Origin of the sequence: Microtetraspora sp. AC03309, from assembly GCF_020826795.1 — a bacterium.
In the GTDB taxonomy this organism is placed as follows: domain Bacteria; phylum Actinomycetota; class Actinomycetes; order Streptosporangiales; family Streptosporangiaceae; genus Microtetraspora; species Microtetraspora glauca.
On the sequence record NZ_JADDIL010000066.1, the window covers coordinates 1 to 53,929 of the forward strand.

Here is a 53,929-nt window from a genome sequence, read left to right on the forward strand (position 1 = left end):
TTGGCGCATCGGGAAAATTGTTCAGGCCGCACTCGTCCTGCTCAACCACGAGCACAACTGGACCATGCCAGCGTCACACAGCGTGATCTTCAGTTACTGACAATGGCTCACTACCCTGCTACGGGGCGCGAATCTGATCACCAAGCAAGACGTTAAGGACATCGAGGCTTGCGGTGGGATACGCAACGCGGCAGCGCACGGTCTCTTCGATCAACTGAGCAGTGAGCGAGCTGGCGTGATGGAACTGCAGACGAACATCCTGCTCCGTCGACTCGCCGATCTTCAGATCGTCGAGAGCCAAACCTGAGGCCCGCCCCTTCAAGGAGCGGGCGCTCTTCACTGCTTAGTTGAAACAATCCTGCTTGTTAAGCGCGATGCCGTACTCGGTGACCTTGCCGTGCGTGACGGCGAAGGTGTAATAGGCCTTCTTGTTGGCGGGGACCGTGATCACATAGTAGTCGTGGACGTCTTTCTTGATGTGCGGGTAGGCCGTCTTCAACTGCTTGGCGGTCGAGCCGATCTTGATGCCTTCCGGGGTCTTCATGCCCTTCGCGGCGAAGATGGCAGCCAGTCCCACGCTCGGCGAGATGTAGATGCCCACCGAGTCCTTGGGGGTCGGGAACTTCTTCAGGTCCCAGCCGGAGCAACCGCCGTTGCCCGGCAGCTTCTTGACGACGTCCCCCGTCGCCTCGGCCTGCTTGACGGTCATGCCGAGCTTGACGGCACCGTAACCGTAGGGACCCAGCGTCGGCTTCGTCTGGGCGTCCGCCGCGGTGGCGCCGGAGACCAGCAGCGAGCCGGCGAGGAGCGAGGCCCCGATCATCGTCTTCATCATGTCTGCTTTGACTACGAAGCGCCGGGAAAGGTTCTGATGAATTACATACCCGTGAAGTGCTCTGCCCGGTCCGGTACCGTGATCGCACAGTCAAGCGCTCCGGCTTTCCGGCGGCTCAAATGAGCAAGGCCCGCACATCTTCACGGGTGTGCGGGCCTTCTTCGCGTTGTGGTCGTGCATCTCACACGAGAAGCGTTGGGATGGAGTCCGGAGGGTCGAGCATGGTGGTCCGCCTTACCAGCCGGTGCGGTATCTGGTCCACGCTATGGCGGCACCAGCCGCCCGCCGCTGATATGCGCGCAGGTTGGGAACTCCAGGCGGTGACGGCTGGCGGCTCATCCTGGTCCAGTAGCCGGCGTACGCTGCGGCGTAGCTCGTGATCACCTCTGGTGGTGCAAGGTCCCAGTATGGGATGCCGACCAGCGTCTTCTCTGCCCCGACAGGACTGTGCCCCGCCATGATCAGGTGAGGCATGAGATCGGCGATATCCTGCCACGCCGCCCCCTGGCTCGGCTGCGCCCAGTCCACAACGTAGGCGCCGCCGCTAGCCACCAGCAGGTTGTCGGGTCGGATATCCCCGTGGACGAGGGTTAGGCCGTCAGCGTGCGCTGGCCAGACGGCTTCGAGGACGGCGAGGTCGCTGAGGTGCTCGCGCCCCCACCAGTCGAGATCCGCAGGCGGAGAGGTGGCGAGGTCACCCCACCCGTGCAGGAGGCCGGCGCGGGTGGCAGAGGACGGCTGGAGGTCAGGCAAGGGCGACGGGGTGAGCAGGTCAGCCATGGCTGTGAGAGCTGATATGACCGTGGGAATGTCGGCTGAGCCGGGTGACAGGTCGGCGTGGCGGCCGTCGATGTCGTCGAAGAGCAGTACAACCCACCCGGCAGACGAACCGTGCCACCGCAGCCGCGGGCTCGGCACCGAGGGCGGTAGACGCTCCCCGGTCTCGGCTTCGATGAGGTACTTGCCGGCCAGGACGTGCGCGGCGGGGATGGCCTTAACGAACGACCGGTCACTGTTTTGAAGGACGAGTCTCGCGGCGACTCCCGGCGAGAAGCCGCCGCCCTGCACATCGGCGGAGACCACGGTCGAGCCGAGATGCGCGGTGACGAGTTCGCGAAGCTCAGTTGGAAGCTCCGCCCAGGATGGGCGGACGGCGGTGAGCCCCAACGGGGGATGGTCGGACGACACGGAAGAGCCCCTCATGGTCATAGGGAAGGCGGGCAGGTGACACCACGCCGAGCAGGTGCCGGCAGATGCCTGGCTATCCCTGCTCGGCGCCGGTAGCTCGCCGCCCTATGGCCTGATGGGGCATGAATCAACCGTAGCGTCGCGAGCGGTCAGTCGAGGGCAAGATGGTGCCGGTAGGCGTCAATCGACAAGCAGAGCTTGTCCACGGCCTGCGGGGCGGCGCGGTGCGCGAGCGCGAGAATGCGCTCCAGCGAGTCGGTCAGGGACCGAACGGTCGGGACGGGCGGGCTGGCGATCAGCATGTCGAGTTCGCGCAGGCATGCCTGGCCGATCGGGGTTTTGCCGAGGTCGGTGTCGAGGTGGTACCAGCCGTAGAACGCCGTCTGCGGGGACAGCGCGGTCCGGATGAGGCTGCGTGCGGCGGTGTGGAGCATGTGAGTCTCGGCGTAGGCCATGAACTGCTGGCCGCGCATGAGCCGCTTGTGGATCATCCAGGTGAGGACCAGGGCCTCGACGATGAGCTGTTCGCAGGTGGGGGCTGCCGACAGGTGGCGGTTGATGAAGTCGTCGTTAGCCGGGTCATAGAGGTGGATTCCGGCGTCGGGGTTGGTGTAGACGATGCTGCCGCTGGTGAACGCGGCGATGCTTGTGAGTCGGTCGGCCGGGGCCAGGTACAGGTCCAGTTGGTAGAGCCTGCCTGCGTGCTCGATCAGATGGACGTACCCGAGGCCGCCCATGCGAGGCACGATCGTGTCGAGCCAGCCGGGAACGATCGCGCCGAGTTCCGTGGCCGCGAGGGCGTCGTGCACGGCGACGAAGTCGGCGTAGGCCGATGGGGTGATCCCGATGACGAGGTCAACGTCAGACAGCCGGTCGGAGGTGCCCCGCGCGATGGATCCGCGGACCAGTAGGTGCGTGACGGCGGGGCTGGTCGCCAGGACGTCGGTGACCTTTTCCATGATGGCGAACTGGCTGGGCCGGTTCAGGTGTTCGAGTGTGTCGAAAGCGATCCTAGGCACGCGCGGGCTCCTTTCCGCTGATGCCGAGGAGAATGGATTTGCGGCTCTGCGACATCTCGGCAGTTGGGGTGTCGCCAATGGCGGCGTACATGTCGCTGATGAGGTCGTAGGTGCGGCCTTCGGGCAGGGCGTGGGTGAAGTAGAGCCGAAGCAGGTTCCGCTCGGCTGCCCTGATGTAGCCGACTGCCGCGAGGGAGATGGCCTGCTGGAGCTGCTTGTACTCCTCCTCGCTGGTGAGCCCAGGGAGAGCACGGGCAGATCCCTCCGGAAGCTGCTGGTCGGCGGTCGGCGCGGCCAACGTGGGATTGGCGTAGCAGTCGAGGATCAGGTGGGCGCCAGGTCCGTGCGCAGCCGTCCCCGCCGCTCCGGCGTCGGTAGCTGGCTCGGGTGGAGGCCGCGGCCAGCATGGAGCGTCGGGGAACGCTCGCAGGTGCAGGCGCGCCGCCACGTTGGCTGTGAACCAGGTGAAGAAGTCGCTGCCTGGGTCTAGGCCCGCGCGCGCCATTTCACTCCAGTCCTCCCGGTCAAGCGTCGCAAGGTACTGCTGCAGGATCTGGTTGCGATCTTCAACGGTGCAGCCGAGCCGTTCCGGTGGCTTTTGGGCCAGGTGATCGGCGATGACTGCCGCGCTGACGTACCTGTTCACGGTCGGTGTTTGGCGACTGAGGTGATCGGCGTGTGCTTGGAGGATGATGCGTGCCGGTGGGTAGTGCTCCAGGGTCATGCCCATGCCGCCGCAGTCAGCCATGACCTCCAGTAGTCGGCCGGTGTGATCGACTAGGTGGTCGTCGACTTCAGCCGCGGTGATCGCTTCGTGAAGGTGGGCTGCCGTGGCGACATTGCCGGCGAAGTAGCCGTTGAGGAAGTCGCCGTCGCAGGCGTGACGCAGCAGCCACGAGCGCGATTCGGCCCCTCCGACCAGGCAGAGTGCCTCGATGACATAGACCCGGCCCCAGCCGGTGACTCGTTTGGCGAGCCACAGCAGCGCCTGGTCGCCTCCATGGCGGCGTTGGAGAGCACGGGCGGCCAGTGGACCGAACCGGTTCGACAGGAGACCAATGGTCCGGATTAGTGGGATGTCCTCTTCTGCCCAGCCGGCGGCGAGCAGTGCCAGCCCGACGGTGGTCGAGCAGCGGTCGGTGCTGTGCTGCACGAGCCACTGCCCGGTGTGTTGAACTCGCTGCTTCTCCGCCCGCAATGCCGCGGCAGTGATGTGCTCGTTGTGATGGATGGGGACGTTGGCGTCATGGAATGCGTCGGCGAGTGCGCTGGGCGGCGCATCTGGCTTGGCAAAGTGGCCGTCCAGGATGCGGGCAACGTCTGCGCCTACGAGTCGCCGGTCTTTCGGCGCGGGTGGTCGGGACCGTCGACGGTGGAGTTCCTCGTCGGGATACGGCTCACCGTCACGAGGCAGGGGCGAGTCCGGATCTTGCTGATGCAGGTGCATCGCGTAGTCGAACAGGCTGATCTGGGGTCCGAGCGGTCCAGGCTCGGTCGTCTCGCTCACCGGCGGGCGGAGGACTCGATTCTCTCGATCATGTTCGGAACGATGCCAGCCCGGTACGGCCTGAGGCAAGGAGTACCAGGCGCCTGGCAGTGGCTTTCGCATCCGGAGCATGCGCGGATTGCCCTCGCCGAACGAGGCAGACAAGCCGTACGAAGTGCCATCGCGAAGGGCGAGAGGCGCCTTCCACTTTTGATCCGCAGGGTTCCGGGCTCGAGGCCCCAAGCGCCCATCATGGGCATACACGTTGCGCGCCTGGTGGCTGCGGGAACTTGGGCAACAGCTGCAAACCGCGGGGAATGCGCGCTGCGTTACACCCAAGGTCCGGCGGACGACAGGGCTATGGTCCTGACCATGTGGATCAACAAGGTGACCGAGATACTGATCGACGCTGCCGAGATCGCGATCCTGCCCCGGTTTCGGGCGCTGGCCGATGGAGAGGTTGCCGAGAAGTCGCCTGGCGAGGTGGTCACCGTGGCCGACCGTGAGGCCGAGGAGTTGATCAGCCGTCGGCTGCGCGGCGTGGTGGACGCCCCGGTCGTCGGTGAGGAGGCGGCCGCTGGCGATCCTCGACTACTCATGGCTCTACGTGAGGCACCGGTGGCCTGGCTTGTCGATCCGCTGGATGGAACCTCGAATTTCGTTGCCGGGCGCTCCGAGTACGCGGTGATGGCGGCGCTGGTGCGCGACGGGGAGACGGTGGCGGCGTGGATCGTGCGCCCAGCCGAAGGCTACGTCTATGTCGCCGAGCGAGGGTCGGGGGCCTGGCGAGATGGGGTTCGGGTGCGCAGGGAGCCTGCTCCCACCGACCCGGCGGCGCTACGCGGGGCAGCGCTCACCAGGTTCCTCGATCCACCGGCGAAGGCACAGGTCGAGGCTGCAGCGCCTCGATTCGCCGCACTGGGGCCGGGCACCGGCTGCGCGGGTGTGGACTATCCCCGGCTGCTGGACGGCGAGCAGGACTTCGTCCTGTTCCAACGGACCCTCCCCTGGGATCACGCCCCCGGCGTCCTGCTGCTGACCGAGGCGGGCGGTGTCGCGTGCCGCCCGGACGGTAGCGCCTATCGGCCGGCTGACCCGCGTCCAGGATTGCTCAACGCTACAGACATGAACTGCTGGAACACCGTGCGCCCGCTCCTGCTGAGCTGACCCAAAGCGATCCCCGACCCAGGGTGAGCGCAGCTTTCTGCCGATAGCACGGCGATCATAGGGCCGGTGACGTACATGGGCCGGTAGGGAGCGTCATAGATCCGGTTTCGGGAGCCACCGGGGGAGAGTCACCAGAATGGACGATCATGAACTGAGCCGGACGGATATGGACGGCCGGAGTCTCGATGAGCAGCACGGCGAACGGTTCCGAACGATCCTGGAGATCGTTCGGGGACCTTGTAAACAGAAGGTCTGGGGTTCGATTCCCCAGAGCGGCTCCAGCCCAGAGGCCCCTTCCCGTGATCAGGAGGGGGGCCTCTGGCGTTCGTACAGCAGCGAGATACAGCAACGCGCTCTAACGAGCATCGGCTGTGCCGGAGATGATGCTCAGCCAGAGGGCTCGGTCTGTTGCCTGGAAGTGATGGCCGCAGCCGAGACCTCGGACGGTACGTATCCACATCGCTCTGGGGAGCAGTCCGTCTGGTGATCGCGCCTCCAGAGGTAGGTGCTCCGCTCTGTGGCTCTGGCGATCTGGGCAAGGCGGCGTTGTCGGATGCGTGAGACGGTTGACGGAAGGGCGATGAACGTCTCAGGCAGCACGGCCAGTGAACGCGTCACCTGCTCGCCATCGACCATTTGCAGAAGCACGCGGCACTGCCACCAGCGCCGCGCCGCGTCTGGATCCGGCCAGTAGTAGGCCGCGGGATCGGGAAACAGGAAGTGGGTGGCGCTCGGGTCGAGGTGGGCTCGCAGCCACGAACTGGCCTTGCCGAGCCCAAGTCGGAGGCGCCCGGCTTCCTCGTAGAGGGCATAGATCCCTGCGCTGTCCACGGCTTTGAGCATGCGCGCCTGGTGGGGAAGGGGCTGACGGCCTGCTGGGGTTTTTACCGGCCACCCCCACAGGAGGCCGAGGCGTTGCCGCGTGCTGAGCAAGGCAGGCCCCTTACCAGGGGTCGGAAGCGGCGGCGGAGGCGTCCAGCGGTATCCGTCCTCGCTGATGCGCTCAAGAATCCACGCCTGCCCTTCTGGTCCGGCGGTGTTCCAGGTCCAACTCATCGGCCGTTCCGTCATCGCCCGCTCCCGGCGGCTCATTGGCGCTCCTCTACGAGAGGGTTGCCAGTTGTCCGGTCTTGTGATCAACGGCATGTTGTGGCACAGGTTCGCCAGAAACCTGATGCGGTCGAGGTCGGTGGAGGGTGAGCTGTCGTCTGGCAGTTGCTGGGCACGTCGGGCGATGTATCGGATTTCGACGAACGCCCTGGCTGCGAGAGACGCGGCCAGCTCTCGATCATCAATCTCCCGGACAGCAGCGTCCCCGCGAGCCGGCGTTGCGGGGATGGGGGGCGATGATTCGGATGCGTGTGGCTCCTGCTCCTGGCTGTTTGGCCCAGTCACGGCACGAGCTTAGGGCGTCCTCTGTAGCGCGTCACCTGCAAACAGCGCACAACAGAACGGCCGACTATGGCAACCGCTCTCACGAGCATTGGGAATGATCAGTCGAGCGAACGCGCCGTCGCGACCCGTGAAAGCGTGGAAGCTTCTGCTCAAGCTTCGCTGCCCCTGTCGCACCACCGCCATCCTGCAGGACACCCTCGTCCTGCAAGTCTTCGAAGACGACCGCTACTCGCGATGGAAATGCTCCCTGATTCAACGAAGCGCTATTTCCTGGGAGTATCGCCTTTCGAGGCTTCTGGAAAGATGGCGTGGCAACGTCTCACCGTTGACTGGACGGGACCCGCACTCCGCTGGATGCGCCGGGTTTACCGACCGCTCTCGGGCAGGTGGTGTCGGTGGTGTCGATGGTGTCGCTCGTGTCGGCCCTGCTGTTTCTGGCACGAGGCCACACATCTGGGCATGTGTCGCTGTATACACGCGTACTGACAGCCTTCCGGCTGGTCTCTACATACCTTGTGACAGGCTACCTCTGCCTTACGGCTACAGAGAGCACCACAGTCGACCGTCGGCTTCGGGTCGGGCCGTCCTGGCAGTGGGGCGGCGGCCAGGCTATTCGCATGCGGTGAGATGGCGACGTCGATGTAGGTGTTCGTGGAGGGAGAGCCGTTTGATGTTGCGGCACCTCTCGCGGTGGCGTCCGCCAGAGCGGAGCCGCTCGACATCGCGACACCTCCCGCGGCGAGCGCGCTAAAGGTAGCGACTAGCAGGGCCCGACGCGCGATATTGTGGAACATTACGCCTCCCTTTGGCCAAGCAGACCTGCCTTCGGCCCACTCCTTCCTGTCGTGCACCGGCGCGCGATACTTCTGGGTACCCCGCCGCCAGTCGGCTCTTTTTTGGGGCGCGTAATTACGGATATAGATTCGTATTTCGACTTTGCGGGCAAAGTCGAGCGCCGTGCAATATGGTTGGTGTAGAAATTCCCCGGCCATAGCGATTTTTAGACCTAAACTTTCCAGGAGTGGGGCCCTTTCCATCCTGATTCTCGAGCCTGAAGGACGTGAACAGCATTGACGATCTGACCGGTTCGTTTGGGGCAACAGCGTAGTTTCTGGAGGACGCGCCAGTTCTTCAGCTGTGCTTTGGCCCGCTCACCGGGACCGCGGAGCTTGGCGTGAGCTGAGTTGGCGATCTTCTGCCCGACCACGCAGGAAGAGCCATCCCGGCCCTGGCCAGCGTTCCAGCAGGTTGGACGACCTCCGGCGCCCTTGCCTGCGGGCTCCTCGCTGCGTCCGGCCTCGGGGACGCGGCCCCGGTATCGTCGCTCCCGTCGCCCGGCCTTGAGAGGGGATATCGGATGACGGCGCTGTCGGCCGCAGACGACGCCGGGAGCGTGCCCAGGCGCGATTCCGGTGACATGGACCTTGAGCGGTTCCGGGTTGAGCTGGGCGGATACTGCTACCGGATGCTCGGCTCGGCGTTCGAGATGGAGGACGCCGTGCAGGAGACCCTGGTGCGCGCCTGGCGGAGCCTCGATCGGTTCGACGAGGCCCGAGGGCCGCTGCGGTCGTGGCTCTACACCATCGCCACCAACATCTGCCTTGACATGCTGCGCAGCGCGCAGCGCCGCGCCCGCGCGATGGACCTCGGCCCGTCCGCGCAGGCCGGCCCCGACCTCGGTGTACCGCTGCCGCAGAGCATGTGGCTCGAGCCGATACCGGACGGCCGCATCCTCCCCGCAGGCGGCGATCCGGCGGAGCTGACGGCGCGGCGCGAGACGATCCGCCTGGCGTTCGTGGCCGCGCTCCAGCATCTGCCGCCTCGCCAGCGGGCGGTGCTGATCCTGCGTGACGTGCTGTCGTGGAAGGCGGACGAGGTCGCGCGGTTGCTGGGCTGCACAGTCGCGTCGGTCACCAGCGCGTTGCAACGTGCCCGCGCGACTCTCAAAACCATCGAAATCGCTCCCGCCGAGCCGGTCCAGCCGGTGGACCAGGCGCAACGGAGACTCCTCGCCCGCTACTGCGAGGCCTTCGAGCGCTACGACGTGGAGACCCTGGTGTCACTGCTGCACGAGGACGCCACCATGTCCATGCCGCCGTTCTCGTGGTGGCTGCGCGGTCGCGCCGAGATCCGCCGGGCGCTGCTCGCCGCCGGGCGGCCCTGTGAGGGCGCTCGCCTGGTGCCGACCGTGGCCAACGGCTCGCCGGCGTTCGGGCAGTACCGGCCCAGCGGGCCGGACGGCCACTTCCAGCCGTTCGCGCTCATGGTCGTGGAGCTCTCCGGCGGACTGATCACCGAAACGACGACCTACCTCGACGCCGAGCGGATGTTCCCGCTCTTCGACCTGCCCGCCACTCCCGTCGCCGCCGTTCCCTGACTCTTCTCCCGGATCGTTCCGGATGAGCGATGAGTTTCCACGTGCCGTTTCGTACTACAGGCGAGGGCGCATTTCACGCTGACATGCGCCAGGAGCGGAAGCGAAGGGACGAAGGCACGATGGCCGACTATGTGGACGTCAACGGCGTGAGCATGTGGTACGACGACCGCGGCGAGGGCGATTTCGTAGTGCTCCTGCACGGCGGCCTCACCGACAGCAGAGATTTCTCCGGGAACCTCGACGCACTGTCTGGGCGATTCCGACTCCTGCTCCCCGAACGCCGGGGCCACGGCCGTACAGCCGATGTGCCGGGACCGATCACGATTGAGGTGATGGCCCAGGACATCGTCGCGTTCCTGGACAAGATCGTCGCAGCTCCGGTGCGATTGGTCGGCTACAGCGCCGGGGCGGCCGTGGCGCTGCGGGTCGCCGTGAGCCGCCCCGACCTGGTCGACAGGCTCGTCCTGGTCAGCGGCGGCTTCCATCCGGACGGCATGATCCTCCGGCCTACCGCCGACGATCAGCCGCCCGCTCCTCTGGTCGCGGCCTATGCCGAGGTGTCACCCGACGGTGCCGACCACTTCCCGGTGGTGCTCGCCAAGATCGCGCATGCGGCGGCCGAGGAACCGGGCATGGCACCGGCCGATCTGCGCGCCGTCACCTGCCCGGCGCTGGTCATGACCGCCGACGACGACATCGTGACCTTGGAACACACGCTGGAGCTGTACCGGGCTCTGCCGAACGCGGAGCTGGCCGTCGTGCCCAGGACGTCGCATCTCCTCCTGCACGAGAAGCCGGAGCTGTGCACTCGACTGGTGACCGACTTCCTGAGCTCCGAACCCGCAGCTACCTGGATGCCGGTCAGCCGCGCCGGCTCGCATACCGCTTTCGGCCCTTTCAGCCATGAACAGGGGAACCTTCCTCCGGACCTCGCCAAGCCCGCCCGACGCGCCCTCGTCGCCGCCGGATTCACGCATCTGGGACAGCTCACCCTGGTCAGCGAGGCGGACCTCGGCCGCCTGCACGGCATGGGCCCCAAAGCGATGGATCAACTTCGCCGGGCTCTCACCGCGAATGGTCTCTCCTTCGCAGAGGAGAGGTGAACCACGCCTGCGGAGATCGCACCGGTGGCTCTGGGGTCCGATTCCCCAGGCGGCGCGCAGTTCAAGGTCCCTTGGGTCTTGACAGGCTCCCCGTTGGCCGCGGGCTCCCCGCATCCGTTCGCGGCCCACTCTCCAGGGCACCGGGATCGCGGCGTTCGGCGGAGCCGCCGCCGGCGTTCGCGTACGGGAGGCGCAGGCGGATTCTCGGTCGGCACCGCCGGTCGCCGGGCAGCCGGCGGGCACACGCTCCGGGTCACTCCTCCGGCATCCGGGCGCGCAGGGCCCGGATGAACCAGTCGAACACCGGCACCAGGCTTTCCGGGGCCGGCCAGCCGTTGATCACCGCGAGCAGTCGGAAGTACAGCTCCCTGCGAGGGTCGTTCGCGGTCTCCAACCGGGTCAACAGGCGACGTCGGAGGTCGACGTCGTCGGGGCAGTCGAAGACGTACGCGTATCGCGCCGTGACCGCCGCGACGACAGGGTCGGCCTGGGGCGAGGCCGGGTCGATACCGGTCGCCAGGGCCGGGCCGGCATGGTCGCGGACCATCGCGGTGGAGTCGCGGCGCAGGGTCGTCGTGTCGCCCTGGGCATGCTCGGCCGCATGGTGCTCGGCCATGCGCCGCACGCTGGCACGGAAATCCGGGTCCTGGGACAGTTCGGCCAACTCCACCCACGCCTCGACCTGCTCGGCCTCGGGGTTGTCGGGCAGTTCGGGGGTCATCGAGCGCCAGATCCCCGCGAACCGGGCCGTGGCGTCCAGGCCGCCGAAGACGGTGTCGAGGAAATCGCCGATCAGACGTCGACGCTCGTCCTCGGAGAGTTTGGCCAGCTTGTGCATGAGTTCCATCTCCTTGGGGCTGGACCCGCGTTCGGCCACCGCCGTCAGCACCGCGCACCGTAGGCGCAGCGTTCGGATCTGCACCGCCAGTGCTTCGGCGTGCGCCGCGGCGACCTCGGGAAGCGAGATCTCCCGGTCCACGACCCTCCGGATCGTGGACAGGTCCAGTCCCAGGTCGCGCAGCGTCCGTACGAGGTCCAGGCGTGCGACGGCGTCGATGCCGTAGCGGCGGTAGCCCGCGGGGCTGCGGTCTGTCGGCGGCACGATCCCGAGGTCGGAGTAGAACCGAATGGCCTTGACCGTCAGCCCGGTCCGCCGGGCCAGATCACCGATCGAGTAGAGCGTGTCGCCGTCCATGCCCTCACCTTCGCGCCTCCCCTTACTGGAGACTCAAGCCCATTCGCCCGCCAGCCGGCAAACCACGCCTTATGTGCATAAGTCCGGATAATTCCTCGCCGGGCAGTCGGATGCGGGTACAGGCAGGCACCCGTTCCAGGCGTGTACGGAACAACTGATCACCGATGGACGAGATCGTTCGCGCCACTCATACTGAGGTCGGCCGAGGGCGACGGAGGCGTGCATGCGTGTTCGCGGGATGGTCGTTGCGTCAGTGCTGGCTATGACAGCCATCGCGGGTTGCGCCGAAGACGCCGGCCCGACCTGTGACGAGGCATTCCGCATCCTGGACGCGGCGGGAGCCGAGGCGAAGAGCACGGCGGCCCAGGCCACGGGGTCGGCGGCGGGCAGGCCCTTCGCGGAGGCGGCTACCAGACTGCGCGCTCTGGAGACCTCGAACGAGGAGATCAAACGCCGCCTCGCGAAGGTGGCGGGAAGTCTGGACGAATTCGTCACGTCGCTCGACGAGGGCCAAGCCGGCGCGAAGCTCCAGGAGGCAGTGGTGAAGCTCGACGTGAACGCGTTGTCGGGCATCTGCGCCAAGCACGGCTGGAAGCCCTCGACCGCTGGTTCCTGACCGGGCCGGTGCCCATGTCCGCGACCGCTCGGGGACGGCCGTTCCACGCTCGGTGAGAACTGTCGTATCCCTCTGCCACACTGGACAGCATTGTGATCATATCCCCGCCTCGTCCAGACACCGTCGCCACTGTCTTGCCCACCGCGGACGGTGACGTTCTCGTCATTCCCTACGTCCTGCCCTTCCGGGTTCCCGCGGAGGCGCTCACCATGACCGTCGCCGAATGGCTCGGACTCGACACGTCCTGATCACTGCCGGGCTCGGCGAGATCTCGGGCGTCCACGCGAGCGAGCCGGGTCTCGCCAGCGGAACCGCCTGCCGTGCGCCTGAAGCGACAGCGCCGAGCGGATGAGGTTCGCCGCCGAAGGTCACGTCCACGGACGTGACCCCGGCGAACCGCTGGGCAGGGCGTCTGTGCCGTGTGCGCGTCGGCGGCTACTTCAGCGAGACCTTCACGCCGCCCGAGAACATGGAGTCGTGCAGTTCGATCGCGACCGGTTCCGTGCCCTTCGGCACGTCGAACAGGACGACGCCGCGTACGGAATTGCCCGGGTTGACCTGCTCGTAGAGGCTCTTGGACTCGGCGAGATAGAGCGCCGCCTCGGAGTCGGCGGAGTACTCCCTACCGGAGGCGTCGAAAAGTTTCTGCGCGTCTCCGGCGAACGACTGGGCTTCGTCGCCGATGTTCTTCACCGTCATGTTGACCAGGACGAACTCACCCTGTGCCGACTTGCCGAGGACGTCGTCGCCGACCTTCGAGGCGGTGTCGAGCTTGGTGACCTTGAACGAGAACCTGCCGTCCTCGACCACGTCACCGATGCCGGCGGCACGCGCCTCCCGGGACGTCTTCGGGCCGGTGGCGGTCGATGGGGTGTCGTCGCTTCCGCGGGTGGCGATCGCGAGGCAACCTCCGACAAGCAGGACCGGCACAGCCACCACAGCGGCGGCCCAGATCAGGCAGCCGCGCTTCTTCCGCGCCCTGCGCGGGACATAGGAGCGTGGAGGATGCGTCCGTCCATGGCCGGGCTCGGGCTGGGGCGGGGGGCCGTATGGCTGTGACATAGGGGGATCGCCTTCGACGCACGGGTGTTGGTGTGGTGTTGACGTGTGCCCTGACGTGCTGGTTTGCGCGCTATGCGCGAATGGTTGGAACTCCATGCGGGGTCATGGGGGCGACACGCCAGGGGCGACAGATGACCGCGCTCGGGACCTGATGGGCTGGGGCAACCCGAACGGGCCTCGGCTCGGCGGGGACTGCCGCAGGCGGCCGTCGGCCCCGCTGTACGGGATCGCCGTGATCTCGGGAAGGCGAAAAACGTGGAAACGGAAGCCGGCCAAATTTCGCCAAATTGAAGCTGATATTTCCCGATATTGTCCGCAGGGTGGAACCTCCGGTGCCGGTGACAGAGGCGCGTAGAGACGTCTGGTGGTGGCTTTGGGTGATTGCGCCACCCGCCCTGGCTGCCGGGGTGACATTGGGCGACGCGATGTTCCCGGGTGGAAGCATCGTCTTCACTCTCGCCACCGCGGCGGCCTGGGTATTCGCGTGCTTCGCCTGGGCGGCGATGCTTTGCGCGCCCGAGTTCAGGAAGCGCGTGGCCGTCCTGCTCGCGCCCGCCGTGGCCGCGAGCACGTTCGGACTCGTCGCCGCGGACATCCCCTTTCGCGCCGCTTTTCTCATGTCCAAGCCCGCTCTGACGAGGTTCGTGGAATCGCTGCCGGTGACGGAGGGACCGGACGGGCAGGAGCAGGAGGAGTCCGGGCCGCGGTTCCGGCTCGTGGGGCTCTACCCCGTCGGAGGATGGAGTCGCGACGCCGGAAGTGCCTACCTCGGCATCGTGGGCGGCGGTGGGCTGCTCGAATGGTGCGGCCTCAGGTACCTGACCGGTGATCGGATCGACGATTACGTCTACTCGTCGGCGCGCCGTCTGGATGACGATTGGTACGTCGTCTGCGAGGACTTCTGACCCGTGGAGCGGGAGGCCGCCGTACGGGATGGGTGTGAAAGGTCAAGAGCTGCTCATTGGCCTGCTACGGATCGGGTGGTCGTCACATAATGTTTCGCGATGGAGACGGTGAGTGAGTGCCCGGTCGACGTCAGCATCCTGGTGCCGACGCACAACTGCCGCGCGTACCTCGACCGGTGCCTCGTCTCCCTGCTGATCCAGCGGGTGAGCAAGGAGATCATCGTCGTCGACGACGGCTCCACCGACGACACCCGATCGCTCCTGGACCTGTACGCCGCCCACCATCCGAACGTGATCAAGGTGGTCTACCAGGACCACTCGGGCACTCCCGGCAGTCCGCGCAACCGCGCCCTCGCGCTCGCCCGGGGGCGGTACGTCTTCTTCTGCGACGCGGACGACTATCTGGGTGCGGACGCGCTGAACCGGATGCTCACGACGGCCGACCACAACGGGGCGGACATCGTCCTCGGCAAGATCATCGGACACGGTCGCAGGGCGCCGGAGTCGATGTTCCGGGAGAACGCCGACCGGGTCACCCTGCTGGAGAGCACGGTCTACAACAGTCTGGTCTGCTTCAAGCTCTTCCGGCGTGACCTGCTCGACCGGCACGGCATCCGGTTCGACGAGACGCTGCGCGTGGGTGAGGACATGGTCTTCACGGCCCACGCCTACTGCCACGCCGGCGTGATCTCGGTCGTCTCCGACTATGACTGCTACCACCTGATCTCGCGGCCGGACGGCAGCAGCGTCATGCAGGAGCTGGGGAGCCGCGACCCGCTCGCCTGGCTGCGGATGGCCCGCGTCCCCATCGGGCTCATGGTCCGGCACGTCCCGCCCGGCCCCCTTCGTGATCACCTGTTGCTGCGGCACTTCAGACTCGACGTGTTCGACCAGCTCGGAGCTCCGTTCCTGGCCGCGGACGAGGCCGATCGCGAGAAGATCGCCATCGAGGCGGCCGACATCTGCGCCGAATGGCTCACCGAAGGCGTGATCGCGCGGCTGGGGGCCGCCGACAGGATGCGCGTCGAGTCCCTGCACGACCTCGACCGGCTCGTACGGCTGGCCCGCGTCGAGACGGCCGCGCTCCGCCATCGCCTGACCACCCTGGAGTGGGACGACGACCGCCTGGTGATCGGCGGACACGTCTCCCTGGACGGGTTCGAGGGGGACGCCTGCCTCCTGCTGAGGGAGCGCACCACCCGCCGCGAGAGGCGCGTCCCGATCACGAGGGTGGCCGACCTGTTCAGCGTGTCGATCCGGGTGACCTCGCTCCCGACCGGGATGTGGGACGTCTACGCCGCCGTCGACTGCGAGGGCGTCCGCAGGCTCGCCCGGCTCGGCGGCGAGCGGATGCCCGGCCTGGACCGCCCGGAGCCGCGGTTCACCTCCGGTGTCGTCGCCCTGCCCTACCTCACCCGGCAGTACGGCAACCTCAGCGTGGACATCGGCGGCCATCTGGCCCGGGTCCCCGCTTCCGTACGGCTGGCGGGAGCGAGGTGGCTGCGCGACCGGTTGCGCGTTGAGGGAGTCGTCGAGGTGGCGGGCGAGCCCGCCGGCGTGGCCGTACGCCACCTGGTCTGGCGGGAGCGGCGGTCCGGTCGGGAATGGCGCACGGCGGCAAGGGCGGTGGCGCCCGGCACGTTCGTGGCCGAGATGCGATGGCCCGCCCCCGGCACCTGGGACGCCTATCTCGAACTGGACGTGGGCGGCCCGCCCGTCCGATTCCCCGTCAAAATCGGCGATCTGCGGCATCTGCCGCCGCCGCTGGCGTGGTGGAGCGGCCTGGCCCGGTGGGGTGCCCGGCCGTACGCCACTGCCGTCAACCGTAGGCTCAGCACGGCCGTACGTGTCGTGACGCCGTTCACCGTCCTCCGGAAGCTCCTCCGCCGCCGCTAATGCGAACTGTTTGCAACTGCTAGGCCATGTCCTAAAGTTGTCGCAGACGCGCATTTCGGAGGCTTGCCGTGCATGTACCCGATGGGTTCTTCAACGCTCCCGTTTCACTCGCGGCAGGGGTCTTCGCCGCCGCGGGAGTGGCCGTATGCCTCAAAGGCGCGCGGAACGAGCTGAACGACCGCACCGCCCCGATGGCGGGGCTCGTCGCGGCGTTCATCTTCGCCGTCCAGATGCTCAACTTCCCCGTCGCCGCGGGGACCAGCGGCCACCTGCTCGGAGGGGCGCTGGCCGCGATACTCGTCGGGCCGTACACGGCGGTGCTCTGTGTGGCGGTGGTCCTGCTGGTGCAGGGCTTCTTCTTCGCCGACGGCGGGCTGACCGCGCTGGGCGTCAACATCACCCTGATGGCCGTCGTGACGTCGGTGGTCGGGTGGGCCGTCTTCCGGTTGATCACGCGGAGCGCCCCGCGCAGCCGTACCGCCGTGGTGGTCGGCTCGTTCGTCGCGGCGGCGGTGTCCGTACCGGTGTCGGCGCTCGCCTTCACCGCGCTGTTCTGGATCGGTGGCACCGCGCCCATCGACCTGGCGGCGGTGGCGGCGGCGATGGGCGGCGTGCACGTCCTGATCGGCCTGGGCGAGGGCCTGATCACCGCGCTGACCGTCAGCAGCGTCCTCGCCGTGCGGCCGGACCTCGTGTACGGCGCCGCCGGCCTGGCCCGCCGCCTGGTCCTGCGGACCGCCGACGGCGAGGTCCCGGTCGATGAGCCGGCTCCCGCGCCGAAGGCCGGCATCCGGCCCATTCTGCTCGGCGGCGGCCTCATCGCCGTGCTGCTCGCCGGTGTCGTGTCCTTCTACGCCTCCGGCTCGCCCGACGGCCTGGAGCGGGTGGCGGCCGACAAGGGCTTCAACGCGGGCGAGAAGGCCAGCAGCGTCGGACACTGGCCGCTCGCCGACTACGGCGTCAAGGGCGTGGAGAACGAGCGGCTGTCCCTGGGCGTCGCGGGCGTCGCAGGGGTCGGGCTGACCGTCCTGGCCGGAGGCGCGGTCTTCTACACAGTGCGGCGACGCAACCGGGTCAAGGCCGCCGCGTGAGCGGGACCGTGTCACCCGCGACTGTGTTCTCCGCGACTGTGTTCTCCGCGATCGTGTCCCCAGCGATCGCGTTCCGCGCGATCGTGTCACCCGCGACCGGCTTCGGCGCGACCGCCGCCGCGTGGTCGTCGCGGCCGGAACGGCCATGAGCGCGGGCCATCACCACCAGCTCTACCGCCCCGGCGACACGGTGGTGCACCGGTTGCCGCCGCAGTGCAAGCTGCTGGCGGCGGCCGGGTTCGCCGTGGCCGTGGTCGCCACGCCGAGGGAGAGCTTCTGGGCCTTCGGCGTGTACGCGCTCCTGCTGGCGGCCGTCGCGGCGGCGGGGCGGGTGCCGCCGGGCTTCGTACTGCGCCGCATGGTGATCGAGGTGCCGTTCGTGCTGTTCGCGGTCGCCATCCCGATCATCGGGCTGGGCGAGCGGGTCGAGGTCCTCGGCATGTCGCTCAGCGAGCAGGGCCTGTGGGCGGCGTGGAACATCCTGGCCAAGGCCACCCTCGGAGTGATCGCGTCGATCCTCCTCGCGGCCACCACCGAGCCGCGGATGATGCTGCTCGGCGCGCAGCGGCTGCGGCTGCCCCAGCTCCTGGTGCAGATCGCCATGTTCATGCTGCGCTACATGGACGTGATCATGGACGAGATGCGCCGTATGCGGGTCGCCCGCGAGTCGCGCGGGTTCGTGGCCAAGGACGTGCGGCAGGTCCCCGTGCTGGCCAAATCGGCCGGCGCGTTGTTCATCCGCTCCTACGAGCGGGGCGAGCGGGTGCACCTCGCGATGCTGAGCCGCGGGTATACCGGAGAGATGCCGATGATCCGTGACCTGTCGGCATCGCTTCGGCAGTGGGGCACCGCGGGACTGCTCCCCGGTCTCGCCGCCGTGACGGCCGTACTCTCCTGGAGCCTTTCTTGACGACTTACCCCGTTTCCTCGCTCGAGGTCAGCGGCCTGGCCTACGCGTACCCGGACGGCACCCAGGCGCTGTTCGGGGTGGACCTCTCGATCGGGAGGGGAGAGCGGGTGGCCCTGCTCGGGCCCAACGGCGCGGGCAAGACGACCCTGGTCATGCATCTCAACGGCATCCTGACCGCCGGGCACGGCTCGGTTCACGTGGCCGGGCTCGCCGTGCGCGCGGACACGATGAAGGAGATCCGCCGCCGGGTGGGGCTGGTCTTCCAGGATCCGGACGACCAGCTCTTCATGCCGACCGTACGCGAGGACGTCGCCTTCGGCCCGGCCAACCTGGGGATGCGCGGCGCGGAGCTCGACCGGCGGGTGCGCGACGCGCTCGAACGGGTCGGCATGCTCGACGCGATCGACCGGCCGCCGCACCACCTCTCGTTCGGCCAGCGCAGGCGGGTGGCGGTCGCCACCGTGCTCGCGATGGAGCCGGAGATCCTGGTGTTGGACGAGCCCTCGTCCAACCTCGATCCGGCCGCGCGCCGCGAACTCGCCGAGATCCTGAAAAATCTTGATGTGACGGTGCTGATGGTCACGCATGACCTTCCGTACGCGCTGGAGCTGTGCGAGCGGTCGCTCATCCTGTCCGGCGGCGTGATCGCCGCCGACGGTCCCACACCGGCGCTGCTGTCCGATCAGGATCTGCTCGCCGCCCACCGGCTCGAATTGCCGTACGGCTTCGCGGTTCCAGCCGTTTAGATCGGGTTCGTGAACTTCACCGTCGGTGATGTCGAAGTAAAGTGGCCTCGCTGAGGAGGTCCATCATGAAGCTGCGGCTCGCGCGTCGATCGCTCTCCGGCGCCGTCGTCGTGGCGGTGACCGGAGAGCTCGACCTGTTCACCGCGCCGATACTGCGCGATGAGGTACGCGACGCGATCATGCAGGACGGCCCGACCCTCGTCCTGGACCTCGCGGCCCTGTCCTTCATGGACTCCAGCGGGCTGAGCGTGCTGATCGAGGCGTGGCGCCTCGCCACGAGCGAGGGCGGGGGCGTCTGCCTCGCCGCGCCGCAGCCGCCGGTGGCCCGCATCCTGCGCACGACCGGCCTCGATCGCCGGATGAAGGTCTATCCGGATGTGGACACCGCGATTTTGACCCACCCTGAGTAGAACTTCATTCGGTTGTCGCGTTAAGGTCCGGCTATGGATCTCAACGGAGCAGCAGCAATCATCTCGGGCGGTGCCAGCGGCCTCGGTGAGGCGACGGCACGCGAGCTGGCAGCCGTCGGCGCGACAGTGGTCATCGCCGACCTCAACACGGAGCGGGGCAAGGCGATCGCCGACGAGCTCGGCGGCGTCTTCGTGCAGACGGACGTGTCCGACGAGGCGTCGGTGCAGGCGGCGGTCGACGCCGCGGTCGCCACCGGAAAGCCGCTGCGCGCCGTGATCAACAGTGCCGGTATCGGCTGGGCGTCCCGCACCGTCGGCCGTGACGGCGCCCCGCACGACCTCGCGTCCTACCGCAAGGTCATCGACATCAACCTGATCGGCACCTTCAACCTCATGCGCATCGGCGCGGCGGCCATGGCCAAGACGGAGCCGGCGGACGCCGACGGCGCGCGCGGCGTGGTCATCAACACCTCCTCGGTCGCGGGCATCGAGGGCCAGACCGGCCAGGTGGCCTACTCCGCGTCCAAGGGCGGCATCATCGGCATGACCCTCCCGGCCGCCCGCGACCTCGCCGCGATCGGCGTCCGCGTGCTCACGATCTGCCCCGGCATCATCGACACACCGATCTACGGCAAGATCGGCGACAAGAACGCCGAGGAGTTCAAGGCCAAGTTGGCCGCGCCCGTGCCGTTCCCCAAGCGCCTGGGCCGAGCCTCGGAGTTCGCCCACCTCGTGCGCAGCCTCGTCGAGAACGACTACATGAACGGCGAGGTCATCCGCTTCGACGGCGGCATCCGATTCCAGCCCAAGTAACCGAGGTGAGGTCACGTGTCTGACGAGGTTCTCGTAGAGGTCGACGGCGCGGTCGCCGTCGTCACGATCAACCGCCCCAAGGCCAGGAACGCGATCAACGGTCCGGTGGCCCGCGGTATCGCCGCCGCGATGGACGAACTGGACGAGCGTACGGACATCTCGGCGATCGTGCTCACCGGGGCGGGCGGCACGTTCTGCGCGGGCATGGACCTGAAGGGCTTCCTCACCGGGGACATGCCGGTCGTCGCGGGCCGCGGCTTCGGCGGGCTCACCGAGAACCCCCCGAAGAAGCCCCTGATCGCGGCCGTCGAAGGCTACGCCCTGGCCGGTGGGTTCGAGCTGGTGCTCTCGTGTGACGTCGTCGTCGCGTCCGAGGAGTCCAAGTTCGGGCTGCCCGAGCCCAAGCGCGGCCTCGTCGCCGCAGCCGGTGGGATCATGCGGCTGCCCCGGCGCATCCCGTACCACGTCGCCATGGAGATCGCCCTGACCGGTGATCACTACCCGGCGGCCAGGCTGTACGAGCTGGGCCTGGTCAACCGGGTCACCCCGGCGGGCGAGGCACTCGCCGGCGCGCTGGAGCTCGCCCGTACGATCGCGGCCAACGCCCCTCTCGCGCTCGCCGCGACGAAGAGGGTCGTCGTCGAGTCGGCCGACTGGTCGAGCGGCGAGATGTTCGCGAAGCAGGGCGAGATCGTCAACCCGGTCCTAGGCTCGGCGGACGCCATGGAGGGCGCCGCCGCGTTCGCGGAGAAGCGCTCGCCCAACTGGACGGGCGCCTGACCTGCTCTCCCCGCCCTCGCGATGATCGCCGGGGGCGGGGAGCATCTCGCGCCGGACGCGCGGACCGTTCCCCCTATCCCGCCCGTTCCGGCCGTCCCGGCCGCGGACCCGATCCGCACACGCGGCCGGGACTGCGTACCGTGAAGAGATGAACGACTCCGGCGCACCGGTTCCCCCTACCGGCCGGTCGACCCGCGATCGCGTGGTCGGCCTCCTGAGTGGCGCTCTCGGCAGCGCGATCGTCATGACCGTCCTCGTCTCCGCCATGTGGGCGGTCGAGGTCGTGGACTACATCGAGGACGGCGCCCTCGACCGGTACGGCATCCTCGCGCACGATCCCGACGGTCTGCCCGGCATCCTGTTCGCCCCGTTCCTGCACGACGGGTTCGGCCACCTGATGGCCAACTCGGTGCCCCTGCTCATTCTGGGCTTCATCGCCGCGATCCGCGGCATCGGCAGGTTCCTGGGGGCGAGCCTCATCATCATCCTGGTCAGCGGCGCCGGGGTCTGGCTGACCAGCCCGCCGGGCACGCTGACGGTCGGAGCGAGCGGCCTCGTCTTCGGCTACTTCGGGTACGTGGTCGCGCGGGGGTTGTTCGACCGGCGCGCCCTGGACATCCTCCTCGGGGTCGTCGTCGCCGGGCTGTACTACTCGATCCTGTGGGGAGCCCTGCCCGGCGAGTCCGGGATCTCCTGGCAGGGCCACCTGTTCGGCCTCATCGGCGGCGTCGTCGCGGCCTGGCTGCTCCGCCGTCGTGCCGTACGGGAAGGCGCCTGACCGCGCCGCCCTTCCCGTACTGAGAGGTATGGCAGGAGCAGGTACGGCACGGATGCCGGGTCGTCGCGCGCGGTTCGCCCCTGAGCGCCTGACAGCCCCCAGGAGCCCCGGGCGCTCGCGTACTCACCCAAAGGTGGGGGGTGAGGTGCGGAGCCCGCTGCGTCGTTCCTGGCTCGCGGGCACGGTGTTCAGCCGGGCGTTCAGCCGGGCGTTCAGGCGGGCGCGGTGTTCAGGCGCGGACCTGGGCGTGGGTCAGTCGTGCGCGCGGTCGCCGGCGGACGAGTTGAGCATGCGGTCGATGAGGGCCAGCCCGATCGCGGACACGATGAACACCAGGTGGATCAGCGTCTGCCACAACATGGTGTCGGTGCTCATGTCGCGGGCCCTGATGAACGTCTGCAGCAGGTGTATGGACGAGATGCCGATGATCGCGGTGGCGAGCTTGACCTTGAGCACGTTCGCGTTGACGTGGGACAGCCACTCGGGCTCGTCGGGGTGCCCGTCGAGGTTGATCCTTGACACGAAGGTCTCGTAGCCGCCCACGATCACCATGATGAGCAGGTTGGAGATCATCACGACGTCGATGAGCCCGAGGACGCTGAGCATCACGGACTGCTCGACGTTCATGCCGCTGGCGGAGAAGTCACCGGTGACCAGGTGCCACAGCTCGACCATGAACTGCCAGACGTAGACCCCCTGGGCCACGATCAGCCCGAGATAGAGGGGCACCTGCAGCCACCTGCTGGCGAACATCACATAGCCCAGGCTGCGCTGCCGTGCCCGCAGATCCCCCGAGGTCGAACTCACCGTTGCTCCTGTCAGAAGTCGTCCGTCGCGGGAGAAACTTTACGGAGGGCGGGCGACTTCTTTGGCACGCGGGTTCGGCGTCCGCGAGCCGGTTTCGGTGTCCGCGGCGCGGGTTCGGCCGTTCGCGGCGCGGGTTCGACCCCCCGAGGGGGTGCGCGGACGCGACCGGGCCGGTACGCATGCGCGTACCGGCCCGGTGTCGGCGTCCGATCAGTGCCGGATCGAGTGCCGGATCAGCACCGATCGGCGTCGGATCGGTCTCGGAATCAGAGGCGCTCGACCACGTAGTCGACGCAGCCGGTCAGCGCCTCGATGTCGGCCGGGTCGATGGCCGGGAACATCGCGATGCGCAGCTGGTTGCGGCCGAGCTTGCGGTAGGGCTCGGTGTCCACGATGCCGTTCGCGCGCAGCGCCTTGGCCACGGCCGCGGCGTCGATCGAGTCGTCGAAGTCGATCGTGCCGACGACGTTGGACCGCTGGGCGGGGTCCGCCACGAACGGCGTGGTGTAGGAGGTCTTCTCCGCCCAGTTGTAGAGCCGGGAGGCCGAGTCGGCCGTACGCGCCGTGGTCCAGGCCAGGCCGCCCTGGGAGTTCATCCACTCGATCTGCTCGGCCAGCAGGAACAGGGTGGCGAGGGCCGGGGTGTTGTACGTCTGGTTCTTCGTGGAGTTGTCGATCGCGACCGGCAGGCTGAAGAACTCGGGGACGTAGCGCCCGGAGGCGGTGATCTCCTCGACCCGGGCCAGGGCCGCGGGCGAGAACAGGCCGATCCACAGGCCGCCGTCGGAGGCGAAGCTCTTCTGCGGCGCGAAGTAGTAGACGTCGAACTCCTCGGCGGACACGGGCAGGCCGCCGGCGCCGCTCGTCGCGTCGACCAGGACCAGCGACTCGTCGTTCGCCACGCGCTTGATCGGCATGGCCACGCCGGTCGAGGTCTCGTTGTGGGTGAGCGCGTAGACGTCCACGCCCTCCTCGGCGACGGCCACGGGGTGGCTGCCCACCTCGGACTTGATCACCGTCGGGTCGCCCAGCCAGGGCGCCTTCGTGACGACCGACGCGAACTTGGACGAGAACTCGCCGAACTGCAGGTGCTGCGACTTCTCGCGCACCAGGCCGAAGGCGGCGATGTCCCAGAACGCGGTGGTGCCGCCGTTGCCGAGGACGACCTCGTACCCCTCAGGAAGGGAGAACAGCTCGGACAGGCCCGCGCGCACCCGGCCGACCATGTCCTTGACCGGCTTCTGGCGGTGGGACGTGCCCATGATGCTCGCGCCGGCTCCGGCGAGAGCCGAGAGCTGCTCGGGGCGTACCTTCGAGGGCCCGCAGCCGAAACGGCCGTCGGCGGGCTTGATGTCAGCGGGAATCACGATGTCAGCCACGCATCCAGCGTAGTGAGCCGCGGCGATGGTCTAGACCCAGGTCCGGATTGTGAGACATCATGGTGTGCCAAAACCATTGATCATGCACTGAGCCGAATCAGCGTTTCCGTCCGGGAGACAACCGCGTGGCCGATCCGCATGGTGCCATCGAGGAACTCGTTCGCAGGCCGTGGTTCTGGCGGGCAGATCAGCCCCTCCCCATCGTCTTCGTCGCCGGGCGGGACGGCGTCGCCTTCGAGGTCGCCGGACGGCTCGCCGCGCCGTTCCAGGACGTCCTCCCGCACGCGTCCGTGGAGTCCGGTGAGTACGGCACGCTTCGCGAGCTCGTCTCGGGCCTGGCCGGGGAACAGGGGCAGCTCGGCAAGCCGGTGGCCGGATCCTTCCTGCCCCCGCCGCGGTTCCCGCTCGTCCAGTTCGTCCTGTGGGCCAGGCGCCAGCGCGACGAGCGCCCCTCGGACGATGACGACAGCGGCGGCGGCGCGCGGGACGCGGGTGGCGGGACCGGCAGGCGGTGGCCGCCCGACCCGCACTCGCGCAGGGGCCAGGACGAGTTCAAGGAGCGGGTCAAGGGCTGGCGCAGGGGCCGGTACGGCGGCGACCGGGGACGCAGGACCTCCGCGGACTTCATCGGCCGGGCGGCCACCACCTGGGTTCCCCTGGGAACGCTCGCGGTGTGGCTGGCCGGAGGCGCGTCCGACCTGGTGGGCCTGATCCCGTGGGCGCTCGGCATCCTCGTGGCCCTATCCGGAACGGCGCTCCAGGCGGTGCTGTCGATCAGGGGATCGTTCTTCAACGGGTGGTTCAGGCGGCAGCCGTACCTGACGAGACGGCGTTTCGAACGGCTCCCGAGGTACGCCCTCCGGCTGGCGAACGCGACCGACGACGAGATCGATCATCTGCTGGTCCACGCCCTCTGCCAGGACCTCCGGCAGGCATACCAGAAGTGGATCATCCCCTGGCCGAGCTGGGGCCGTGGGCTGTACGGCATGGTGGTCCTGGAGGCGCGGAGCTCCGGCGAGGCCACCGAGAGGTTCCTGCGGATCCTGGAGGAGACCACCGAGGAGACCGGACTGCTGGCCCCGATCCTGGTCCTGGCCGCGGTCCCCGACGAGCTGAAGGACGAGCGGCGACGGACCGTCTCCGCCGATCTCGCCCGGCTCCCGGCGCTGGTCGACGGCTGGCGGAGGACGGTGCGGCGGCGGGTGCCCCGCCTGCGACTGGTGGTCGAGGCGGGCGGTCCGCTCCCGGACGCCGATCACCGGCCTCGGCTGCTGGGGAGCAGGTTGCGGGCGATCGGCTACTGGTCGGTGGTCGCGCTGCTGCTCGTCGGCCCCGCCGCCTGGGCCGTGGAGAACCAGCGCGACCAGCAGGCGCACTGCGGCGGCCTGGCCTGGGCCGAGCGGATCGACGGCGAGTGCGTGGGCGTCGTCAACGCCGAGGGGGCCGCGCCCGGGGACCTGTTCGACGGCGAGGTCACGAAGCTGATCGCGAAGATCGACAAGAACAACGCCTCCGCGGGGGACTCCGGTTCCTACGTCAGCGTGGTCCTCTTCGGCGAGTACTCCATCAGGGACACCGGGTCGGAGGACAGCAGGCGGGCGGGCGCGCTCGCGGAACTGACGGCCGTCGAGGAGTACCAGCGCACGGTCTCCAGCACTCCGCGGCTCCAGGTGCTGATCGCGAACTCCGGCGACAACCTCCGCCAGGGCCGGCGCGGCGCCGAGCTGATCAAGGACATGGCCGCCCGTGATCCCCACGTGGTGGGGGTGGTCGGTTTCCCCCGGAGCGTGGCGGGCGTCGAGCAGGCCATCCAGGTGCTGCACGAGGCGAAGATCCCCATGGTCGGGACCACCGGGACCGCGGACCGCCTCGGCTACATCAGGGACGGCTCGATCAACGGGGACACGGGCTATCCGTCCCCGTACTACTTCCACCTGGGCCCGACGAACTTCCGCGAGGCCACCCTCGCCGCGCGGTTCGCCCGCCGTACGCTCCTGAGCGGCGTGACGTCGCCGTCGGCCGTGGTCGTCCAGGACGGTTCGCCCGGTGACCAGTACACCAACAACCTGGCCGAGGACCTCGTCACCGCCCTCGGGACGGAGAAGGTCGGAGTCCGCGCCCGCATCTACTACAGCGTGGACGGAGGAGGCATCTCCAAGGCGGCTCTGGACGCCTGCCGCCGCCGTCCCGACGTCTACCTCTACGCGGGGCGGGCCCCGGAGTTCCTCGACTTCCTGAGGGCTCTGGAGGGCAAGGCGTGCGGGACGGACACAGTGCGGGTCATCGCGAGCGACGACGTCATCAAGGTCGTCGCCGACCACGGCGACCAGATCACGAGCCTTCGGCGGGTCGAGGTCTACCACGCGACGCTGGCCGGCCGGGAACTGTGGCGCCAGAGCGGTGCCACGCCCACCGCGTTCGTGTACGGGCTGCTGAAGGGCGGCCATCCGAAGGCGTCCGACGACAACCTGATCATCACGTACGACGCCGTCAGCGTGGTCTATCAGGCGGCGAACCGGGCCTACCGGGCCGGAGGGCTGCCCAGCAAGGGAGACATCCTCTACGAGCTCGTCCTCACCTCGCGGGTCGCCGCGTGGAACGGGTCGAGCGGCGTGATCGACTTCGTCGACACCGAGAGGCACGACCCGGCGAACAAGGTCGTCGCCATCATGAAGGTGACCGACTCCGGGCAGGGACACTCGGTGCCGATGGTCAGGTGCGGGCTGCTCGACATGGACGAGCGGCTCGTCGCGAACCCGCTCTGCGCGGACCTCCCCGACGCGCCCCCGAGCGAGCAGACCGGCCGTCCCTGAGCACGGCGCCCGCGGGAACGGCGGGAAGGGCCGGGAAAGCGAAACGGCCCGCACCTGACGTGCGGGCCGATTCAGGGGATGGCCGGCGACCGCCGGCGACGTGCGGTCAGACCTTGCCGACGACCTCGGCCGCGCCGGGGACGTCGTTGATCGAACGCTGGGCCGGGCCCACATAGTTGGCGCTGGGGCGGACCAGCCTGCCCGTGCGCTTCTGCTCGAGGATGTGCGCGGCCCATCCGGCGGTGCGCGCGCAGGTGAACATCGAGGTGAACATGTGGGCGGGGACCTGGGCGAAGTCGAGGATGACCGCGGCCCAGTACTCCACGTTGGTGGCGAGCACCCGGTCGGGCTTGCGGGCGTGCAGCTCCTCCAGGGCGGCCGTCTCCAGCGCGGCGGCGACCTCGTAGCGCGGCGCGTTCAGCTCCTTGGCCGTACGGCGCAGCACCCGGGCGCGGGGGTCCTCCGCACGGTAGACGCGGTGGCCGAAGCCCATCAGCCGCTGGCCCTTGTCCAGCTCGGCCTGGACGTACTTCTTGGCGTCGCCGACCTGCTCGACGCCCTCGATCATGTGCAGCACGCGGGCGGGGGCGCCACCGTGCAGCGGGCCGGACATGGCGCCGACCGCGCCCGACAGGGCGGCGGCGACGTCAGCGCCGGTGGAGGCGATGACGCGCGCGGTGAACGTGGAGGCGTTCATCCCGTGCTCGGCGGCGGAGGTCCAGTACGCGTCGATGGCCTTGACGTGCTTGGGATCGGGCTCACCGCGCCAGCGGATCATGAACCGCTCGACGATGCTCTCGGCCTCGTCGACACGCTTCTGGGGAACCATCGGCAGCCCGAGGCCGCGGGCGGACTGGGCCACGAACGACAGCGCGGTCACCGAGGCGCGGGCGAGGTCGTCGCGCGCCTGGTCGTCGTCGATGTCGAGCAGCGGGCGGAAGCCGTAGGCAGGAGCGAGCATGGCCAGCGCGCTCTGTACGTCGACACGGATGTCGCCGGAATGGACAGGAACGGGGTACGGCTCCGCCGGAGGGAGTCCGGGCTGGAACGTGTTGTCGACGAGCAGGCCCCAGACATGTCCGTACGACACGCGGCCCACGAGTTCTTCGATGTCGACGCCCCGGTAGCGAAGGGCGCCCCCTTCTTTGTCCGGTTCCGCGATCTCGGTCTCGAAAGCCACCACACCTTCGAGTCCGGGTTTGAAGTCGGACACTTCGGCCGCCTCCCTCTCTTGAAGTCAAAAGCCTTGATGTCGAGATACCGGCGGGTCAATTTAACCCGCAGGGTTCCAGTGGGTTCCCGCCGGTCCCTACGAAACGCCGTTGTCCCTGGTAGGGGGCAATGTGGGCGTCCTCCGTCAAGCGCGCAACAATACCGTTCCGTGGACACCGCTTCCCATCTGCCCGGTCTCCGGCACAGCTACGAGGGTGAGCCCCTGCTCGAATCCGGCCTCGCCGACGACCCCGTGACCCAGTTCGCGGTGTGGTTCGGCGACGCGCTGGAAGCCGGGCTGCCCGAACCCAACGCCATGATCGTCGCGACCAGCTCGGCCGGCGGCCGCCCGTCCGCGCGTACGGTCCTCCTCAAGGGCTTCGACGAGCGCGGCTTCGTCTTCTTCACCAACTACGAGTCGCGCAAGGGCCGGGACCTCGGCGAGAACCCCCGGGCCTGCCTGCTCTTCCCGTGGCATCCCATCCGCCGCCAGGTCCGCGTCGAGGGCCGGGTCGTACGGGTGTCCCGCGAGGACTCCACCGCCTACTTCCGGTCCCGTCCGTACGGCTCCCGCATCGCGGCGTGGGCCTCGCGCCAGTCCGCGGTGGTGAGGTCACGGGACGAATTGGACGAGAGGTTCGCCGCGCTGGCCGATCGCTGGCCCGAGGACCCGCCGACTCCCGACTTCTGGGGCGGTTTCCGGGTGATCCCGGCGGAGATGGAGTTCTGGCAGGGGCAGACCGACCGGATGCACGACCGGCTGCGCTATCGGCGGGCCGGTGACTCGTGGGTCCTGGAGCGGCTGGCGCCCTGACCCCGGCGTGCCGCCGTACGGCGTCAGGGTAGTGCGGCGGCGACCCTGAGATCGGAGAGGAAACCGGTGTAGGCGGTGTCCCTGTCCGGGGCACGCAGGATCGCCGACGGGTGCACGGTCGCGACGTAGAAGCTGCCCTCCGCCCGGGGGAGGACCTGGCCGCGCTGCCGGGTCACCGTGAAGGACGGCCCGAGCAGCGCACGCCCGGCCGTGGCGCCGAGGATCACCGTCACCGCCGGATCGACCAGGCGCATCTCGGCGTCGAGCCACGGATGGCACGCGTCGATCTCCGCCGCGGTGGGCTTCTGGTGGATCCGGCGCTTGCCCCTCGGCTGGAACTTGAAGTGCTTGACGGCGTTTGTCACGTAGACGGCGTCACGATCGATGCCGGCCTCCTCCAGGGCCCGGTCGAGCACGCGGCCCGCGGGCCCCACGAACGGGGCGCCCTGGCGGTCCTCCTGATCTCCCGGTTCCTCGCCCACGAGCATGAAACGCGCGTCGGGGACGCCGTCACCGAAGACCGTCTGCGTGGCGTTCAGATAGAGGTCACAGCCCTCGCAGCGGCGGGCGGCCTCGCGGAGCGCGGGCAGGCTGATCTCCTCTGGAAGAAATCGTTCCGCACCGATGTTTGCCATCCCATGTCGCTTCCCCAATAGGGTCGGCTGCGAACACATCGGAAGCTCGTAGCATCGATTACAGGACGGGAGGAACGTTGACCGCACACGGCCTGATCGATACCACCGAGATGTACCTCCGGACGATCTTCGAGCTCGAGGAGGAGGGCATCGTTCCGCTGCGCGCCCGCATCGCGGAGCGGCTGCAGCAGAGTGGCCCCACCGTCAGCCAGACGGTCGCGCGCATGGAGCGTGACGGTCTTGTCAAGGTGGAGGGTGATCGGCATCTGAGCATGACCGATCTCGGGCGCACCCTGGCCATCCGGGTCATGCGCAAGCACCGGCTCGCCGAGTGCCTGCTGACCCAGGTGATCGGGCTGCCCTGGGAAGAGGTCCACATCGAGGCGTGCCGCTGGGAGCACGTGATGTCGGAGTCGGTGGAGACGCGCCTGGTCGGACTCCTTGACAACCCGACCACGTGTCCTCATGGAAATCCCATCCCCGGGCTCGGGGAGCTCGGCGTGGACGAGTCCGCCTCGGTCATGGAAGAGCGGATCATCTCCATGATCGATCTGGCGGGGCCCCGGGAGATACCCGTTGTAGTGCGTCGAATTAGCGAACAAGTGCAAAGTGATCCCGCCGTGATGCTTAAACTCAAGCAAGTTGGGATACAACCCGGACGCGAGGTGACGCTCGCGGCGAGCGATGACGGTGTACGGGTGACGGGTGACGGTGAAGCGGACAGCAACCTTGCGGAACTTCCGCGCGACGTCGCCGCGCACGTCTTCGTCACGAGACGATGACCGAAAGCGTTCGTTGAGTCCCAGCAGGGAGCCCCTCCTCTCCCGTCAGAACCCAGCCTCTGTTCAGGCAGGAGCGCCAGTGGTCCGCTTTGCGAACACCCGCCCCCAAGGGGTGATCGGATGAAACGTTGGGGGGACCTCTCGCAGGACAGCGCCGACCATCTCACCGCCGGTTCCGTGCTGGACCAGGCCGAGATGGCGGTCGTCGTCACCGATCGGTTCAGCAACGTCCTCTACTGGAATCCGTTCGCCGAGCGGTTGTTCGGCAGGCCGGGCGGCGAGGAGGGGAAGGAGTCGCTCCTCTCCCTCGGGATCACCGAGAAGGATCACCCGCTGACCGCCGAGCTCGCCAAGAGCGTGCTGAAGGGCGGCGTCTGGGAAGGCACCTTCGACATCGTCCGGGCCGACGGCACGATGATCTACGTGCGAGCCCAGGCCGTTCCGCTCCGGCATCCGTCCGGCTCGGTCACCGGTGTCGTCATCACCGCGCGCGAGGCCATGCGCAGCAACGAGCGCGAGAAGGACCGGTTCGGCCTCCTCGAGCGCATCGGCGAGCGGCTGGCCGGCTCCCTGTACGTCGAGGAGACGCTCAACCGGGTCGCGGAGATGCTGGTCCCGCAGTTCGCGGACCACTGCTTCATCGAGCTGGTCGAGGGCGACCGGCTGATCCGCAAGGTCTCCACCCACGTCAACGGCTGGGCGCCGCCCCCGGAGTCGTGGCTGCCCGTCGGCGGCGAGATCAGGTACCCCTCCGGCCACTACGCCGACTCGGCGCTGCGCCGCCAGGAGACCATCCTCATCGAGGACTTCTCGCAGGTCAGCTATCCCGCGCCGAGCGAGGCGTCGGCCCGCATCTGCGGCGAGATCGGGATGACCTCCGCCATCGTGGCGCCGCTGTGCGTCCGTGGCGAGACGCTCGGCCTGATGTACCTCGGCCTGTCGAACCTCACCGACAGGCGCTCGCCCCACTACGACACGTTCGACCGTGACTTCGTCGGCGCGATCGCCACCAGGGTGGCGCTGGCCGTCGACAACGCCCTCCTGTTCGAGGAGGAGCGGCATACCGCCGAGTCCTTCCAGAAGCACCTGCTGCCGCGTGAGCTGCCCTCGCTCGACGGGCTGGAGATCGCGGTCCGCTACTACCCGGCGGCTCCGCTCGCGTCGCACGGCCAGGGCATCCAGACCCAGGTCGGCGGCGACTGGTACGACGTGATCCCGCTGTCCGCCGGCCGGGTCGGCATCGTCATCGGCGACGTCGAGGGGCGCGGGGCCAAGGCCGCCGCCGTCATGGGGCAGCTCCGGGCCGCGCTGCGCGCCTTCGCGCAGGACGACAAGCCGCCCGCCGACATTCTCGCCCGCCTCGACGAGTGGACCAGGATCGTCGCCGCTCCGGAGCGCGACGACTTCGGCGAGGACATCACCAACCCGCCGATCGTCACCTGCCAGTACCTCGTCTACGACGCCTGGTCCCGGCAGCTCTCCTTCGCCAACGCCGGTCACGCGCCGCCGCTGCTGATCGTCGACGGCAACGTGACCGAGCTGGACATCACCGAGGTGGGCCAGCCGCTCGGCGTCCACGCCAAGGGCGTGCACGCTGACCTGGTCTACAAGGAGGAGACCCGCGTCCTCCCGCCGGGCGCGGCTCTGCTGCTCTACACCGACGGCCTGGTCGACCGGCGGCCCGTCCGCGATTCCGAGGAACCGCCGCCGAGCGAGGACGAGACGCTGCGGATCCTCTGCGACAAGGTCGCGAAGATCGCCAGGGACACGGTCGAGCGCATCGCCGACGCGGCGACGGTCGCCATTCCCGGTGAGATCGACGACGACATGGCGATCCTGGTGATCCGCTCGGTCGGCGCCGAGCTGCAGTTCGAGGAGCAGACGTTCCCCGCCCAGCCGATCATGGTGGGTGAGGCGCGTCGCATGGCGTCCGTCGCGTTCGAGCGCTGGCAGGTCCCCGAGGAGCGCGCCGAACTCGCCTGCCTGCTGGTCTCCGAGGTCGTCACCAACGTGGTCCTGCACGCGGCCAGCGCCAGCGTGCCGCGTCGTGACCTGATCATGGACGGCCCGCCGTTGCCGTTCGACGAGTCGTGGGACGTGCCGGGCTTCGAGGACGAGGTCGTCAGCGACAAGGAGTTCACGCTCCGGCTGCGCCGTGGCGAGGAGTCCGTCTGGGTCGAGGTGTTCGACCAGGACCTGCGGCTCCCCCGCATCCGCAGCGCCGGCGAGAACGACGAGGGCGGCCGTGGCCTCTATCTCGTCGACCAGCTCGCCAAGCGCTGGGGGTCCCGCCCGACCAGGGAGGGCAAGGCGGTCTGGTTCGAGATTCCGGTGGGCGGCCGCTGAGCCATCCTGTACGGCCCGGCCCCCGGGTGCTTGACTCGCAGATATGGAGTTGACATACGAACGCCGGGGGACGGGGCCGCCCCTCGTCCTGCTGCACGGAATCGGTCATCACTGGCAGGCATGGTCGCCCGTCATGGACCTGCTGGCCGAACGGCACGATGTGATCGCGGTGGACTTTCCCGGGTTCGGGGCCTCGCCGCCGTTCCCGCCGGAAACGCCGTACAACGCGGAGACGGCCGCCTTCGCGATCGAGGAGTTCTGGGATCGGCTCGGCCTCTCGCAGCCGCATGTGGCAGGCAACTCGCTGGGCGGTTATGTGGCGCTCGACATGGCCTCCCGTGGTGTCGTCCGTTCGGCCGTCGCGTTCTCGCCCGCCGGATTCTGGTCCAGGAGCGAGTGCCTCTACGCGCGTACGGCGTTGCGTGCCCTGCGGAAGGCGGCGACCGCCACGTCCGAGGGGACGGCCGCCGCGTTGATGTCGTCCGCCGTGGGACGCAGGGCCTCCCTGGGACTGCTCGTGGCCAACCCCGACGGGATGGCTGACGAGGAGGTGCTGCTGGGCACCCAGGCGCTGCGGAACTCGGCCGGGTTCGACGAGATGCTGGAGTCGTTCGCGTGGATGGCCCCTCCCGCGCCCCCGAAGGTGCCGATCACGATCGCCTGGGGTGATCATGACCGGCTCCTGCCGCGGCGCCAGGCCGTACGCGCGGGGCGTTGGGCGCAGCAGCGCGTCAAGCTGCTCGCGGGCTGTGGTCATGTGCCGATGAGCGACGACCCTTCGCTGGTCGCCCGGATCATCCTGGAGACCACGAGCGGCTGACCGGTGCCGCGGCCCGATGCGCACGCGGCCTCGTCGGCCTCGCAGTACGGCCATCGCGCCCGCGCTCGCGGAGAAACCACCGCATACTGGTCGACATGGACGCCGGACTCATCCTGCTGGTCTTCCTGGCCTTCCTGTTCGCGTGGTTGCTCAACCGGGTGCGCAGGTTCTTCCGGCTCGGTGCGATCGGATACGCGGGCGTGATGATCGTGTTCGTGATCGCGATGCTGCTCATCTGGGGCCAGACTCTCCGCTGACCGCCATGAGCCGGCTTCGCCCCGTGAGCCGCCTTCCCCGAGGTGCGGCTAGAAGCCGAAGGAACGGCCGATGATCTCCTTCATGATCTCGGTCGTGCCGCCGTAGATCGTCTGGACGCGGCTGTCGAGCCACGCCTTGGCGACCGGGTACTCCGTCATGTAGCCGTAGCCGCCGTGGAGTTGCAGGCACCGGTCGATGACCTTGTTCTGCAGCTCGGTGGTCCACCATTTGGCCTTCGCCGCGTCCACGACCGAGAGTTCGCGGCGGTTCAGCGTGGTGACGCACTTGTCCACGTAGTGCCGGGCGATCTCGACCTCGGTGGCCAGCTCCGCCAGCACGAAGCGGGTGTTCTGGAAGGAGCCGAGGTTCCGGCCGAACGCCGTCCGGTTCTTGCAGTACTCGATCGTCGTCTCAAGGACGGCCTCCGCCGAGGCGACCGCGGCGACGGCGATGGACAGGCGCTCCTGCGGCAGGTTGTTCATGAGCTGGATGAAGCCCTGCCCGTCGGCGTCGCCGAGGCGGTTGGCGACCGGAACCCGGACGCCGTCGAAGAACAGTTCGGCGGTGTCCTGCGCGTGCATGCCGATCTTTTCGAGGTTGCGGCCCCGGGTGAAGCCCTCCATGCCGCGTTCGACCACGAGCAGTGTGGTGCCGCGGGCTCCGGCCGCCGGGTCCGTCTTGGTCACGACCACGACGAGGTCGGCGTTGATGCCGTTGGTGATGAACGTCTTCTGGCCGTTGACCACGTAGTGGTCGCCCTCGCGTACGGCGGTGGTGCGGATGCCCTGCAGGTCGCTGCCCGCGCCGGGCTCGGTCATGGCGACCGCCGTGATCAGCTCGCCGGACGCGAAGCCGGGCAGCCAGCGGAGCTTCTGCTCGTTGTTCGTCAGATCGACGAAGTACGGTGCCATGACGTCGTTGTGGAGGGAGAAGCCGAGCCCGCTCGCGCCGATCCTGATGATCTCCTCGACGACGACGGCGTTGTAGCGGAAGTCGGTGATCCCGGCTCCGCCGTACTCCTCGGGGACGGAGAAGCCGAACATGCCGAGCTCTCCGGCCTTCTTCCAGACCTCTCGCGGGACGATGCCGTCCTTCTCCCACTGGGGGTGATGAGGCGCCACCTCGCGGACCAGGAACTCACGGACGGTCTCACGGAAGAGAAGGTGCTCTTCCTCGAAGAGGTCGCGCTGCATCGGACACGCCTTCCGGGCCGGGGACATCTCGCCCGGCCAGAATACGATTCTGTTACTCATAGGTACACCGTCCTGGCCCCGTTTTCGGGTCGGCCGAACACGCGCACGCAGAGCGCCGGGTGAACGATCTCCTCGTTCATCCGGCGCGCTCCTGCTTCCGCGGTGTCGTTCGGGTCAGTCGCCCGTCGCCCCTTCGAGGTCCCGCGCCTGGTCCAGCCAGGTGGTGAACAGGTCGGCGTCGACGTCGGACAGGGCGCGGAGCTTCACGCTCGCCATCGCCCGTGCGCCGGGTTCGAGGCGGCCGGACGGGTCGGTGATCTCCCGCCCCCGCCAGAATCCGAAGGTCACGTAGCTGGAGTAGGCCTTGATGTAGCAGACCGGGGACTTGCCCGGGGCCGGGCCGAGGCTCCACACCGGGTGCCCGTGCCAGACCGCACCGGTCCCCGGCAGCGCCTTCTCGATGAGCGGCAGGAGTTCGTCGGTGATCTGGCGCTGGGACTCGGGGAGGGAGGCGAGGTAGTCCTCGATGGTGGCGAACGCGGTCATGTCGATGTCCGTGCTTCCTGTGAGATGGGTTCGGGCCTGGGGGTGTGGGGTGTGCCCCGGTATGGGGAGGTTCAGAGGCCGCGGCGGTAGCGGACGGCGACCGTCGAGACCCAGAGCATCGCGGGGATGACGCCGACGGCCAGGGTCAGCGAGCCGGCCGTGCCGCCGCTCATCGCCCAGCCGTCGCCGAGCAGGAGCGCGGTGCCGGCGACGCGGGAGGCGACGGCGTGGCCGCGGTTCCCGGTGCGGCCGAAGTGGCGGCCCAGGACGTAGCAGGCGGCGATCAAGGAGATGAAGGCGATCGAGCCGGCGGCCATGTGGCCGTAGCTGTGCCAGGTGAGCGCCTCGGGCATCCCGTAGGGAGTGCCGGAGGGGAAGCCGTCGGCCGGATCCATGACGAAGATCCCCGCAGCGATCATGCCGATGCCGTAGAGCGTGACCAGCCGTGGTGCCCACCTGCCTCCGGGGGTGCCGTGCAGCGCGCGGCGCAGGCCGACCGCTCCGGCGACGGTCAGAACGCCGGAGACCAGGAAGTTGGTGATCTGCAGCCAGCCGAGGGAGCCGTTGCTCAGCGCGCTCAACGGGTGCCGCGTCAGGTCGAAGCCCTCGCGGGTGGCGGCCTGGGCCAGGGAGACGACCACCCACAGCGGCGCCGCGACGGCCGCGCACGTGAGCAGGGAGCGGGTCGATGCGGCCGTGGAGGAGGCCGTGGTGGTGGTTGCGGTGGCGCTGGCGGCGGCGGAGGTGGGGGTGGCGGGTGTCTGGATGGCGGTCATGGCCGGTGCCTCTCTCGGGTTCGTCTTCGGTTCTCGCTCACACGTCGATCCGGCCATGTGACAGGGAATGACCTCGTTCCCTGTCGTATGAGAATGTTCGACGCGTAGGCACAGCGAGGACAAGAAGGAGAAGACCCCATGCGCTACCTGATGACGACCAAGCCCACCGACGCCGCCCCCGACGAGAAGCTGTACGCCGAGATGGCCGCGTTCATCGAGGAGATGACCGCGGCGGGCGTCCTGCTGGCCACCGGCGGGCTGGAGCCCGGCGGGATCCGCGTGACGTCCTCCGGTGACACGATCACGGTGACCGACGGGCCGTTCGCCGAGGCCAAAGAGGCGGTGGCCGGCTTCGCGCTGGTCGAGGTCCGCTCCAAGGAGGAGGCGATCGAGCTGACCCGCCGGTTCCGCACGATCGTCGGTGACGGCGAGAGCGTGATCCAGCAGGTCTTCGGTCCCTGAGCCGCGGGCCCTGATCCGATGACGGGACCTCCCCGGTTTGCGAGCGAGCCGGGGCGGTGCTGTCATCGTGTCGTGACGGACGCCCATCGCGTGATCGATGCGGTCTGGAAACTCGAGTCGGCGAGGATCGTCGCCGGGCTCACGCGGATGGTGCACGACGTCGGCCTGGCCGAGGAACTCGCCCAGGACGCGCTCGTCTCCGCGCTCGAACAGTGGCCGGAGTCGGGGATTCCGGACAACCCCGGCGCCTGGCTGACGGCCATCGCCAAGCGCCGCGCCGTCGACCACATCCGGCGCTCCCAGCGCCTCGAGCGCAAGCATGAGCAACTCGCCCACGAGCTGGACCAGCAGCGGGACCCTGAGCGGGACGACGTCCTGCGGCTGATGTTCATCTCCTGCCATCCGGCGCTGCCGACCGAGGCGCGGGTCGCGCTGACGCTCCGGCTCCTCGGCGGTCTCACGGCCGAGGAGATCGCACGGGCGTTCCTCGTCAGCGAGCAGCGGATCATCCAGCGCATCGCCGGGGCGAAGCGGACGCTGGCCGAGGAGCGGGTGCCATTCGAGCTGCCGGACGGATCGGAGTTGGCCGAGCGCCTGTCGTCGGTGCTCGAAGTCATCTACCTCATCTTCAACGAGGGATATTCGGCGACGTCCGGGGACGACCTGATGCGGCCGGGACTCTGCCTCGAAGCGCTGCGGCTGGGCCGGATGCTGGCCGAGCTGGCGCCGCACGAGGCCGAAGTGCACGGACTGGTCGCGCTGATGGAGATCCAGGCGTCCCGCTCCGCCACGCGGACCGGGCCCTCGGGTGAGCCCGTCCAACTGCACGAGCAGAACCGGGGACGCTGGGACCAGTTGCTCATCCGCCGTGGTTTCACCGCGATGCTGCGCGCGCGGGAGGTCGGTGGCACGCCCGGTCCGTACGTGCTGCAAGCGGCGATCGCCGTGTGCCACGCGCAGGCACGGACCGCCGAGGACACCGACTGGGCGCAGATCGCGGTCCTGTACGAGGCGCTGGCCCGGCTGCTGCCGACACCGATCGTGCAGCTCAACCGGGCGGTGGCGGTCGGGATGGCGCGCGGGCCGCAGGAGGGGCTCGTCCTGGTCGACTCGTTGATCGCCGACCCCGCGTTGCGGGACTACCACCTTCTTCCCGGCGTCCGGGGCGATCTCCTGGTCCGGCTGGGACGGCACGCGGAGGCGCGGCTGGAGTTCGAGCGGGGCGCGTCTCTCGCCAGGAACGTCGCCGAGCGCGCCTTCCTGCGGCGTCGTGCGGACGAGATCACCGTCACCGGCTCGCCGGGTGCCACCCTCGGGCAGGCCGCGCGCGACTTCCTGGCACGCGACGATCTGGACGCCGTGACGATCCGCTCGTACGGGCAGACCCTGCGGCGCATGTGCCTGACCTTGGGTGAACACATGCCGCTGGCGTCCCTGACGGCAGAGCAAGTGGCGCGGGTGTTCGCGACGGCCTGGGACGAGGCCGCGGCGACGACATGGAACCGGCATCGGTCGGCCGTCCGGTCGTTCGGAGCCTGGGCGTCCATGGACCTCGCGACGGGCCTCGACCGCCGCGCGGAGACCCGTCCCCGGGCCGAGACGATCGGGTCGGCACAGCTCGACGCGCTGTGGAACCGTCCCGACCTGCCTTTGCGCGAGCGGACCCTGTGGCGGTTGTTGCACGAGTCGGCGGCGGCGGTGACGGCCGTGCTGTCCCTGAACGTCGAGCACCTCGACCTGGACGACCGCCGGGCCCGCGCGGGCGACACCTGGGTCAGCTGGCGCTCCGGGACCGCCCGGCTTCTCCCTCACCTGCTGGCGGGCCGGGCCCGGGGCCCGCTGTTCCTCGCCGACCGGCGGCCCGGACCGTCCCGCATGCCCGCGGCGGCCGACCTGTGCCCGGATACGGGCCGCGGCCGCCTGTCGTACGAACGGGCCGAGTACCTCTTCAAGCAGGCCACCAAGTCCCTGGACCCGGCGGGCGGCGGCTACACCCTGCGGCAGCTCAAGCGCCGCGAATGATCAATTCTGGGCTTCCGGATTACAAGTACGCCAACTTTCGGCCTTTCGTCCTCCTTGAGAACTGTTGAAACCCATAAGATCTACCTTCGGTTTGCTATGGGCTGCATGGGATGCGGCTTTCGTGATCGGAGCGTGCGGTGGATCGCTGGGGAACAGGTCTCCGGAGGACTGTGGCCGCCTCAGTTCTGGGCTTGGCGGGAGCGGCGGCGATCGTGGTCCCGTCGATGTCCGCGGGCGCGAGCACCGCTGAGCTGGTCGTCGACTACGCCTGTACCGGCGGAGTCGCGGGGACGGGCTCGGGCGTGGTGAATCTCCGTACGAAGGTCACCATTCCCACGACGCTGAACGTCGGCGACCCGCTCAACATCGGGTGGGACCTCAATTACAAGGACGTGACCAGGTTCGGAGCGCCCGCCTTGCTGCCCAACGGCGGCAAGATCGAGGTGACCGGCAACGTCCAGCTCTCGGGAGCATGGGAAGGCGTGCTCAAGCCGATGGGCAACGTGGACCAGGAGGCGCCGCTGGTGAAGGGCACCCCCCTGAAGCTCCCCGAGGGAATCTCCGATTTCGCGCACACGGACCGAGTCGGCGTGGTCAAGGTCACGCCTCGCAAGCTCTTCGTGGACTTCCGGCCGCCGGCGTCCGAGATCATGGTCAACGACGATGATCTGGGGATCACGTACAGCGCTGACTGGGACGATCTCAACGACCAACTGAGCCAGAACAACGACTACCACCTGGACCTGCACCGGACGACGAAGGCCGGCGCCTGGGCCAGTTACACCTTCACCGGAACCGGGGTCGAGTACGTCGCCCAGAAGGACCAGCGTGCGGGGCCGGTGGACATTTTCATCGACGGCGTCGCGGGCACCCCGCCGAGGATCGACCCCTCGAAGAACGACGACGGCACGCAGGTGAACGACGCCAACAAGGGTGGGCAGACCCTGTGGCGTTTCCGCGGGCTCCCATACGGCCAGCACACCATTACGGTCACCAACGTCGAAGACGGCAAGTGGGGGCAGCTCGACGCCTTCCGTGTGATTACCAGAGAGCTGGTCAACCCGCCGAAGGAATATCGCGCCGAGTGCAACCTCGTCAGCGCACCCGTGTCGGTGAACGTCAATATCGGAGAGGGCGGAACCGCCCCGACATCACCGGACAGCTCGCCGTCGGCGGATCCCTCGGGCAGCGGCGACCCGTCGACGAGCCCCTCGACGAGTTCCTCCGCCACCCCGTCGGGCTCGACGACTCCGACGTCGGGGAACAGCTCCTCTCCGACCACGACGGGCAACGGCTCCACCTCCACTCCGACGGACAGCAAGTTGACGAGCGTCGTCGTTCTGGGAAGTCCGACGCCGACGGCGACGACGACGATCACGTTGCCGGCCACGACGCCGACCGCGGCGCAGGTGAAGGTCACACCGAAGGGCGGAGCCCAGACCGGAGAGGCTCCGGAGGCCTCGCGTGCCTCCGCCGCACTGCTCATCGGCTCCGGTGGCGCCATGATGATCGGCGGAGCTTTCAGCGGAATCGTGCTTCTGCGCAGGCGGGCGGCACATGCCAATGACCGGTCGCGGACGGTTTGAGGGGACTGACGGAGATGAACTCGACTCCTGACGCGCACGACGACAAGCCCCAGCCCGGCGACGGACCCGCCGGTACGGCCGCGCCCGACGGTGCCACCTCGCCCGTTACCGGGCAGGCCCCCGCGGAGCAGCCGGGCACGGCCGCCGGTTCCGCCGGCGATACGGGCACGGCCGGGGACGGCGCCCACGGCGCCCACGTTGCCCCCGGGCAGCCTTCTCCCGGGCAGGTCCCCGCAGGTCAGGTTCCGCCGGCGCAGGTCGCCCCGCAGGTCGGCGGGGTGCCCGGCGTACCGGTTCAGATGGGGGCTGTCCCAGCCGCTCCGGTCGCTCCGGTCACTCCGGTCACTCCGGTTGTGAAGACGCGCAAGCCGCTGCCTCAGCCCGTTCTCGCCACGCTGCTGGTGGGCGGGTCGTTCGGCGGCATCGCGGCCATCATGGCGGGGCTGCTCGCCGTACTGTCGCCCGCGCCGGAGGACGTCCAGGGGAGCAAGCCGGTCCCCGGCGGCGAGGTGGCACTTCAGGGAGCGGGCACGTTCCTTCCGCCGACCGTGGGGCCCGGCGGTCCGGGCACGGCCCTGACGGCCGCCGCGCCGACCGCGCCTCCGCCGCTTCCCGCGCTCCAGCCGCTGCCCCCGTTGACGATCACGACGGCGCCCGCGTCGGCTGCTTCCACCAAGGTCAAGAAGACGGCCTCCGCCAAGCCGGTCAAGATCCGCATTCCGGCGATCGGCGTCTACGCCACCGTCGGCTCTGTCGGGGTGGCGAAGTCGGGCGAGATCGGGACGCCGCCGCTGAGCCGTCCCAGCCTCGCGGCGTGGTATCGGCTCGGACCGGCGCCCGGCGAGCTGGGGCCGGCCGTGATCCTCGGCCACGTGAACACCCGTACCGGTTCCGCCGTCTTCAACCGGCTCCGCGAGCTGAAGCGCGGCAACAAGATCGAGGTTCGCCGGGCCGACGGCAAGAGCGCGATCTTCACGGTCGACGGTGTCGAGCAGGTGGGCAAGACGACGTTTCCGACGAATCGTGTCTACGGCAACGTCTCCACCGCCGCGCTCCGGTTGATCACGTGTGGTGGCGCCTACAACGCCAAGAACCACAGCTACACGGACAACATCGTGGTGTACGCGACCATGACCGGCACCCGCAACGCGAAGTAGTCGGTGGGGGACTCCGGGACCTCCCACTGGCCTCGGGCGGCGAGGGTTCCCGCTCGCACGGCGGCGGACGAACCCGCCGCCGCAGCGAGGCCGTCATCGGTGTTCCGATCACGGACCTCGCGGCTACGGGTGGCATCGGTGGGTGCCGCGGGTGTCGGCGAAAGTCGCACGTGTGGCGAACCAGGGTCGGTTCTCGCAGGCGCTGATCAGCCGCGGTGTAGCACCACATAGCCTTCCCTTTTGAAGACGACCTGGTAGCCGAGGCCGATCAGCTCGTCCACCCGCTCCTGCTGTCTCGTCGGCGAGCCCCACGGGTATGCGCCCCGGACGGCGTCGGCCACGATCCATGGGGCCTTGGGGGGTTTGTCCTCCCACAGCAGGACCGTCGTCCGGGCGGACAGATGCGGTCCGACGTGGTTGACGGCCTCGACGACCACCCCGGACGGGACGGCCGCGACCGCCTGCTCCGCGGCGGCCACGTCGGGATGCTTTTCGTAGAAGTCCGGCCTGATGAGCTGGTCGAACGGGAACCGGGGCACCAGCGTGAGCGCGATCGCGCAGGCGCCTGCCGCCCACATCAGTGACGCGGTGCGCTCGCTGAGGTCGGGCCGGCGGCGCCGTGACCAGCGGATCAGCCTGGAGGCCCCGTCGACACCGGCGCACAACAGAATGATCACCGTGAAGGCGCTGTGATGAAAGTCGGTGACCCACCAGTGTGCGCGGTCCGACAGCATGCGCTCCAGGAGGTGTGGCAGTGCCATCAGCATCAGCGGCGAGAACAGGCAGGTCAGCAGGGCGGGCCACAGCAGGAACGCCAGCGTGTCGACCTTGATCTGAGGGCTGAGGAAGGTGCCGAGGACGCTGAGCGGATCGGTGAGCGCCTTGACGGCCACGGCCGACACGCTGCTGCCGAGCTGACTGTAGGCCCAATACATGCCGGGGTCGCCGCCGACGGACGGTATGAAGATGCTGCGGGCGAAGCCGGTGTAGAGCATGCCGATGCCCATGTACATGATCCCGGTGTGGCGCCGCCCCTGTAGTGCGACGTATCCGCCGAAACCGACGACCATGAGCCCCATGTCCTCTTTGACCAGGAGTAGTGCGGCTGCGGCAAGCGCGGTGGTTGTGTATCTGCCCGCGCTGAACCGTTCGATCATGACGGCGGTGAGCAGTGGGGCGAAGGCGACCTCGTGGAAGTCGAAGTTCACCGCCTGGGCGACGGGCCAGGAGACGGCGTAGGCGACGGCGACGAGATAGGCGGAGCCGGTGCCGAGCACGCGCCGGGTGAACAGCCACAGGGGCGGTATCGCCAGCGCGAACAGAACGGCCTGAGCCACGATGAGGGTCTCGGGTCCGTCATGCAGCCAGTACAGCGGGGCCAGGACCGCCAGGATGGGTGAGAAGTGCTCGCCCAGTTGCACGAAATCCATGCCCCGGTCGAGCGTCTCCCCGCGTAGGGGGCTCGTCGGAGCGCTGAACGAGGCGAATCCCCGCACCATCTGGTCGAACAGCGTCAGGTCCATGCTGGTCGCCCGGTACATGTAGAACCTGACCAGCCCCAGAAGGCAGTAGACACCGGTGGCGGCGAGGACGACGGCTGTCAGGGCGATCACGTGCCGAGAGCGTGTCGTCGGCGAAAGCGCTGCGGCGACGGCTTGTAGGGCTCCGGTTCGGCGACGCTGAGAGGTTCCGGCTTCCTGCGCCGTGCGCTCTGTGGCGCTGGGCGATAAGCCCATGTGTGATCCTCCCTGCGGCGCTCGATACAGAAAGCTGCCGCGGGGTGGAGCCGACGGCGGTGATGCACGGTCGAGGCCGACGGCACCCGTTCCGTGAGGCCGACCAAAGCTAGCACCTTGGATATCACCGCGAAAGCGATAAATCGGATGCCTGGTTGGGAAACAGCGAATCGAGTCCACGCCCGTGACCCCGTCCTTCAGAGGGTCGGTGGCGTGGACGAGGTTGTCACTTCCAGAGCGCTGATGGCGCAGGTTGGGCGATCTCGTCGTCACCATGACGAAGCCACCTCGATCGAGCCGCGCAACTTCGACCGGGCCCACCTCGGCCACTCACAGATCCGGCCGTGCGCGTACCCATACCCGGCGGGCCCGAGTTGGGAGCTGATGCTAGCGGGGCCACCAGGTGGTTTTGATCGCGATGAGGACATGCTGCCGCGCAGCACCGGCAAGTGAGCGGTGTCTCGCGATAGGGTTCCTTGACCGTGTTTCCCTACAAATGGGGCGATTCCCAGGCAGAGTTCATAAGATCTCTACCTAACTGAGACGCTAGACCGGGATTCTGGTACGTCTGGTAAAGCCGCGACCGAAACCGACCCACGGGAGTGAAGGAAGTGCTGAAGTCAAAGGCACGGCGTCGTATCGCCACGAAAGCCGCCGCCGGAGTAGCCAGCGCAGCCGTCCTCGTCGGCGCCTTCTCGGCCGTCAGTGCGCTCGCGGACAGCAAGTCAGTGACGTACAGTTGCACGCCCTATGAGGATGGCGCACCGCTGGATACGCCTGTCATCCATGACTTCACGGTGAACCTGCAGGCTGCTGGAACAGCGACGGTCGGAACGCAGTTCACCGCCACGCTGAGCATTGCGGCCGATACTGCATCGGCGTTCCCGGTGCCGGATGACATTCCCACAGGCGCATGGATCCAGGTGCAGCCCTCGGTTGTGGCCTCGGTGAGCCCGACCACGGCGACAGCGAATGTCTCCACGCCGTCGCCCTCCGCGTCGGTGGCGGCATCCATAGCGAAGGGATCTCCGCTCGGCGCGCTTCCCACAGCGACGCTGACCATCACGCCGTCCACAGGTGCCTCATCGATCGTTCTCACCGCCAAGGACTTCAAGCTGAACGTGCTGAAGCCCGCCACGGGCGAGGCCACCGCTTCCGCAGCGCCGCTCTACAGTTGCGTGGTCGCGACGACGGGAACCAAGACGGTGCCGGCCGGGGCGACGATCGCGGTGGTGACCGCCGGTGCGAGCGCGTCGTCCAGTTCCTCGACGACTCCGACGCCGACGCCGACTCCGTCCACGTCGGCGTCGAGCCCCACGCCGTTGCCGACGCACACCGTCTACAAGACCGTGACGGCGAAGCCGTCCAAGGACACCCAGGTCAAGAAGACGCCCGGAGGCGGCGCCGCGACCGGAGGAGGTGCGGACGCGGGACCGGACGGGCGGATGTTCGTGCTCACGGGAACCGCCCTGGTCCTGGCGGCGGCCACCGGCGGACTCATGCTGCGCTCCCGGCGTCGTGCCGCGCAGCGGTGAGGTGCGGCAGTGACCACGCCGCCACCGGGGCAGTATCCGCCCGGCCAGCCGGTTCCGCCCTACGGCGCCCCCGTCCATCCGCAGCCGGTGTACGGCCAGCCGGTGTTCCACGCGGCGCCGGTCGTCTATCCCCAGGCGTACCAGGAGCCTGAGCCGCCGTCGCAGCCGCAGGGCGGCGGCGCGTCGGCCATGCGCGGCGTGCTGATCCTGGCCGCCGTCGCGGGCGTCGTCACCGTGATCATCGGCGTGTTCTTCATCCTGGGCTCGCCCGACGAGTACGCGCCACCGGCCCGTCAAACGCTGAAGATCAAGGGTGCCGAGGGCCTGGTGCCCTCGGTCGGTCCCGGCGGTACGGGCCAGCCGCTGACGCAGGCTGTCGCCACCGCGCCTCCGCCCGCGCCCACCCTGCCACCGGCTGCCGCGATGCAGCCGTCCTCGCCGCGTCGGCTGATCGTCCCCAGGCTCGGGATCAACGCGCCGATCAAGTCCGTGGGCACGGACAAGAGCGGCGCCATCGAGACGCCGCCGATCAGCAACCACAACCTCGTCGGGTGGTACCGCGGCGGCCCCACGGCGGGGGAGCCCGGTCCCGCGGTGATGCTGGGGCACAAGGACACCACGACGCGCAGCGCCGTCTTCACCCGGCTGCACGAGATCCAGTACGGCGACACGATCGAGGTCGTCCGGATGGACGGCACGGTGGCGGTCTTCACGGTCGGCGGCGTCGAGCAGGCGAACAAGCAGACCTTCCCGACCGATCGGGTCTACGGCTCGCGGGAGAACGCCGAGCTGCGCCTGATCACCTGTGGCGGGTCGTACAACCGCAACACGGGCCACTACGTGGACAACGTGATCGTGTACGCCACCATGACCAGCACCCGGCTCGCCTCGGACTGAGCGGCCCGAAGGCCAAGGGCATCCCGTACCGGCTGATCGGTGATGTCCGCGGCGGGTAGGTCTCCGGGAAGCCGGCCGATCCAACGCGCTGGGTATGCCGGATATATCCGCGATCGGTTCTCATACCAGGACAAGCGCCGACGAAAGTTCTGTTGTAGCCTCCTGGTAACCGAACAATGCTCGGTTTCCTGTGGGAGGCACTGTGGCAGAGGCGTACATCGTCGGGGCGGTCCGCACCCCGGTCGGCAAGAAGAAGGGCGGGCTGTCGACGGTCCACCCCACGGACCTTGCCGCGCACACGCTCCAGGCGCTGGTCGATCGCACCGGCGTCGATCCGACCGCCGTCGATGACGTGATCATGGGCTGCGTCATGCAGTTCGGTCCCCAGTCGATGGACATCGCGCGCAACGCCTGGCTGTCGGCCGGACTTCCGGAGAACGTCGCCGGAGTCACCATCGACCGCCAGTGCGGATCGTCGCAGCAGGCGATCCACTTCGCCGCGCAGGGGATCCTGTCGGGCACGCAGGACCTCGTCGTCGCCGCCGGTGTGGAGTCGATGTCGATCGTCCCCATGGGGTCGAGCATCACCGCCGCGCTGGAGAAGGGCATGCCCTTCCCCTTCGGCGACAAGTGGGTCGAACGGTACGGCAAGCAGGAGATCTCGCAGTTCCGCGGCGCGGAGCTGATGTGCGAGAAGTGGGACCTGAGCCGCGACGAGCTGGAGCGGTTCGCCTACGAGAGCCACCAGCGGGCCGCGAAGGCGATCGCCAACGGGCACTTCAAGGACCAGATCGCCCCGGTCAACGGCGTCGAGAACGACGAGGGCCCCCGCCCGGACACCACCCTGGAGAAGATGGGCGAGCTCAAGACCCTGCGCGAGGGCGGGCGGATCACCGCGGCGACCTCGTCGCAGATCTCCGACGGCTCCGGCGCCGTGCTGATCGCCTCCGAGCAGGCGGTACGCGATCACGGCCTGGTGCCCCGGGCCCGGATCGTCACCCTCGCGCTCACCGGTGACGACCCCGTCTACATGCTGACGGCGCCGATCCCGGCGACGAGGAAGGCCCTGGCCAAGGCCGGGCTGAGCATCGACGACATCGACGCCATCGAGATCAACGAGGCGTTCGCCCCGGTGCCGCTCGCGTGGCTCAAGGAGATCGGCGCGGATCCCGCCAGAACCAACCCGAACGGCGGGGCCATCGCCCTCGGTCACCCCCTGGGCGGCACCGGCGCGATCCTGATGACGAAGCTGCTGCACGAGCTCGAGCGCACCGGCGGCCGGTACGGCCTGCAGACGATGTGCGAGGGCGGCGGTCAGGCCAACGTGACGATCATCGAGCGCCTCTGAGATCGCTCACCCCGGGACGGAGGCCACGCCGTCCCGGGGTGACCCGCCCGGTACGGCCCCGCCGTACGGACGGGAACGGAAAGGGCACCCCGGCCGGGGTGCCCTTTCTCATGGACGCGGGAGTGGAGGCTCGCCCGCTATTTGGGGCGCGGCAACCTGCGCGGCATCTGCGCCGGTCGCACCGGCCGCGCCGGGATGGGCATCTGGCGTGGCGGCAGGTTGCGCTGGGGCTGAGGGGTACGCGGGAGGGTCTTCCCGCCGCGCTTCTTGGACGCGCGTACACGCATGTGAGATCTCCTTGGCAAGAACGGGAACGCGGCACGAAGTGCCGTCACTCAGCTGCCGCGTCGAAAGGACAGGGCCGAGGGGCGCGCGCGTGGGGCGCCCCGGGATGCCGCGTCAGGCGCGGCTCACGGCGAGCGGGCTGAGATCGCGAGCGATCAGATGATCAGCGGTCGCGGTAGAGAAGAATCCACACACGGGGACCGTAACAAGACGGGCCTTCCGGTTCCAACAGGTTTTCCGGGCGGCGGAAGGCCGCCCCGGCGACGCCGGGACGGCCCTCGTACGGCGGCCCGCTCCTGGCTAGGGGATGTCGCGGTGGACGTCCTTCGCGGTCGCCTTCCCCGGCGTGGCGGGCGCGATCCACGGACCGTCCGTCGACGGGTCGAGGACGCCGTCCTCGACGAAGGCGTAGCGGCCGGCGAGGATCCGGCGCGTGAGCCGTACGTCGGTGGCGTCGGAGTTGACCCACAACCGCGTGAACAGTTCGTCCGCGCGGAGCCGCGCCTGACGGCAGAACGTGTCCGCGATCTCCAGCGCGCCGCGCCCGTGCTTGGCCGCGTCCTCCTGGGCGCGGACGCAGACCGCGGTCATCGCGAACAGCTCCGACCCGATGTCGACGATCCGGGACAGGAAGCCCTGACGGTGCTCCAGCTTCCCCTGCCAGCGCGACATGCCGTAGAAGGTGGACCTGGCGAGCTTGCGGCTGGTCCGCTCCACATAGCGCAGGTGGTGGGCGAGCGGCCCGAACTCGGAATAGGAGTTCGGCAACTGTCCGGCTCCGGCCACCAGGCCGGGGAGCCAGCGGGCGTAGAACGCGCCCGCCTTGGTCGCGGCCCGGCCCTTGGCCCGCAGGTCGGCCTTCGGGTCGATGAGGTCCCCGGCGACCGAGAGGTGCGCGTCCACGGCCTCGCGGGCGATGAGCAGATGCATGATCTCGGTGGATCCTTCGAAGATGCGGTTGATCCGCAGATCACGCAACATCTGCTCGGCGGGCACACCGCGCTCGCCGCGGGCCTGAAGAGACTCGGCCGTCTCGTAACCTCGTCCGCCCCTGATCTGGACGAGCTCGTCCACGATCTGCCAGGCCATCTCCGAGCCGTACAGCTTGGCCAGGGCGGCCTCGATCCTGATGTCGTTGCTCTCGTCGTCGGCCAGCCGGCCGGCGAGGTCGACCACGGCCTCCACGGCGTACGCGGTGGCGGTGATGAAGGAGATCTTGCGGGCCACGGCCTCGTGCTCGCCGATCGGGTGGCCCCACTGGACGCGCTCCGCGCCCCACTCCCGGGCGATCTTGGCGGCCCACTTGGCGGCGCCCGCGCAGGTCGCGGGCAGCGACAGGCGTCCGGTGTTCAGCGTCGTGAGGGCGATCTTCAGGCCCTGTCCTTCGCGGCCGATGAGATTCTCCGCCGGGACCCTGACCTTGTGGAAGCGGGTCACGCCGTTCTCGATGCCGCGCAGGCCCATGAACGCGTTCCGGCGCTCGACGGTGATGCCGGGGGCGTCGGCCTCGACGACGAACGCGGAGATCCGGGTGCCCGTCCTGGCCATGACGACGAGCAGGTCGGCCACGACCCCGTTGGTCGTCCACAGCTTGACCCCGTCGAGGACGTACGCGTCGCCGTCACGTACGGCGGTCGTCGCCAGCCGGGCCGGGTCTGATCCCACATCCGGCTCTGTCAGGAGAAAAGCTGATATTTCACCTTGTGCGCATCGGGGCAGGAAACGCTGCTTCTGCTCCGGTGTCCCGAACAGCCTGAGCGGCTGCGGCACGCCGATTGACTGGTGCGCCGACAACAACGCCGCCAGCGCGGGAGAGTAGGACGCGACCAGCATCAGCGCCCGGCAGTAGTACAGGTGGCTCAGCCCGAGCCCGCCGTACTGCTCGTCGATCGTCATCCCGAACGCGCCGACCGCGCGCAGCCCCTTGATCACCTCGTCGGGAATGACCGCGGAACGCTCGATGACCGAAGGATCGACACTGTCGCGCAGGAAGGTGGTGAGCGTCTGGAGGAACCGCTCGCCCTTCCTTGTCTGCTGCTCGCTGAGCTGCGGCGCGGGATGGACGAGATCCAGCCGGAAGCGCCCGAGAAACAGCTCCTTGCCGAAGCTCGGGCGGGCCCACTCCGTCTCGCGGGCCTGCTCGGCCACCTCGCGTGCCTTGGCGTACTCGGTCATCACGACCTCCTGAGGCGGTGGATGCCGTGGTGCTACCCGCGAGTAGCCCCTGAAACCCCCAGGAAACGGACAAGTCCGGGACGGCGACGGACCGGAGCCGCCATGAAACGGCAGACGGTACGGCTAGCTGTGACCCCTAACGCGGAACGCGGGCGACACAGAAGACGGTCTGGCCGAAAGGAGGCCGGACGAACCGCTCGATGAACCGCGTCGCAGGGACGACCGTCCGATCGTAGATCTTGACCAGCCGGGGGTCGGGGTACCCCACCCCGCCACGCCGTACGGCGGCCCACCAGGCGATGCCGCCCAGGAAGTTGATCGGCTTGAGCACCTGCGGCCTCAGCCCGGCGGCGACGACCGTCCTGCCCAGCGTCGAGGGGGTGTACCGGGTGACGTGGCCGACCTTGCGGTCGAAGTCCCCGTACAACTGCATGTAGCCGGGCACCCAGATGACGATCCGCCCGCCCGGCGCGGTGACCTTGGCCAGCGAGCGCAGCGCCTCGACGTCATCCTCGATGTGCTCGAGGACGTTCATCATGATCACCGTGTCGACGGGCTCCTCCAGCGGGATCTCCGTCGGCAGGCCGAACTGGAGCACGGAGATGTCGTCGCGCTCGGCGAAGCGCTTGTTGAGCTGCTCGACGCAATAAGGGTCGAAGTCGCTCACCACGAGCCGGTCGAGCCGCGGGAGGAACTGCTCCGCGAAGTGCCCGAGACCCGATCCGATCTCCAGCATCGAGCGGCCGACGTGCGGCGCGACCATGTCGAACTCGTACTGCCGGTAGTTCTTGGCCTCGTCCCCACCGAGGTGGTTCTCCAGAGCCTCGTCTCCGGCCGCCGGCTGGACTACACGGTCATACCCAGACATACAATCCTCGTTCGCGCGTGCTGGCAGTGGCGCCGAGTCTAGTGCCCGCCTCGTACGGCGGATTCCCGTTCCCGTATGGCAACCGGTGAAACGCCCGTTCCCATGCGCGATGCCGGGGTTACCATTCGTGAACCGGAGCGCCGGGTGCAGTGAAGTCCCCCCATGATTCGAGGCTGCGATGGAGCGACGCGATCTTCCGGCCTTCGTCGGCCGCCGGGCCGAGATTGCGCAGATCAGACGGCTGCTCGGCCGTTCGCGACTGGTGACCCTGACCGGGCTCTCCGGTGTCGGGAAGTCGCGACTGGCGGAGGAGGCCGCGTGGAACGTGCGCAAGGCCTTCGCCGACGGGGTCCACAGGGTGGACGTCTCCCAGATCCGCGATCCCCGGGTGCTCGCCCGCGAGGTCCGCGACGCCCTCCCGAAGGTCGGCCCGGGGGCGCGGGGCGGGCGGCTCCTCCTCGTCCTCGACGGCATCGAGCGCCTGGCCGGCCCCTGCGCCGTGCTCGTGGAATCCCTGCTCAGGAGCGCCCCCGGCCTGCGGATCCTGGCGACGGGGCGGCGCTCCCTCGGCGTCGTTGGCGAGCACCTGCTGCCGGTCGGCCCCCTGCCGTCCGCCGACGCCGTCGCCCTGCTGATCCACCGCGCCGGCCGCGCGATCACCGACCTGGACCGGAAGATCGCGGCCAGGCTGTGCGAAGAGCTCGGCCGGATGCCCTCCGCGATCGAATCGGCCGCGGTACGGCTGCGCGACACGCCGGATCTGGCGATCGAGGCACTGCTCGACGACCCCGTCCACGAGACGTCCGCCAGGAGGGCGCTGGAGCGCACCATCGAGCTCTGCTCGCCCGCGGAGCGGCTCGTGTGGGCCGGACTGGCGGGTTTTCGCGGACCGTTCGGCCTGGCGGAGGCCGAACGAGCCTGCCCGGACGGGCCGCCGCCCGGCGAGTTCCTCGACGCCCTCATCGGTCTGATCGACAAGTCGGTCCTGCTCCGCGAGGAGAGCGACGGGGAGGTGCGCTTCCGCGTGCCCGACGCCGTACGCGGCCACACCGTCAGGCTCCCACGCGGCCCCGGCGCGACCGAGGCCGAACGGCCCGCCGATCTGCCACCGCGCGAAGACGGGCGCCGGAGAGAGCCGCCCCTGGGAGAGCGACCCGGGAGAGACATCGAACCCGCGCGGCCGCGCGGTGGGCCCCGCCCCATGGGCGGCGCGGCCCGCGTGAGCGATCTGGAACGCCCCCGAGTGCTGACCCGCCGCGAGCACGAGGTCGCCGAACTGGTCGCGGACGGCCTGTCCAACCGCGAGGTGGCCGAGAAGCTGGTGATCTCCAAGCGCACCGCCGAGGCGCACATGGAGCACATCCTGGCCAAGCTCAACTTCTCCTCCCGCACCCAGGTCGCCGCCTGGGTCGCCCAGCGGCGCGGTGACCGGTGATCGGGAACCTGCCCGCCGAGCCGGCCAGCTTCGTCGGCCGCGCGGAGGAGCGGGAGCGTGTCGCGGGGCTGCTGGGCCGTACCCGCCTGGTCACCCTCACCGGCGCGGCAGGAGTGGGCAAGAGCAGACTCGCGCTGCGGGTCGCGGCGGACGCGCACCGGCGCTTCCCCGACGGTGTCTGGCTGGTGGAGCTCTCCTCACTGCGGAACCCGCGAGGGCTCGCGCCGCTGGTGAGCGAGACACTCGGCGGCCCCGACGACTCCGGCGCGCGGGAGGTGGACGCGCTCGCCGAGCACATCGGCGGCAAGCGGATGCTCCTCGTCCTCGACACGTGCGAGCACCTGCTGGGCGCGTGCGCCGACCTGGTCGGCGAGCTGCAGGAGCGATGTCCGTGGCTCCGCGTCCTGACCACGGGCAGGGAGCCCCTCGACGCGCCGGGCGAACACGTCGTGACCGTCCTCCCGCTCGGAGACGACGCGGTCACGCTTTTCGCCGACCGGGCCGTGGCCACGGTGCCCGACTTCGTGGTCGACGGGACCAACCGCGACCAGGTCGTACGGCTCTGCGAAGACCTCGACGGCGTTCCGCTCGCGATCGAACTGGCCGCCACCCGGCTGCGGGCGCTGTCCGTCACGGACATCACCGCCCGGCTTCCCGATCGGTTCCGGCTGCTACGCCGCGCCGACTGCGATACGGGCGAGAGCAGGCACCGGACGCTCCGCACCGCGATCGGCTGGAGCCACGAGCTGTGCGAACCGCGCGAGCGGCTGCTCTGGGCCAGGCTGTCGGTGTTCTCCCACGGCTTCGACCGCGAGACGGCCGAGGACGTCTGCGTGGGGGACACACTCTCGCGCCGCGACGTGTTCGCCCTACTGGCCCGGCTCGTCGAGAAGTCCGTCCTGCTGCGCGAGGGCGACCGCTACCGCCTGCTGCACGCCGTACGCGCCTACGGGGCGGAGCGGCTGCGGGAGTTGGGCGAGGAGGAGGCCACCCGCCGGCGCCATCGGGACGCGTACCTGCGGCTCGCCCGCAGGGCGGAGGCGGAGTGGGCCGGGCCCGCGCAGGCCGCGTGGGCTCGCCGGATGACCGAGGAGCTGCCGAACTTCCTCGCGGCACTCGATCATTCCCTCGCGGAGGATCCGCGGGCCGCGGTCGAACTCGCCGGGACGCTGTGGCCGCTCTGGATCGCCTGCGGCCACCACCGCGAGGGCCGCCGCTATCTGGACCGGGCGCTCGCGGCCACCGACAGGCCGACCCCTCACCGCGTCAAGGCCCTCTGGGCCGCCGCGTGGGTGGACGCCAGGCACTTCGACGTACACCGGGCCCGTACGCGCATGGAGGAATGCCGTCGCGGCCCGGGGACCGCCGTGTGGGGGAAGCACGCCGAGGCCCTGGTCGCGTTCGCCGCCGGCGACGACGAGAACGCGGTCCTGAGCTTCGAGGAGGTGCTCGCGGCCCGAGGTCGCCCCGGCCCCGTATGGCTCCTCGGCCAGAGCCCCGCCTGCGTCCTCAGCCAGGCGGGACTGTCTCTGGCCAGGTCGGGCGGCGAGCGCGCCAGAGCCGTTCTGGACGACGCCATGTGGCGGAGCGCGCTCACGGGAGACTGCTGGAGCCGGTCGGTCGCGCACCAGGGCCTGGCCGTCCTCGGCTGGGAGAACGGCGACCTGGTCGGCGCGGAGGAGCAGAACCGGGAGTCGATCCGGCTCAGCCGCGACCTCGGCGACCTGGCCGGCGCGCTCGTCGGGTTCGAGATCCAGGCGTGGATCGCCGCCGCCACCGGCAGGGGAAGGCTCGCCGCGACCCTGCTGGGAGCCGTGGACGGACTCGGCGGCGCGGTCGGCATCCGGCTGGACGAGGCGCCCTACTGGGGCGCCCGCCACTCCACGTGCGCGGACATCGCGCGCGGCCTCGTCGGCGGTCCCGCGTTCCGTACGGCCGTCGCCGACGGTGCCGCCCTCGACCTGGACGCGGCCTACCGCCGGGCGCTGGGCGATCCGCCCAAGGAGGGCGCCGGTCTGACCCCGAGGGAGTCCCAGGTGGCCGAGCTGATCGCGGACGGGCTGTCGAACCGCGAGCTCGCGGAACGGCTGATGATCGCCGAACGCACGGCCGACACCCACGTGGAGAACATCCTGGCCAAACTCCGCATGTCGTCCCGCGTGCAGATCGCGGCCTGGGTCGCGGTACGGCGCTCCGCACGGCACTAGTGGCCCGTCACCGAATCTCGGCCGGGTAATTGATCTCCAGCGGTGAACCCGTCAGGCTGGCTG

General features: G+C 69.0%; 47 protein-coding genes and 3 pseudogenes. 30 read left to right on the forward strand and 20 right to left on the reverse strand.

The window, feature by feature from the left end:
• Positions 1-118: 118 nt before the first annotated feature.
• The 5 genes from IMZ11_RS31400 to IMZ11_RS31420 form a co-directional block, all read right to left on the reverse strand.
• A complete protein-coding gene (locus tag IMZ11_RS31400) occupies positions 119-340 on the reverse strand; it encodes a hypothetical protein (protein WP_228646043.1) in 222 nt (73 codons plus the stop codon).
• 3 nt (positions 341-343) lie between these two features.
• Positions 344-823, reverse strand: a complete 480-nt coding sequence (locus IMZ11_RS31405; protein WP_228646044.1) for a hypothetical protein — start codon at positions 821-823, stop codon at positions 344-346.
• A gap of 246 nt (positions 824-1,069) precedes the next feature.
• Positions 1,070-2,002 (reverse strand): phosphotransferase family protein, encoded by a 933-nt coding sequence (locus tag IMZ11_RS31410; RefSeq protein WP_228646045.1) that lies wholly within the window; start codon positions 2,000-2,002, stop codon positions 1,070-1,072.
• 170 nt (positions 2,003-2,172) lie between these two features.
• Positions 2,173-3,042 (reverse strand): hypothetical protein, encoded by an 870-nt coding sequence (locus tag IMZ11_RS31415; protein ID WP_228646046.1) that lies wholly within the window; start codon positions 3,040-3,042, stop codon positions 2,173-2,175.
• Positions 3,035-4,549, reverse strand: a complete 1,515-nt coding sequence (locus tag IMZ11_RS31420; protein WP_228646047.1) for a hypothetical protein — start codon at positions 4,547-4,549, stop codon at positions 3,035-3,037. The genes IMZ11_RS31415 and IMZ11_RS31420 overlap by 8 nt, the downstream gene beginning before the upstream one ends.
• A gap of 351 nt (positions 4,550-4,900) precedes the next feature.
• Here IMZ11_RS31420 and IMZ11_RS31425 point away from each other — a divergent pair, with 351 nt between their 5' ends.
• Positions 4,901-5,695, forward strand: coding sequence for an inositol monophosphatase family protein (locus tag IMZ11_RS31425; RefSeq protein WP_308066875.1), 795 nt, complete (start codon positions 4,901-4,903; stop codon positions 5,693-5,695).
• A 387-nt stretch (positions 5,696-6,082) separates the two neighbouring features.
• On the opposite strand, the gene IMZ11_RS31430 is transcribed toward IMZ11_RS31425, so the two are convergent.
• Together IMZ11_RS31430 and IMZ11_RS31435 are read right to left on the reverse strand one after the other, a co-directional pair.
• Entirely contained in the window at positions 6,083-6,787 is a 705-nt protein-coding gene (locus IMZ11_RS31430; RefSeq protein WP_228646048.1) for a hypothetical protein, read from the reverse strand.
• 1,309 nt (positions 6,788-8,096) lie between these two features.
• A pseudogene (locus tag IMZ11_RS31435) lies at positions 8,097-8,288 on the reverse strand (hypothetical protein); the annotation flags it as partial.
• 159 nt (positions 8,289-8,447) lie between these two features.
• On the opposite strand from IMZ11_RS31435, the gene IMZ11_RS31440 reads away from it, so the two are divergent.
• Both IMZ11_RS31440 and IMZ11_RS31445 read left to right on the forward strand, forming a co-directional pair.
• Entirely contained in the window at positions 8,448-9,467 is a 1,020-nt protein-coding gene (locus tag IMZ11_RS31440) for a sigma-70 family RNA polymerase sigma factor (RefSeq protein WP_228646049.1), read from the forward strand.
• A 119-nt stretch (positions 9,468-9,586) separates the two neighbouring features.
• Complete coding sequence (locus IMZ11_RS31445) at positions 9,587-10,570, forward strand: alpha/beta fold hydrolase (RefSeq protein WP_228646050.1); 984 nt, start codon at positions 9,587-9,589, stop codon at positions 10,568-10,570.
• A 253-nt stretch (positions 10,571-10,823) separates the two neighbouring features.
• Here IMZ11_RS31445 and IMZ11_RS31450 read toward each other — a convergent pair whose 3' ends face one another.
• Positions 10,824-11,765: a MerR family transcriptional regulator gene (locus IMZ11_RS31450; protein WP_228646051.1), complete on the reverse strand. Its 942-nt coding sequence runs from the start codon at positions 11,763-11,765 to the stop codon at positions 10,824-10,826.
• Between the two features lie 262 nt (positions 11,766-12,027).
• On the opposite strand from IMZ11_RS31450, the gene IMZ11_RS31455 reads away from it, so the two are divergent.
• The gene (locus IMZ11_RS31455; protein ID WP_228646052.1) at positions 12,028-12,381 is read left to right on the forward strand and encodes a hypothetical protein; all 354 of its coding nucleotides are present in this window, start codon (positions 12,028-12,030) and stop codon (positions 12,379-12,381) included.
• 435 nt (positions 12,382-12,816) lie between these two features.
• Here IMZ11_RS31455 and IMZ11_RS31460 read toward each other — a convergent pair whose 3' ends face one another.
• On the reverse strand, positions 12,817-13,539 hold the full coding sequence (locus IMZ11_RS31460; protein WP_374463030.1) for a DUF4352 domain-containing protein: 723 nt from the start codon (positions 13,537-13,539) through the stop codon (positions 12,817-12,819).
• A gap of 281 nt (positions 13,540-13,820) precedes the next feature.
• Here IMZ11_RS31460 and IMZ11_RS31465 point away from each other — a divergent pair, with 281 nt between their 5' ends.
• From IMZ11_RS31465 to IMZ11_RS31505, 9 genes are all read left to right on the forward strand, one after another.
• Complete coding sequence (locus tag IMZ11_RS31465) at positions 13,821-14,348, forward strand: hypothetical protein (RefSeq protein WP_228646054.1); 528 nt, start codon at positions 13,821-13,823, stop codon at positions 14,346-14,348.
• A gap of 99 nt (positions 14,349-14,447) precedes the next feature.
• Positions 14,448-16,244 (forward strand): glycosyltransferase family A protein, encoded by a 1,797-nt coding sequence (locus IMZ11_RS31470; protein WP_228646055.1) that lies wholly within the window; start codon positions 14,448-14,450, stop codon positions 16,242-16,244.
• Positions 16,245-16,312: 68 nt separating this feature from the next.
• A complete protein-coding gene (locus tag IMZ11_RS46400) occupies positions 16,313-17,335 on the forward strand; it encodes an energy-coupling factor ABC transporter permease (RefSeq protein ID WP_228646056.1) in 1,023 nt (340 codons plus the stop codon).
• 145 nt (positions 17,336-17,480) lie between these two features.
• Positions 17,481-18,245, forward strand: a complete 765-nt coding sequence (gene cbiQ, locus IMZ11_RS31480) for a cobalt ECF transporter T component CbiQ (protein WP_228646057.1) — start codon at positions 17,481-17,483, stop codon at positions 18,243-18,245.
• Entirely contained in the window at positions 18,242-18,991 is a 750-nt protein-coding gene (locus tag IMZ11_RS31485) for an energy-coupling factor ABC transporter ATP-binding protein (RefSeq protein ID WP_228646058.1), read from the forward strand. Before cbiQ ends, IMZ11_RS31485 begins: the two co-directional genes overlap by 4 nt.
• A 65-nt stretch (positions 18,992-19,056) precedes the next feature.
• Entirely contained in the window at positions 19,057-19,401 is a 345-nt protein-coding gene (locus IMZ11_RS31490; RefSeq protein WP_061253169.1) for an STAS domain-containing protein, read from the forward strand.
• A gap of 33 nt (positions 19,402-19,434) precedes the next feature.
• Positions 19,435-20,214: an SDR family NAD(P)-dependent oxidoreductase gene (locus IMZ11_RS31495; RefSeq protein ID WP_061253170.1), complete on the forward strand. Its 780-nt coding sequence runs from the start codon at positions 19,435-19,437 to the stop codon at positions 20,212-20,214.
• A gap of 15 nt (positions 20,215-20,229) precedes the next feature.
• Entirely contained in the window at positions 20,230-20,994 is a 765-nt protein-coding gene (locus IMZ11_RS31500; protein WP_228646059.1) for a crotonase/enoyl-CoA hydratase family protein, read from the forward strand.
• Positions 20,995-21,142: 148 nt separating this feature from the next.
• A complete protein-coding gene (locus IMZ11_RS31505; protein ID WP_061253172.1) occupies positions 21,143-21,772 on the forward strand; it encodes a rhomboid family intramembrane serine protease in 630 nt (209 codons plus the stop codon).
• Between the two features lie 252 nt (positions 21,773-22,024).
• Here the strand turns inward: IMZ11_RS31505 and IMZ11_RS31510 are convergent, their stop codons facing one another.
• Together IMZ11_RS31510 and serC are read right to left on the reverse strand one after the other, a co-directional pair.
• Positions 22,025-22,579, reverse strand: a complete 555-nt coding sequence (locus IMZ11_RS31510) for a TIGR00645 family protein (protein WP_061253173.1) — start codon at positions 22,577-22,579, stop codon at positions 22,025-22,027.
• A gap of 266 nt (positions 22,580-22,845) precedes the next feature.
• The gene (gene serC, locus IMZ11_RS31515) at positions 22,846-23,958 is read right to left on the reverse strand and encodes a phosphoserine transaminase (protein ID WP_228646060.1); all 1,113 of its coding nucleotides are present in this window, start codon (positions 23,956-23,958) and stop codon (positions 22,846-22,848) included.
• 125 nt (positions 23,959-24,083) lie between these two features.
• Between serC and IMZ11_RS31520 the strand changes: the two genes are divergently transcribed.
• Entirely contained in the window at positions 24,084-26,771 is a 2,688-nt protein-coding gene (locus IMZ11_RS31520; protein WP_228646061.1) for an ABC transporter substrate-binding protein, read from the forward strand.
• A gap of 106 nt (positions 26,772-26,877) precedes the next feature.
• On the opposite strand, the gene IMZ11_RS31525 is transcribed toward IMZ11_RS31520, so the two are convergent.
• The gene (locus IMZ11_RS31525; RefSeq protein ID WP_228646062.1) at positions 26,878-27,984 is read right to left on the reverse strand and encodes a citrate synthase 2; all 1,107 of its coding nucleotides are present in this window, start codon (positions 27,982-27,984) and stop codon (positions 26,878-26,880) included.
• 168 nt (positions 27,985-28,152) lie between these two features.
• On the opposite strand from IMZ11_RS31525, the gene pdxH reads away from it, so the two are divergent.
• The gene (gene pdxH, locus IMZ11_RS31530) at positions 28,153-28,797 is read left to right on the forward strand and encodes a pyridoxamine 5'-phosphate oxidase (protein ID WP_228646063.1); all 645 of its coding nucleotides are present in this window, start codon (positions 28,153-28,155) and stop codon (positions 28,795-28,797) included.
• A 23-nt stretch (positions 28,798-28,820) separates the two neighbouring features.
• Here the strand turns inward: pdxH and IMZ11_RS31535 are convergent, their stop codons facing one another.
• A complete protein-coding gene (locus IMZ11_RS31535) occupies positions 28,821-29,432 on the reverse strand; it encodes a UdgX family uracil-DNA binding protein (RefSeq protein ID WP_228646064.1) in 612 nt (203 codons plus the stop codon).
• A 77-nt stretch (positions 29,433-29,509) separates the two neighbouring features.
• On the opposite strand from IMZ11_RS31535, the gene IMZ11_RS31540 reads away from it, so the two are divergent.
• The 4 genes from IMZ11_RS31540 to IMZ11_RS31555 all read left to right on the forward strand — a co-directional run bounded on the left by IMZ11_RS31540 (position 29,510) and on the right by IMZ11_RS31555 (position 33,637).
• Positions 29,510-30,214 (forward strand): metal-dependent transcriptional regulator, encoded by a 705-nt coding sequence (locus tag IMZ11_RS31540; RefSeq protein WP_228646065.1) that lies wholly within the window; start codon positions 29,510-29,512, stop codon positions 30,212-30,214.
• A 120-nt stretch (positions 30,215-30,334) separates the two neighbouring features.
• On the forward strand, positions 30,335-32,560 hold the full coding sequence (locus IMZ11_RS31545; protein WP_228646066.1) for a SpoIIE family protein phosphatase: 2,226 nt from the start codon (positions 30,335-30,337) through the stop codon (positions 32,558-32,560).
• 43 nt (positions 32,561-32,603) lie between these two features.
• Positions 32,604-33,380 carry an alpha/beta fold hydrolase gene (locus IMZ11_RS31550; RefSeq protein ID WP_061253180.1) on the forward strand — a complete coding sequence of 259 codons (777 nt, stop codon included), beginning with the start codon at positions 32,604-32,606 and terminating at the stop codon, positions 33,378-33,380.
• A gap of 95 nt (positions 33,381-33,475) precedes the next feature.
• Positions 33,476-33,637 carry a hypothetical protein gene (locus IMZ11_RS31555; protein WP_228646067.1) on the forward strand — a complete coding sequence of 54 codons (162 nt, stop codon included), beginning with the start codon at positions 33,476-33,478 and terminating at the stop codon, positions 33,635-33,637.
• A 48-nt stretch (positions 33,638-33,685) separates the two neighbouring features.
• On the opposite strand, the gene IMZ11_RS31560 is transcribed toward IMZ11_RS31555, so the two are convergent.
• From IMZ11_RS31560 to IMZ11_RS31570, 3 genes are all read right to left on the reverse strand, one after another.
• Positions 33,686-34,831 (reverse strand): acyl-CoA dehydrogenase family protein, encoded by a 1,146-nt coding sequence (locus IMZ11_RS31560; protein WP_228646068.1) that lies wholly within the window; start codon positions 34,829-34,831, stop codon positions 33,686-33,688.
• Between the two features lie 174 nt (positions 34,832-35,005).
• Positions 35,006-35,377 (reverse strand): DUF1801 domain-containing protein, encoded by a 372-nt coding sequence (locus IMZ11_RS31565; protein ID WP_228646069.1) that lies wholly within the window; start codon positions 35,375-35,377, stop codon positions 35,006-35,008.
• Positions 35,378-35,448: 71 nt separating this feature from the next.
• Positions 35,449-36,153 (reverse strand): DUF998 domain-containing protein, encoded by a 705-nt coding sequence (locus tag IMZ11_RS31570; protein ID WP_228646070.1) that lies wholly within the window; start codon positions 36,151-36,153, stop codon positions 35,449-35,451.
• A gap of 138 nt (positions 36,154-36,291) precedes the next feature.
• Here IMZ11_RS31570 and IMZ11_RS31575 point away from each other — a divergent pair, with 138 nt between their 5' ends.
• The 5 genes and pseudogenes from IMZ11_RS31575 to IMZ11_RS31590 all read left to right on the forward strand — a co-directional run bounded on the left by IMZ11_RS31575 (position 36,292) and on the right by IMZ11_RS31590 (position 41,380).
• A complete protein-coding gene (locus IMZ11_RS31575; RefSeq protein ID WP_228646071.1) occupies positions 36,292-36,615 on the forward strand; it encodes a YciI family protein in 324 nt (107 codons plus the stop codon).
• A gap of 18 nt (positions 36,616-36,633) precedes the next feature.
• Positions 36,634-37,890, forward strand: a pseudogene (locus IMZ11_RS46800) (RNA polymerase sigma factor); the annotation flags it as partial.
• A 144-nt stretch (positions 37,891-38,034) separates the two neighbouring features.
• A pseudogene (locus IMZ11_RS46805) lies at positions 38,035-38,637 on the forward strand (RNA polymerase subunit sigma); the annotation flags it as partial.
• Between the two features lie 170 nt (positions 38,638-38,807).
• Positions 38,808-40,223 (forward strand): hypothetical protein, encoded by a 1,416-nt coding sequence (locus tag IMZ11_RS31585; RefSeq protein WP_228646073.1) that lies wholly within the window; start codon positions 38,808-38,810, stop codon positions 40,221-40,223.
• 14 nt (positions 40,224-40,237) lie between these two features.
• A complete protein-coding gene (locus tag IMZ11_RS31590; RefSeq protein ID WP_228646074.1) occupies positions 40,238-41,380 on the forward strand; it encodes a class F sortase in 1,143 nt (380 codons plus the stop codon).
• A gap of 206 nt (positions 41,381-41,586) precedes the next feature.
• On the opposite strand, the gene IMZ11_RS31595 is transcribed toward IMZ11_RS31590, so the two are convergent.
• Positions 41,587-42,993: a DUF2079 domain-containing protein gene (locus tag IMZ11_RS31595; protein ID WP_228646075.1), complete on the reverse strand. Its 1,407-nt coding sequence runs from the start codon at positions 42,991-42,993 to the stop codon at positions 41,587-41,589.
• A 336-nt stretch (positions 42,994-43,329) separates the two neighbouring features.
• Here IMZ11_RS31595 and IMZ11_RS31600 point away from each other — a divergent pair, with 336 nt between their 5' ends.
• The 4 genes from IMZ11_RS31600 to IMZ11_RS31615 all read left to right on the forward strand — a co-directional run bounded on the left by IMZ11_RS31600 (position 43,330) and on the right by IMZ11_RS31615 (position 46,896).
• The gene (locus IMZ11_RS31600) at positions 43,330-43,569 is read left to right on the forward strand and encodes a hypothetical protein (protein WP_228646076.1); all 240 of its coding nucleotides are present in this window, start codon (positions 43,330-43,332) and stop codon (positions 43,567-43,569) included.
• A gap of 158 nt (positions 43,570-43,727) precedes the next feature.
• The gene (locus IMZ11_RS31605; RefSeq protein ID WP_228646077.1) at positions 43,728-44,651 is read left to right on the forward strand and encodes a hypothetical protein; all 924 of its coding nucleotides are present in this window, start codon (positions 43,728-43,730) and stop codon (positions 44,649-44,651) included.
• A gap of 9 nt (positions 44,652-44,660) precedes the next feature.
• Positions 44,661-45,548, forward strand: coding sequence for a class F sortase (locus IMZ11_RS46410; protein ID WP_228646078.1), 888 nt, complete (start codon positions 44,661-44,663; stop codon positions 45,546-45,548).
• A 202-nt stretch (positions 45,549-45,750) separates the two neighbouring features.
• The gene (locus tag IMZ11_RS31615; RefSeq protein WP_228646079.1) at positions 45,751-46,896 is read left to right on the forward strand and encodes an acetyl-CoA C-acetyltransferase; all 1,146 of its coding nucleotides are present in this window, start codon (positions 45,751-45,753) and stop codon (positions 46,894-46,896) included.
• 137 nt (positions 46,897-47,033) lie between these two features.
• Here the strand turns inward: IMZ11_RS31615 and IMZ11_RS31620 are convergent, their stop codons facing one another.
• From IMZ11_RS31620 to IMZ11_RS31630, 3 genes are all read right to left on the reverse strand, one after another.
• Positions 47,034-47,183: a hypothetical protein gene (locus tag IMZ11_RS31620; RefSeq protein ID WP_228646080.1), complete on the reverse strand. Its 150-nt coding sequence runs from the start codon at positions 47,181-47,183 to the stop codon at positions 47,034-47,036.
• A 298-nt stretch (positions 47,184-47,481) separates the two neighbouring features.
• Positions 47,482-49,356, reverse strand: a complete 1,875-nt coding sequence (locus IMZ11_RS31625) for an acyl-CoA dehydrogenase family protein (protein WP_228646081.1) — start codon at positions 49,354-49,356, stop codon at positions 47,482-47,484.
• Between the two features lie 136 nt (positions 49,357-49,492).
• Positions 49,493-50,224, reverse strand: a complete 732-nt coding sequence (locus tag IMZ11_RS31630) for a bifunctional 2-polyprenyl-6-hydroxyphenol methylase/3-demethylubiquinol 3-O-methyltransferase UbiG (protein WP_061253193.1) — start codon at positions 50,222-50,224, stop codon at positions 49,493-49,495.
• A 178-nt stretch (positions 50,225-50,402) separates the two neighbouring features.
• Between IMZ11_RS31630 and IMZ11_RS31635 the strand changes: the two genes are divergently transcribed.
• Together IMZ11_RS31635 and IMZ11_RS46000 are read left to right on the forward strand one after the other, a co-directional pair.
• Positions 50,403-51,659 (forward strand): LuxR C-terminal-related transcriptional regulator, encoded by a 1,257-nt coding sequence (locus IMZ11_RS31635; RefSeq protein ID WP_228646082.1) that lies wholly within the window; start codon positions 50,403-50,405, stop codon positions 51,657-51,659.
• On the forward strand, positions 51,656-53,866 hold the full coding sequence (locus IMZ11_RS46000) for a LuxR C-terminal-related transcriptional regulator (protein WP_308066876.1): 2,211 nt from the start codon (positions 51,656-51,658) through the stop codon (positions 53,864-53,866). The genes IMZ11_RS31635 and IMZ11_RS46000 overlap by 4 nt, the downstream gene beginning before the upstream one ends.
• Positions 53,867-53,929 lie beyond the last annotated feature (63 nt).

What these genes read in the sequence shown, in the direction of transcription:
- IMZ11_RS31545 (WP_228646066.1), top strand. Translation starts at nt 30,335, where the DNA reads ATGAAACGTTGGGGGGACCTCTCGCAGGACAGCGCCGACCATCTCACC.
- IMZ11_RS31505 (WP_061253172.1), top strand. Translation starts at nt 21,143, where the DNA reads ATGAACGACTCCGGCGCACCGGTTCCCCCTACCGGCCGGTCGACCCGC.
- IMZ11_RS31560 (WP_228646068.1), bottom strand. Translation starts at nt 34,831, where the DNA reads ATGCAGCGCGACCTCTTCGAGGAAGAGCACCTTCTCTTCCGTGAGACC.
- IMZ11_RS31460 (WP_374463030.1), bottom strand. Translation starts at nt 13,539, where the DNA reads ATGGAGTTCCAACCATTCGCGCATAGCGCGCAAACCAGCACGTCAGGG.
- IMZ11_RS31470 (WP_228646055.1), top strand. Translation starts at nt 14,448, where the DNA reads ATGGAGACGGTGAGTGAGTGCCCGGTCGACGTCAGCATCCTGGTGCCG.
- IMZ11_RS31425 (WP_308066875.1), top strand. Translation starts at nt 4,901, where the DNA reads ATGTGGATCAACAAGGTGACCGAGATACTGATCGACGCTGCCGAGATC.
- IMZ11_RS31555 (WP_228646067.1), top strand. Translation starts at nt 33,476, where the DNA reads ATGGACGCCGGACTCATCCTGCTGGTCTTCCTGGCCTTCCTGTTCGCG.
- IMZ11_RS31495 (WP_061253170.1), top strand. Translation starts at nt 19,435, where the DNA reads ATGGATCTCAACGGAGCAGCAGCAATCATCTCGGGCGGTGCCAGCGGC.
- IMZ11_RS31565 (WP_228646069.1), bottom strand. Translation starts at nt 35,377, where the DNA reads ATGACCGCGTTCGCCACCATCGAGGACTACCTCGCCTCCCTCCCCGAG.
- IMZ11_RS31570 (WP_228646070.1), bottom strand. Translation starts at nt 36,153, where the DNA reads ATGACCGCCATCCAGACACCCGCCACCCCCACCTCCGCCGCCGCCAGC.
- IMZ11_RS31630 (WP_061253193.1), bottom strand. Translation starts at nt 50,224, where the DNA reads ATGTCTGGGTATGACCGTGTAGTCCAGCCGGCGGCCGGAGACGAGGCT.
- IMZ11_RS31405 (WP_228646044.1), bottom strand. Translation starts at nt 823, where the DNA reads ATGATCGGGGCCTCGCTCCTCGCCGGCTCGCTGCTGGTCTCCGGCGCC.
- IMZ11_RS31430 (WP_228646048.1), bottom strand. Translation starts at nt 6,787, where the DNA reads ATGAGCCGCCGGGAGCGGGCGATGACGGAACGGCCGATGAGTTGGACC.
- cbiQ (WP_228646057.1), top strand. Translation starts at nt 17,481, where the DNA reads ATGAGCGCGGGCCATCACCACCAGCTCTACCGCCCCGGCGACACGGTG.
- IMZ11_RS31455 (WP_228646052.1), top strand. Translation starts at nt 12,028, where the DNA reads ATGACAGCCATCGCGGGTTGCGCCGAAGACGCCGGCCCGACCTGTGAC.
- IMZ11_RS31445 (WP_228646050.1), top strand. Translation starts at nt 9,587, where the DNA reads ATGGCCGACTATGTGGACGTCAACGGCGTGAGCATGTGGTACGACGAC.
- IMZ11_RS31575 (WP_228646071.1), top strand. Translation starts at nt 36,292, where the DNA reads ATGCGCTACCTGATGACGACCAAGCCCACCGACGCCGCCCCCGACGAG.
- IMZ11_RS31535 (WP_228646064.1), bottom strand. Translation starts at nt 29,432, where the DNA reads ATGGCAAACATCGGTGCGGAACGATTTCTTCCAGAGGAGATCAGCCTG.
- IMZ11_RS31635 (WP_228646082.1), top strand. Translation starts at nt 50,403, where the DNA reads ATGGAGCGACGCGATCTTCCGGCCTTCGTCGGCCGCCGGGCCGAGATT.
- IMZ11_RS31590 (WP_228646074.1), top strand. Translation starts at nt 40,238, where the DNA reads ATGAACTCGACTCCTGACGCGCACGACGACAAGCCCCAGCCCGGCGAC.
- IMZ11_RS31450 (WP_228646051.1), bottom strand. Translation starts at nt 11,765, where the DNA reads ATGGACGGCGACACGCTCTACTCGATCGGTGATCTGGCCCGGCGGACC.
- IMZ11_RS31625 (WP_228646081.1), bottom strand. Translation starts at nt 49,356, where the DNA reads ATGACCGAGTACGCCAAGGCACGCGAGGTGGCCGAGCAGGCCCGCGAG.
- IMZ11_RS31550 (WP_061253180.1), top strand. Translation starts at nt 32,604, where the DNA reads ATGGAGTTGACATACGAACGCCGGGGGACGGGGCCGCCCCTCGTCCTG.
- IMZ11_RS31440 (WP_228646049.1), top strand. Translation starts at nt 8,448, where the DNA reads ATGACGGCGCTGTCGGCCGCAGACGACGCCGGGAGCGTGCCCAGGCGC.
- IMZ11_RS31620 (WP_228646080.1), bottom strand. Translation starts at nt 47,183, where the DNA reads ATGCGTGTACGCGCGTCCAAGAAGCGCGGCGGGAAGACCCTCCCGCGT.
- IMZ11_RS31490 (WP_061253169.1), top strand. Translation starts at nt 19,057, where the DNA reads ATGAAGCTGCGGCTCGCGCGTCGATCGCTCTCCGGCGCCGTCGTCGTG.